The organism is Puia sp., assembly GCF_035546395.1.
Classification (GTDB): Bacteria; Bacteroidota; Bacteroidia; order Chitinophagales; family Chitinophagaceae; genus Puia.
The window spans coordinates 806487-864157 of sequence record NZ_DASZXR010000014.1 but is presented as its reverse complement, the minus strand read 5'-3'; the positions used below and the strand labels follow the sequence as shown (position 1 = coordinate 864157).

General features: G+C 49.9%; 47 protein-coding genes and 1 tRNA gene (2 of these 48 cut by a window edge). 25 read left to right on the top strand and 23 right to left on the bottom strand.

The window, feature by feature from the left end; translation table 11 throughout:
* Together VHE34_RS16320 and VHE34_RS16315 are read left to right on the top strand one after the other, a co-directional pair.
* Positions 1-174 carry the end of a hypothetical protein gene (locus VHE34_RS16320; RefSeq protein WP_325589849.1) on the top strand. 405 nt of this gene lie to the left of the window's left edge, so the window shows 174 of its 579 coding nt (coding positions 406-579); its start codon lies off the left edge, out of view; it ends in the stop codon at positions 172-174.
* A gap of 53 nt (positions 175-227) precedes the next feature.
* Positions 228-869 (top strand): DUF1016 N-terminal domain-containing protein, encoded by a 642-nt coding sequence (locus VHE34_RS16315; RefSeq protein WP_325589847.1) that lies wholly within the window; start codon positions 228-230, stop codon positions 867-869.
* Positions 870-1027: 158 nt separating this feature from the next.
* On the opposite strand, the gene VHE34_RS16310 is transcribed toward VHE34_RS16315, so the two are convergent.
* The 8 genes from VHE34_RS16310 to VHE34_RS16275 form a co-directional block, all read right to left on the bottom strand.
* Entirely contained in the window at positions 1028-1243 is a 216-nt protein-coding gene (locus VHE34_RS16310) for a GDCCVxC domain-containing (seleno)protein (protein ID WP_325589845.1), read from the bottom strand.
* 8 nt (positions 1244-1251) lie between these two features.
* Positions 1252-1836, bottom strand: coding sequence for a hypothetical protein (locus VHE34_RS16305; protein ID WP_325589843.1), 585 nt, complete (start codon positions 1834-1836; stop codon positions 1252-1254).
* Between the two features lie 165 nt (positions 1837-2001).
* Positions 2002-2592: a mercuric transport protein MerTP gene (gene merTP, locus VHE34_RS16300; RefSeq protein WP_325589841.1), complete on the bottom strand. Its 591-nt coding sequence runs from the start codon at positions 2590-2592 to the stop codon at positions 2002-2004.
* Entirely contained in the window at positions 2589-3047 is a 459-nt protein-coding gene (locus VHE34_RS16295) for a metalloregulator ArsR/SmtB family transcription factor (RefSeq protein WP_325589839.1), read from the bottom strand. The genes merTP and VHE34_RS16295 overlap by 4 nt, the downstream gene beginning before the upstream one ends.
* Before the next feature lie 7 nt (positions 3048-3054).
* Positions 3055-4071, bottom strand: coding sequence for a tyrosine-type recombinase/integrase (locus VHE34_RS16290; RefSeq protein WP_325589837.1), 1017 nt, complete (start codon positions 4069-4071; stop codon positions 3055-3057).
* Entirely contained in the window at positions 4068-5030 is a 963-nt protein-coding gene (locus VHE34_RS16285) for a tyrosine-type recombinase/integrase (protein ID WP_325589835.1), read from the bottom strand. Before VHE34_RS16285 ends, VHE34_RS16290 begins: the two co-directional genes overlap by 4 nt.
* Positions 5023-5832 carry a site-specific integrase gene (locus VHE34_RS16280; RefSeq protein WP_325589833.1) on the bottom strand — a complete coding sequence of 270 codons (810 nt, stop codon included), beginning with the start codon at positions 5830-5832 and terminating at the stop codon, positions 5023-5025. Before VHE34_RS16280 ends, VHE34_RS16285 begins: the two co-directional genes overlap by 8 nt.
* Before the next feature lie 84 nt (positions 5833-5916).
* Entirely contained in the window at positions 5917-6276 is a 360-nt protein-coding gene (locus tag VHE34_RS16275; protein WP_325589831.1) for a hypothetical protein, read from the bottom strand.
* Between the two features lie 181 nt (positions 6277-6457).
* On the opposite strand from VHE34_RS16275, the gene VHE34_RS16270 reads away from it, so the two are divergent.
* The 17 genes from VHE34_RS16270 to VHE34_RS16195 all read left to right on the top strand — a co-directional run bounded on the left by VHE34_RS16270 (position 6458) and on the right by VHE34_RS16195 (position 27476).
* Positions 6458-6808, top strand: coding sequence for a PDDEXK nuclease domain-containing protein (locus VHE34_RS16270; RefSeq protein ID WP_325590230.1), 351 nt, complete (start codon positions 6458-6460; stop codon positions 6806-6808).
* A 318-nt stretch (positions 6809-7126) separates the two neighbouring features.
* Positions 7127-13546 carry a hypothetical protein gene (locus tag VHE34_RS16265; protein WP_325589829.1) on the top strand — a complete coding sequence of 2140 codons (6420 nt, stop codon included), beginning with the start codon at positions 7127-7129 and terminating at the stop codon, positions 13544-13546.
* Positions 13547-14068: 522 nt separating this feature from the next.
* Entirely contained in the window at positions 14069-15610 is a 1542-nt protein-coding gene (istA, locus tag VHE34_RS16260; protein WP_325589827.1) for an IS21 family transposase, read from the top strand.
* Positions 15611-15639: 29 nt separating this feature from the next.
* Positions 15640-16371, top strand: coding sequence for an IS21-like element helper ATPase IstB (istB, locus tag VHE34_RS16255; protein ID WP_325589825.1), 732 nt, complete (start codon positions 15640-15642; stop codon positions 16369-16371).
* A gap of 471 nt (positions 16372-16842) precedes the next feature.
* Positions 16843-17316 (top strand): hypothetical protein, encoded by a 474-nt coding sequence (locus tag VHE34_RS16250; RefSeq protein ID WP_325589823.1) that lies wholly within the window; start codon positions 16843-16845, stop codon positions 17314-17316.
* 107 nt (positions 17317-17423) lie between these two features.
* Complete coding sequence (locus VHE34_RS16245; protein WP_325589821.1) at positions 17424-17900, top strand: hypothetical protein; 477 nt, start codon at positions 17424-17426, stop codon at positions 17898-17900.
* Positions 17901-17997: 97 nt separating this feature from the next.
* A complete protein-coding gene (locus tag VHE34_RS16240) occupies positions 17998-18888 on the top strand; it encodes a hypothetical protein (RefSeq protein WP_325589819.1) in 891 nt (296 codons plus the stop codon).
* 51 nt (positions 18889-18939) lie between these two features.
* Positions 18940-20796, top strand: coding sequence for a ParB/RepB/Spo0J family partition protein (locus VHE34_RS16235; protein ID WP_325589817.1), 1857 nt, complete (start codon positions 18940-18942; stop codon positions 20794-20796).
* Between the two features lie 156 nt (positions 20797-20952).
* Positions 20953-21693, top strand: a complete 741-nt coding sequence (locus VHE34_RS16230) for a hypothetical protein (RefSeq protein ID WP_325589815.1) — start codon at positions 20953-20955, stop codon at positions 21691-21693.
* Between the two features lie 76 nt (positions 21694-21769).
* Positions 21770-22024, top strand: a complete 255-nt coding sequence (locus tag VHE34_RS31145) for an SWIM zinc finger family protein (RefSeq protein WP_414709892.1) — start codon at positions 21770-21772, stop codon at positions 22022-22024.
* A 2-nt stretch (positions 22025-22026) separates the two neighbouring features.
* On the top strand, positions 22027-22338 hold the full coding sequence (locus tag VHE34_RS16225) for a J domain-containing protein (protein ID WP_325589813.1): 312 nt from the start codon (positions 22027-22029) through the stop codon (positions 22336-22338).
* 40 nt (positions 22339-22378) lie between these two features.
* On the top strand, positions 22379-22798 hold the full coding sequence (locus tag VHE34_RS16220; RefSeq protein ID WP_325589811.1) for a hypothetical protein: 420 nt from the start codon (positions 22379-22381) through the stop codon (positions 22796-22798).
* A 55-nt stretch (positions 22799-22853) separates the two neighbouring features.
* On the top strand, positions 22854-23816 hold the full coding sequence (locus VHE34_RS16215; RefSeq protein ID WP_325589809.1) for a bifunctional DNA primase/polymerase: 963 nt from the start codon (positions 22854-22856) through the stop codon (positions 23814-23816).
* Between the two features lie 172 nt (positions 23817-23988).
* Entirely contained in the window at positions 23989-25179 is a 1191-nt protein-coding gene (locus VHE34_RS16210) for a hypothetical protein (protein ID WP_325589807.1), read from the top strand.
* A 12-nt stretch (positions 25180-25191) separates the two neighbouring features.
* Entirely contained in the window at positions 25192-26088 is an 897-nt protein-coding gene (locus VHE34_RS16205; protein ID WP_325589805.1) for a hypothetical protein, read from the top strand.
* 39 nt (positions 26089-26127) lie between these two features.
* The gene (locus VHE34_RS16200; RefSeq protein ID WP_325589803.1) at positions 26128-26442 is read left to right on the top strand and encodes a hypothetical protein; all 315 of its coding nucleotides are present in this window, start codon (positions 26128-26130) and stop codon (positions 26440-26442) included.
* 41 nt (positions 26443-26483) lie between these two features.
* Entirely contained in the window at positions 26484-27476 is a 993-nt protein-coding gene (locus VHE34_RS16195) for a phosphoadenosine phosphosulfate reductase family protein (protein WP_325589800.1), read from the top strand.
* A 377-nt stretch (positions 27477-27853) separates the two neighbouring features.
* Here VHE34_RS16195 and istB (VHE34_RS16190) read toward each other — a convergent pair whose 3' ends face one another.
* The 6 genes from istB (VHE34_RS16190) to VHE34_RS16165 form a co-directional block, all read right to left on the bottom strand.
* Positions 27854-28603, bottom strand: a complete 750-nt coding sequence (gene istB, locus VHE34_RS16190; RefSeq protein WP_325589798.1) for an IS21-like element helper ATPase IstB — start codon at positions 28601-28603, stop codon at positions 27854-27856.
* Between the two features lie 30 nt (positions 28604-28633).
* Positions 28634-30160 (bottom strand): IS21 family transposase, encoded by a 1527-nt coding sequence (gene istA, locus VHE34_RS16185; RefSeq protein ID WP_325589796.1) that lies wholly within the window; start codon positions 30158-30160, stop codon positions 28634-28636.
* 102 nt (positions 30161-30262) lie between these two features.
* Positions 30263-31072, bottom strand: a complete 810-nt coding sequence (locus VHE34_RS16180; protein WP_325589794.1) for a hypothetical protein — start codon at positions 31070-31072, stop codon at positions 30263-30265.
* Between the two features lie 496 nt (positions 31073-31568).
* A tRNA-Arg gene (locus tag VHE34_RS16175) sits at positions 31569-31642 on the bottom strand.
* Positions 31643-32131: 489 nt separating this feature from the next.
* Complete coding sequence (locus tag VHE34_RS16170) at positions 32132-32905, bottom strand: SDR family oxidoreductase (RefSeq protein ID WP_325589792.1); 774 nt, start codon at positions 32903-32905, stop codon at positions 32132-32134.
* A 57-nt stretch (positions 32906-32962) separates the two neighbouring features.
* Positions 32963-33778 carry a phytanoyl-CoA dioxygenase family protein gene (locus VHE34_RS16165; RefSeq protein ID WP_325589790.1) on the bottom strand — a complete coding sequence of 272 codons (816 nt, stop codon included), beginning with the start codon at positions 33776-33778 and terminating at the stop codon, positions 32963-32965.
* Between the two features lie 258 nt (positions 33779-34036).
* On the opposite strand from VHE34_RS16165, the gene VHE34_RS16160 reads away from it, so the two are divergent.
* The gene (locus VHE34_RS16160) at positions 34037-35209 is read left to right on the top strand and encodes a BamA/TamA family outer membrane protein (protein ID WP_325589788.1); all 1173 of its coding nucleotides are present in this window, start codon (positions 34037-34039) and stop codon (positions 35207-35209) included.
* Positions 35210-35269: 60 nt separating this feature from the next.
* On the opposite strand, the gene VHE34_RS16155 is transcribed toward VHE34_RS16160, so the two are convergent.
* The 3 genes from VHE34_RS16155 to VHE34_RS16145 all read right to left on the bottom strand — a co-directional run bounded on the left by VHE34_RS16155 (position 35270) and on the right by VHE34_RS16145 (position 38601).
* Complete coding sequence (locus VHE34_RS16155) at positions 35270-35920, bottom strand: phosphatase PAP2-related protein (RefSeq protein WP_325589786.1); 651 nt, start codon at positions 35918-35920, stop codon at positions 35270-35272.
* A 164-nt stretch (positions 35921-36084) separates the two neighbouring features.
* The gene (nagB, locus tag VHE34_RS16150) at positions 36085-37992 is read right to left on the bottom strand and encodes a glucosamine-6-phosphate deaminase (RefSeq protein ID WP_325589784.1); all 1908 of its coding nucleotides are present in this window, start codon (positions 37990-37992) and stop codon (positions 36085-36087) included.
* Between the two features lie 81 nt (positions 37993-38073).
* Positions 38074-38601: a sigma-70 family RNA polymerase sigma factor gene (locus tag VHE34_RS16145; RefSeq protein ID WP_325589782.1), complete on the bottom strand. Its 528-nt coding sequence runs from the start codon at positions 38599-38601 to the stop codon at positions 38074-38076.
* 150 nt (positions 38602-38751) lie between these two features.
* Here VHE34_RS16145 and VHE34_RS16140 point away from each other — a divergent pair, with 150 nt between their 5' ends.
* The 5 genes from VHE34_RS16140 to VHE34_RS16120 all read left to right on the top strand — a co-directional run bounded on the left by VHE34_RS16140 (position 38752) and on the right by VHE34_RS16120 (position 51373).
* Positions 38752-39765 carry a FecR family protein gene (locus VHE34_RS16140; protein ID WP_325589780.1) on the top strand — a complete coding sequence of 338 codons (1014 nt, stop codon included), beginning with the start codon at positions 38752-38754 and terminating at the stop codon, positions 39763-39765.
* Positions 39766-39791: 26 nt separating this feature from the next.
* Positions 39792-43286, top strand: a complete 3495-nt coding sequence (locus tag VHE34_RS16135; protein ID WP_325589778.1) for a SusC/RagA family TonB-linked outer membrane protein — start codon at positions 39792-39794, stop codon at positions 43284-43286.
* Between the two features lie 82 nt (positions 43287-43368).
* Positions 43369-46521: a SusC/RagA family TonB-linked outer membrane protein gene (locus tag VHE34_RS16130; RefSeq protein WP_325589776.1), complete on the top strand. Its 3153-nt coding sequence runs from the start codon at positions 43369-43371 to the stop codon at positions 46519-46521.
* Between the two features lie 11 nt (positions 46522-46532).
* Positions 46533-48107 carry a SusD/RagB family nutrient-binding outer membrane lipoprotein gene (locus VHE34_RS16125; protein ID WP_325589774.1) on the top strand — a complete coding sequence of 525 codons (1575 nt, stop codon included), beginning with the start codon at positions 46533-46535 and terminating at the stop codon, positions 48105-48107.
* 215 nt (positions 48108-48322) lie between these two features.
* On the top strand, positions 48323-51373 hold the full coding sequence (locus tag VHE34_RS16120; protein WP_325589772.1) for a ligand-binding sensor domain-containing protein: 3051 nt from the start codon (positions 48323-48325) through the stop codon (positions 51371-51373).
* Here the strand turns inward: VHE34_RS16120 and VHE34_RS16115 are convergent.
* The 6 genes in view from VHE34_RS16115 to VHE34_RS16090 are tightly spaced (at most 33 nt apart) and all read right to left on the bottom strand, a layout consistent with a single transcriptional unit that may run on beyond the window.
* The gene (locus VHE34_RS16115) at positions 51351-52133 is read right to left on the bottom strand and encodes a LytTR family DNA-binding domain-containing protein (protein WP_325589770.1); all 783 of its coding nucleotides are present in this window, start codon (positions 52131-52133) and stop codon (positions 51351-51353) included. The two genes, VHE34_RS16120 and VHE34_RS16115, sit on opposite strands and share 23 nt — an antisense overlap.
* 14 nt (positions 52134-52147) lie before the next feature.
* Positions 52148-53188 carry a sensor histidine kinase gene (locus tag VHE34_RS16110; protein WP_325589768.1) on the bottom strand — a complete coding sequence of 347 codons (1041 nt, stop codon included), beginning with the start codon at positions 53186-53188 and terminating at the stop codon, positions 52148-52150.
* Positions 53185-54240 (bottom strand): histidine kinase, encoded by a 1056-nt coding sequence (locus VHE34_RS16105; protein WP_325589766.1) that lies wholly within the window; start codon positions 54238-54240, stop codon positions 53185-53187. The genes VHE34_RS16110 and VHE34_RS16105 overlap by 4 nt, the downstream gene beginning before the upstream one ends.
* A gap of 33 nt (positions 54241-54273) precedes the next feature.
* Positions 54274-54870, bottom strand: a complete 597-nt coding sequence (locus VHE34_RS16100; protein WP_325589764.1) for a diheme cytochrome c-553 — start codon at positions 54868-54870, stop codon at positions 54274-54276.
* Positions 54863-55801, bottom strand: coding sequence for an NmrA/HSCARG family protein (locus tag VHE34_RS16095; RefSeq protein WP_325589762.1), 939 nt, complete (start codon positions 55799-55801; stop codon positions 54863-54865). The genes VHE34_RS16100 and VHE34_RS16095 overlap by 8 nt, the downstream gene beginning before the upstream one ends.
* 29 nt (positions 55802-55830) lie before the next feature.
* Positions 55831-57671, bottom strand: the 3' portion of a protein-coding gene (locus VHE34_RS16090) for a tetratricopeptide repeat protein (RefSeq protein WP_325589760.1). The gene runs 124 nt beyond the window's last position; only the last 1841 of its 1965 coding nucleotides appear in the window; its start codon lies beyond the right edge, outside the window; its stop codon occupies positions 55831-55833.

Sequence of the window (57671 nt, the reverse complement as noted above, 5' to 3'; positions counted from 1 at the left end):
AACCGTGTCCAGCGCGAGCATGATCAGCTAAACGATCCGTTCCGCGATCCCCACCTCGACATGAATCATCCGGATTTCCAGCAAACGAATGACCTCCATAAGGATGAGGAATTTCGCGAATATCCGCCTAATGATCTTACTACCTTCTTCAACCGGCCATCCCGTCATCACTAATTCGGGACGCACTGCGTCCCGAATTTTCTTTACTACCAAATCGATTCATTATCATGCAATTATCACCGACCCTTCTCCATGAGATCAAATCCATCTGGCTTTCTGCCCGCCATAGGGCCTACTCCCAAGTGAACCGCACCCTCATCGATGCCTATTGGCAGATCGGCCAGCGAATCGTGCTGGAAGAGCAGAAAGGAGAGGACCGCGCTAGGTATGGTGCCTTCCTGCTCCGCGAACTGGCTCAACGGCTCTCCCAGGAACTTGGCAAGGGCCTGGACGAGCGTGATCTGCGGCAAATGCGGCAGTTCTATCTCTGCTTCACCAACCGCGATGTACTCCGCCCAGAGCTCAGTTGGACCCATTATCGCCTGCTTCTCAGGGTCGAGGATCCTGCTGCACGCGCGTATTATGCCAAAGAGGCCGCCGAACAAGGGTGGGGGACCCGTCAACTCGAACGGAATATTCAGACAGGTTATTTTACCAGGTTGGTCTCTACCCGCTCGGCTCTTCCGTCATCCCCGGAACAAGCTGCTGACGAAAACCCCGAGAACCGATTATCTCCTGCCGACTTTGTGAAAGATCCGTTTGTCATGGAGTTCCTCGGTACCTCCTTGCCTTCCAGCTTCACCGAAACCGACCTGGAGACCGCGCTCCTTGCCGAACTGCAGCGCTTCCTTCTCGAATTATTATGCTAAGCTTTGCATAACATTTCTTATGCCTACGGATTTATTATGTAAAGCGACAAAATATTAGCTCTTGGTACAGAGTCAATTGTGACAAAAATAATACCTATTGCTTTACATAATAAACAGCATTAGAACTGTCTATTACTGCTCAGTCTTATAGTGCGGGACTAACAGCAACAATTACCCTGCTGCACCGGCGGACATTTCACCGTTCCATAACTGCAGTATACACAGCAGTCCCCGGCTTTAGGCTTGAGCCGCTCGTGACAGTTTTCACATTCATAGAAATACTGGCACGCGTCTGTAGGCATCGTTTCTTCTTTTTGATGCCCACAGACCGGGCAAGTAATTACAGATATCAAGTTTATCGTTGTATTTGCCATACCCATACTTATTTTTTGTGACAACAATCTCCCTGCTTATCACAACAAGGATCTGTATTCAATTTCTTACCCTCGTTTTGTTCATACAGCGCATAGATCGCTACGGCCTTTGCACTGTCCATGTGCTTCTCCAGAATACCGAGGGTCGCCTCCTTCCATTCCTGTTGGGTCGCAGCACTCCGCAGCTCACCACAGCTACGCACCTTTACCAAATCTTTTCTAAAGTAAGCCGTTATGTCCCCTTTTATTCCGTCACTTTCCTGGTTCGTTAGCAGCCCTGTCGTCAGAGCGGGTTTTACCACATCCCCTGCAATTACCCCGGCTTCCTCCCTGCTCAATTCGTCGATCTCCATCCCCTTATACCATTTCCCGGCAAGCCCGAGGCTTTCATTTAAGGCCCTGATCTTTGTCGTATCCTCCACCAGCGCAGCCTGAATAGCATATTTAGCCAATAAGGGCCGTACAATCCCTTCCTGTTCAGCCGTATCCGCTATACCGTTCCATTCAATCGCAATATGTGTCCCCGGCCTGTCCAGCCAGATCGCCTTTATTTCCTTTACGTGCTGCGCGGCTATAAATAGGGGCTTCGTCATACTGCCACAGCCAATATCGGGCGCGGCAAAGCATACCAACGGGACTGAATAAAACGTAATCGCCCCCTTAGACTTCGCGTTGACGTCATTGCATCCCGGCAATGAGATTACAGAACTTGTCATTATCGTAAGCATAAAGAATGTGAACAATAGTTGTTTCATATCTTATCGTATTACGTGGTAACCTGTTCCCTGCTCGACAGCTGTCCCTAGTTCCGCCAGGGATATTTTTGTAGGGTCAAAACGAACGACTGCCTCACCTTTCGCATAGGAGGTATGTACATCCTGCACCCCCTTTCTTTGCAACAACGCGCGGTTCACCAAACCTTCGCAGTCGGCACACCCCATTCCCTGGATACGGATTACTGTTTGCTGTACATTCGGCGCGTTGACAACCACAGGCCGCGATACCTTCCCTTCAAAAATACCAGCGTAATAGGGGAAAGTGGAGAGTAGCACCGAAACTATAGCGACCACCCAAAGAAAGGTCTTTGATTGCAATACATTCTTTTTTTCCTCACAACCACATTGATCTTTCCGCTGAGGCTTGTAGGCTCTGTAAAAGGCAAAACCTAAAATCAATATTGTTGCACCCAACAAATACGGCCGGAGGGGGGCCGCCCAGCTAAAGGCAGAAACGGCGCCTCCTGTACCCCCTATTATTGCCAATACGGGTACAATGCAGCAAAGGGACGACGTAAGGGCTAGCAAAAGCCCTGAACCTAGCAGCAATCTATTGTTCTTTCCGTCACTCATACCATTTCTGTTTTTGTATTCAGTTGATTGATAATTTTGAAGAAAGGACGCAATAACTTAAGGTGTTCTCCTTTCAGGGAATAGAAAATGGTCTGTCCCGCTTTCCGCGATTCAACAATATTCCCGTCCTTCATCTTACGTAAATGCTGAGAAACAGCGGGTATACTCATGCGCAAAATATCGCTAAGGTCACACGGGCAAAGCTCCTTTTCTTCTTCCAACAGGTAAAGGATCTTAAGTCGCACATCGTTTCCCGCCAACGATAAAATACCGGATAGCTGTGTAAACGACTTTTCATTTGCTGCGACCTTTTCCCGGCAAACTTTTATCTGTATGGGGTTTGCCTGCTCCCGGATACAAACACTATTTCCTACCATAATTAACCTTTGAAGACGAAGATAATAATTATTTTCATATTTAAGCAAATGCTTAAATACTATTTTAACGATTGTCAAGATATTGTTAAAACGATTTCAAGAAGTCCATTAGTTTTCCATTTCCTTGCCATACTGGCTTGACCTTGGTATCCGGCGCCACTTTGGAATATGCTTTTTCTATTGCTTCGCGCTTCAGTTTGGAGTCAGCCCTGGCGTATATCTCCGTCGTCTGTATGTTTTCGTGTCCTAAGATGTCTCTTATGTAGACAAGGTTTACTCCTGCTTGCAGCAGATGCATAGCGCGGCTGTGACGAAGGCTATGACAACTTATATTTTCGGGTATTAACGTCGGATCAGCAGTCCTTGCCATTTTCACATAAGTACCAAGGATGTTCAAGATGCCTGCCCGCGTCAGTTTTTCTCCCCAACAGTTTGAAAATAGGGGATGTTGCATGTTTTCAGGTAGTAGCAAACCGTTTTCAGTCATATAGGTTCTTAAAATCGTCAGTTGTTCCTCAAGTACAGGAACTACTCTGGCTTTATTTCCCTTGCCGGTAATAATAATTGTGTACGGTTTATTAAGGCGTACGCATTGCGGGCTGATATTAATTATCTCCGACACTCTGGCGCCTGTATCATACATGAAAGACAGCAAGGCGAGATTTCTCCGTCCTCTGGCTTTGGTTATGTCGGGCTGCTGTAACAACAGCCTTATGCCTTCTACAGTTAAATAATTCATTGCGGGCTTAGGGGCCTTTTTATTTCCTATCGACATTATCTTTTGATATTCATAAATATTGTCCGGGTTTTGATACTGCACATATTTAAAGAAAGAATGTATTGCGGCCAGGCGGAGATTGCGCGTTGATACACTACATTTTATTTCCTTCTCAAGCCAGTCAAGAAAAGAGACCGTACAAGTCTTTGTAATATCAACCATGCTTAATTTTTCGGCTTTTATCCCGTTGGATTCCATGTACGTCAGATATGCTATAAATGTATCTCTATATGAGCAGATTGTGTTTGCACTCGCTCCCCGCTCATGCGGCAAGTATCTGGTCAGGTAGTCAGTCAAGTATTTAGAAAAGTCAGTGGGTTTCATGATTGTAATAATTTTGGAAAAACGTCAAAACAAATGAGGTCTATTTTTCTTATCAACTCAGGGTACATGTCCGCAGTTAACCGGACGTAACTATTAGTGGCTTTCAGAGATTGATGACCGAGGTAAGCTGACAAAACAGGAAGGGAGCAATAAAGATCCATACCAGCTTCGGCCATCCTGGCTAAGGAGTGAACGGCAAAGGTGTGACGCAAATCATGCACTCGAACCCGATCCTTAGGGATATTTGCCAATTTTAGCACCTTGCAGAATCTACGATAAATACAATCGCGGTCACAAAAATCCCCTTTGAGCGTTACGAAGAAAGGTGTTTCTCCAGATGTATGTATTGGCAGCTTATTTCTATAGGAGAGATATTCCTGGAGAACTGCGGACAATGAATCAGAAAAGGGGATCAGTCTGTCCGTGCCGTTCTTGGTATCTCTCAAAGTAAAGTAATTGTCTCGCAGGCTTACATCCCGGTTAACTAAAGCAAGAGCTTCGCTTATACGTATACCGGTTCCGTAAAGCGTTCGGATCAATGAAGGCATAATAAAAACCGTAGATCTCAAATCATTATTTCCGCTTTCCATTCTGTCACATGCAGAAAAGACTTCTTCTATCTCCTTCCTTGAGAATATATATGGAATAAAACTGTTCTTAACAGGCGGCAACTGTGGTATGTAAGAACGGATCCCCTTTTTGCAAAGGAAGGATGACAGTGATTGCAGGATAAAGCATCTTTTATAATGGTAACTATTCGATTCATTACCCCGTTTTCGACACCATTCATCAGCCAACTCCTTGGTTATGCCTGCTGTAGTTTCGTTTCTTTCCATAGTAAATCTGTCCAAGATGGAGAGGACAAATTCTCCGCCAGAATATTTAAAACCTAAGCTTCTCTTCAGGTCAACTAATTCCTTCATGTGCGGAGCATAGATACCGTAAAAGAGCTTATTCATAAAAATACCCTCCTTTTTGATTGTAGAACTCTTGACTGGTAAATGGAACATCGAGGGCGCACTTTCTTAACGCCTGAAAGTCAACCCTGATATAATACCTGGTGGATTCGGTATTCTCGTGTCCAAGTACTTCGCTTATGACCGGAAGCTTAACATTATCTTCCAATAGTAACGAAGCCAGCGTATGCCGCAAGGCATGTGAACCGCGGTGTTTATTCGAAGTATCTATTCTTGCCTGTGCAAAGGCTTTTTTCGCAATTTGAGTTACGACGGATTGATTAATTCCAGTAAAAGGGCTCCTGGCGATAAGGAAAACATATTTCAAATCAGATTCCGGTCGTCCGTAGCGGATATATTCAATAATTGCATTGCCTATTTCTGGAAGAAGCGGAAGCTCCAATTCCTTGCCTGTTTTATATTGGGTTAAATGTAGAGTACTATTTTCCCATGATACATTTTCAAACTTCAGGGCGGCAATATCGGAAGCCCTTAGGCCAAGCATCGCGGCTAACAAAAGAATGCAATAGTCGCGTTTTCCTACGGGTGTGCTCCTGTCCACCGAGGACAGGATTTTCTTTATTTCTTCCGCACTGTAAGTTGATGGAAGTTTTCCCTGTTTTTTGTAATTATATCGGGGAATAAACGCAGCCAGATCAGTATCAATAAGCTTATGCTGATATAAATGACGGAAAAATTGTCGTAGAATATACGTAGATATGCTTGCGACTGATCTATACTTAATACCGATAACACTTAAATATTTGATGATGTGTGATTCATTGACAGCTTTGATTGAAGTCACTTTTTTCGAGTCCAGAAAACTCAAAAAGCGACAAAGAAGGAGTTCCTGATTATATACAGTATGGTGAGCAAGCCGTTCCGATTTTCAGTACGATATATATTGTGCCATCAGCTTTCCTATTTCACCGTCGAAGATGACCGGTGCTTTTCTAGGAATAATTTGACCTGTAAGCAGGAAGTGCTTCAATAGCCTTATGGAAGATATCAACTTCTTGTCGCCGTTACCCAGCGAACTCAAATCTTTGGCGCCATAAACGCTAAGTAAAAAATTATCGCAGACATCTGGAGTTAGGTGCCGCAAATTGTGGGTTTCCATGAATCGCTTTAAGCGATTCCATTTCCAAGAGAAACTTTCCAATGTCCCATCGGTTCGAAGAAGATCTTCTTTCAAGACCTTCAATATCGAAGACGTGACAGATTCAAATGTTTTTGCATTGTCTCCCATAAATGGCTATTTGAGTTATGGCAACATTACCACAACCCAAATAACAAATTATGTAAAGCAATGGAGGCGATTTTATTTCAACTTGTTCATTATCAATAAGTAGCATTCCGGGCTTTACATAATAAATTCGTAGCCATAAGAACTCGGCAAAGGATTCGCTTTTGTTGGCCGCCAGGTTCCCATTCGTACTGAGACAAAGATATACTACATCGATTTGGTTTTTTACAACATTATCCTTAAGGCATACTGCATTTTGGAGCTCAAGGCCGGCCCTCTAACGCATCAGGACATAGGCCAGCTTGATATGTATGTTCGAGTCTTCGAAGACCTGAAGAAGATTCCCGGTGATAACCCCACTATCGGCATCATCCTTTGTACCGACAAGGATGAGACCCTCGTCAAATACAGCGTACTTGAAGAAAACCGTCAGCTTTTCGCTTCCCGATACCGCCTGGTCCTTCCATCTGAAGACGAGCTCAGCCGCCAGATCGAAATAGAAAAGGAACTGCTCCATCGGGCCAGAGATTATTAATTAATACGTGCCATTTTCCAACCATTCACTGTAATTCCGCATACATTCCAGTTGTAGAGCCACCAGATCGGTGGCTTTTGTTTTATAGTTGGCTCAAGCATGAGGTAATAGGTAGAGAATTTCAAACAGAACGAGATGCGCATACGCAAAAAATAAAACTAATGCAACGTGAAAAACACGGTATTTTTTTGGGAGGGAATTAACATTGGGTGTCTGGCGGAGTCCAATTTGTCAGTTATATCAGGGAAACAATACCTCTGCAAATCAAACAAGTAGTAATTTCGCCAGACTTAATTACATTATAATCTTTTATAATTCATGAGCAGCGGGTCGGCCTCCCAGGCAGGTTTTTACTATCAAAATAACGTCGCAGCGTTGTTCCTTCTCGAGCTGCTCGAATTGGGAAATACGTTGACTTATGCTAATCTTGAAAATCCGGACCTGGGAAAGCACATTGACGATATAATCCTAAACTATCAGGACGAGATTACCTATTATCAAGTAAAATGGACCGAGGATGAGAAAAAAGCCTTTACGATCCAGAACTTGCTTGCGACAGGAGATGATGGCGCTGATGGTAAAGGGGAGGCAGCGGCGACTACTAAATCTCTTTGGAGAAAGCTGGCCGATGGCTTTCGGTCAATACCTGCAGGACCAAAACCAGCCAAGATCGTTCTATATTCGACCAGAATTGAGGGTACCCGAGGAAGGCCCTCGGAAGGAATCGACAAAAGCCTAAAAGAGTTAATTGATTTTCAAAGTGATTGGATAGCTCGTGGAAGTACGGGGCCTTTGCCTTTAAGTTCCATGCCGACGTATTCTGAATTTCAGCCTATCTTAAAAAGGCTTCAGGACGAATCGGAATTATCGGATACTGAATTTGAACAATTTTTCGGCAAACTGGAGTTTAAACTTGGGCGGCCGAACCTGGCCCATACACGGCAACAGCTCGAATTCAGGGCAACCCGGCTTGGGCTCGAAAGTACTCAGGTGAATGCGCTGCTGGACCTAGTTGTACAATGGAGTACGAAAAAAATCCAAATTGACCGAGGCATCTTGCTTTCAGGGTTAGGAATCAATGACCGATTTATTGATAGGCTCTCTCATATTTTCAAAGTAGAGGAGCCCTTTTATGTTGAAAATCGGGCGCTAGTCGAACAATTGAAAACCGCCCTTGAAAATGTGACCAGCGGATATATCTTTCTGGAGGGTGTTCCGGGTGCCGGGAAATCGACCGCACTTACGCAATATGGCAAATCCAATAAGGATGTGCAGTTTACCTACTACTGCTATCTTCCTGGTGATGCGGCGATGGCAAATTTGCGGCTTCGGGGAGGTTATTTTGCCAAGTCGCTGTGTATTAGCATAGAAAAGAATTTTCCAGAGCTGAATCTGCCAGAAAGGTATTCTGATAATTATAGTGAAAAGCTCGCGCGTTACTTCGAGAAGCTGAGCCAGCTTGACCGGCAACTTGTCTTTATCATCGATGGTTTGGATCACGTCCATCGCGCCTTGGATTCAACACAGGACCCCCTTACACACCAACTGTTGAAGGAATGCCCGGACAATGTCGTGTTTATCGTAAGTGCTCAGTACATCCACGCCCTTCCTGCATCTATCCAGGCTCAGATCCAGGCAGAGCCCCACCGGCATATACGATTAGGCCGATTTGGAAAAGAGGAGGTGGCAGAATACACCGAAAAGAAAGGTCTTGGTACTGGAACTGAACTGGTTAAGGCCTTATGGCAAAAATCCGAGGGTATTCCCTTGTATTTGTATTATATAGTATCGTCTCTTGACGATATACCCTCAGGAGAACAGATACGTATCATTGAGCAATTGCCGGCACTTGTGGAAGGGAAGATCAATACCTATCATGAGCAAATCTTTCTATCCATCGGTGAAAACTTGGTCGCGCAGTGGGTGCTGATGACTTTAGCTGTCCGGAAAGAATATTCTTCGGTGCAAATACTACGGACTATACTGGAAAGAGCGGTCATCAGGACGCAACCAGGAGAAATTGAACAAATCCTTAAAAAATATAAACACCTATTAAAAGAGAGAAACGGCAATACCTATACTCTGTTTCACAACAGTTTTCGTGAATTCATTTTGCGTAAGCAGGAAGCTTTGCTGCTGGCATTGCGAGAAGCTACAATCAGTTATTATCATCAGGACATCTATAGCGATGAAGCGTTTAACAATTATTTCTCGTTGCTATTCGATGCGCGACGCTTTGCGGAAATAATTGCTGCTACTACCGATGAATGGGTACAAAGCGCCTGGAATCGCTACAAACCGATTGGCGAGATTACCATCAACCTGGATATTGCATGGCTGGCATGCGTGGAGATTGATGATATAGATTCCTTTGTCCGGATAGCCTTTTTAAAGAAGCAGCTCCATCTTGTCAATCATTACCTGGAGAATTCTTATACTGACACGACCTTTTTCTTTGATGGCGGACTATATGCCGAATCGCTGAGGACCATTTGGGACGGTGAAATTCCATTGGCGGGCAATATCGATTATTTTAATTTCTATTGCCTTCGTTATCGGCAGCAAACCGGGAATTTGGTTCCCAAGGCTATTGCAGGTCAGTTTTTTAAAAAGTTCCTATTAGAGGCGCCGCGAGAACCGGAATATCCACATCAAGAAATCCATCATAATTTCGGTAGGTACCTAAAGGCAAAGGCTTTATACGCTGTTCCAGAAGAGTTCATCAATGATATCGTGGACGTTTGGGATTGGTTAGAAATGGAGGATTTATATTCTCTTTTTCCCTTCCTAGTTCATCAATACCGGCTCGATCTGCTGATTGAACTATTCGACAGAGCGCAGGATAGCGGTCTTAAAAATGTCGCTGCAGCTTGGATCATGGTCGGCTTTGAAATGGCAAGGAGCCGCGAAGGCGATCCATATGCAGGTAGGTTTTCGTTCGATTTACTGCCGGATGATCAAAAGGTAGATTTTGCCTGGGAGGTCATCAATTCGGCGCCAGGATTAATTCCGGTGATCAACCAACGAAGTATTCCATCCGATCCTTTTTTAAATGCGAATATTCTTGAAGATCGGCTTGGACATTCCATGGTCCAGGAATTTAGAAATCTGCCGCGATTCCTTCAGGTCTATTACTATTTCTTTCCCGACCAGGCTGCTGTCTATGATGTCAGGGCCACTAGCCTGCCTCACTATCCGCGCGATCTTTATTTGGCGATCAGCAGGTGTGCAAGATTGTGGTCTGAAAAAAAGAGAGCGATTCCAATTGCCAATATTTCAGGAGAGGTCAGGCAAATCATTAATGCTCTTTTGATTCCCAAACACCTGGCTGAGCAACTGAATAGGAATCACGGTGTGGCCAGTTTTATCAAATTTGAGCTCTTCCGGGTATTCGAATTGGCGATTCCTATTCTTGAAGAAATATGTACGACTCCGGAACTTATCTTGGCGGTGCAGCACTTTTTGAATAATCATCTTCGCAGCGGTTATCCAGACTATAAGATAAACCTGGCATTCGTCGAGGCGATTGCAAAGCGTCCGGGCATGGAGCAATCTATAAACGACCTGCTTACCGCGGCGGAGGAAATGGCGCGTGCGGAAACGAACACGGATTCGCTGTTATCTGCCCTCAACGATATCGCTTCAGCCCATGGCAGGCTGCGAAGGATGGAGGATTACAACCGACTATTCCGGGAACTGCCGATTGTTGCGTGTGGTGTATCTTATCGGAAAGACTATCAGTTTGCCGACGTCTACTCGGCGCTGAAAAGGACAGATACGGCCGACAGGGCCTTGATGCTTCGTCGAATTGCCGACAATTATCGTTTATTATTTACAATAAAAGATGCTGGGGACGGTCGGATGTTTCATATTTGTCTTTCTGAACTAATTGCGGTGACAGCCAGGTGGTTCCCAGGTCTTTCCTTTGAGATTTTAACAAGGGACGACAAATATATTGGCAGAGACGAGGCATTATTGATCGTCATTACATCAATTGTACGCCGTTGCGAGGTGGACGAGCTTCCGTTCGTGTGGGCCCTGGTGCAAACGACCGATAAATGGGATGGCTTTAAAAGTAGCAGCGATCATGAATTGTCCAGAATTTATGAGGCTTTTTTCAAAAGGATTGCGACCGATGCCGATAATAAATTTATAAATGACTGCTACGAAGAAGTTTCGTATCTCTTTAGCATAGAATATGGGATGCCGGGTAAAATTCAGGCGATCAATCATATACTCGAAGCGTCCGGCCGGGAATTCTCTTTCCTGGTCAGACATCAAGACCCGGTCAGACCGAATCAGCCGGAATCCCCCGCACCTGCTGGTGTTCCAAACAAAACAGACGTATCAGCCAAGGACATACCTCGTCGGACAGATGCTGCCGATGAAGAAATGGCCAATTTGTCCGAGAAATCGCCTGGTGAAGTGGAATCGTATTTAGATCAATTACGGCTGAAGCGGAGGCTGAGAAATCTTCATTTCGAGTGGCGAAAGCTTTACGGTATGGTCATTGACCATTTTCGGGACCGGTTTGAAGCTCTGAGCCCCACAGAACAATCGCTTTTTGTACAAGCGGGGGCTACTCTCAAGCGGCAACTGATCGTTTCGCTCAAAGAAATCACAACACAAGGTACTATAAGCAGATTTCGTATAGTTGAGGTATTTGCCAGGGCATTAGGGGAATCCAGGTTGTTTATTTCGAGAGGCTTACCTGACTTTTTAACAGAAGATGACAATGATGTAATATCAAAAATGATCAATCAGGTAGCCGGAAATGTAATTTTTGAACATCGGCAGGGGCGATATGAGACAGAAGGCCGCATCCTTTTTGCTCTGATCGATACCATTAGTATTGAACGTGTCGAAAACCTGGCTGTCCTGGGAGGTCGATATTTGGGGGACAATTTGGGGGTTGAAGTGTACCTAAAGATAGCCCGGCGCCTTATTCCATATAATCGTGATCGAGCCAGGGAATACCTCAAAAAGGCTTTTGAGGCATCCTTCCAGGTTGGATATGGTGAGGATAAGTGGTATGATGAGCTTATACCGTTTGCTTATGAATGTATGCCTGACGAGGCAAATCATTGGTTTTTGAAAGGCTTTTACTATTGGCATGTCGATAGGGCCTATGATATACCCTATTATGTTTACAAGCAGATTGTTCCGTTTGCTGATCGCTTCCGAAATCCTCGATTTTTTGAAGGTCTTTACAGCTGGAATTACAATTTTAATGAGAAACTTGCAGCGGGACTCCCGCCCTCAGATGTTAATACAGAGTTCATTACGAGTTACGTGTCGTCCGCCGGTCTACAACAAGCGATCTTTAAATACCTGATCGGGCTTTTCGAATATCCATTGGTGGGTATTCGGCAACTGGCGTTGGGTGCCCTGGTACGCCTATATCCACATATTACTGTACAAATAACGGCCTTTGCGGAAAACGATTTGCAAAACAAGGAAGCAAATACAATCGAGCATTTCATTGTCATGCTGCAGAGCGTTGTGCACAACGGGATGGATATTCATCCTATTTTAAGACACCTTGTACCATTGTTCTCCATTGAACATTTTAATATTCGTCAAAGTCTTTCAGAATTGATTGAAACGCTTCATACCCAGGGAGGGCAGGTTCCCATGGATATCGTGGACCTGGCCATCCGGGCCAACAGGGTGCCACTTGTCGAGGTGCCTACAATCATAAAGCCTCCACGTGCTTTTGAATCGTTTGTGCTGAGCAACTACCAGGAAGTGGTGATAGAGGAACTGAATGACGTTGAAGCGCCTCCTTTTAATGATGACCTCTACACGGAACTTGAAGCGGATGGTTTCAATATTGCCAGTTTGCGAAAGGAGGAAATAGAGACACATCGGCGGATAAACAAGCCGTCGGGAAACGAGCCATTTGAGATCAATGGGCCGCTTTTTAAGGCGGTTCAGGCAGGCATCAACAGGGTTTTTTCAAAGCGAATTGCTCAAAGAGTTTATTCAGAGGAAGAAATATATTGGTTAAAATATTTGTTTCGTCTTTATGATCCTTCTTCCATCAATCGTCAATTGACTCCGGTTCCTGAATTTGTAAACTGGTCAGGAAAGGATCCCGATCCTGCGTCTTTCGTGGCGTTTGCTGACCTAGACGAACGAATCGACGAATTTTTAAGGAGAGCTCCGGGACGTCTTACTGTATTTGAGAAAGGCGAGGTCAGGACGAATTCGAGAAGTGGATTGTTTACAAACTATGTGGACGTATCCGTTATATTTGTTGAGAAAGGTGAAGATTTGGGTTCTTTGCTAACCTATCTTGAGGGTCATATCGGATATATCCGTAGGGAAAAACTGTATGAACCGGAGCTTGCGACAATTTTTGGGGATGTATCGGCAGGGCAAAAAAGACACCATCTTTTCTACCCCTTCATTGTAGCGTCGGATTCGGATTTTCGGGGAAGGCAAGGGGGGACTGAAGCGATGGTAATTCCTGCGATTGGCGATCTGGTTGGTGGCAATCCCAGATTGCAACAATGGGTTGGTCCATTCGATGAATTACGCCGTCAAATGCGGCCATCATCTAGAGGATGTACGCTGATGATCGACCTAAGTGCAGTGAAGGCGTATGCCGATCATCTGAAAGCGGACCCCTATTTATGTGTTCACATAAATAGGGCAGTTGACAAGTCCTGGGTTTCGGAATCAGACATGGCTTGGTATCCCGCTGTTAAGCTGAGGGCTTTGGATTTAAAATAAAAGTAGTTGGTATAAGAGTTTCATGTTTTCCATTCCCGAAAGACGCCAAAGTTTACATTCCACTAATTGAGCTGGAATTCGCAAAGCACCTTCGGCCATTGATAGGTGGCCATAAGTAGATTAGAATTCTGTCAGTAGATGCCTGGGCACGAATCTTCCGTTTTCCCACTGATTATGCCAACGTAGAATTATACATCCCTCGCTGCCGGCGTCGATTCGCCGTGCTAATTTTTCCACCAAATTTATCTCCTGTCTGGATATTCCGCGTCAAACTGAGCCACCGGTTCCGCACAAACAGAGCCATTGATTCCACGGAAAGTGAGCCACCTGTTCCATGCAAAGAGAGCCACTTAAAGTGGGCGGCATAAAACTGGATTCCACGCAAACAGAGCCACCCTTTCAGCAATCGCCGACTGACATTCCGGCGTAAGAGAGCCACCCTGGACAGCACGTACAAGATTTTATAATAAGACATTGTTTTGCAGCCTAAAAAGCAGCAGGATGTCCAATAAACTTGTATCGATGCAGATTATACGTACGATTCTCCAACAACTACAAAAAGGCGCATCTGGTCGGCACATTGCCCGTCAGCTGCATATCTCCCGTAATACGGTTAAACAGTATACAGAACGCTTCGCGGCCAGCGGCTATAGCCTTGAGCTGCTCCAGCAATTAGATGATGAGGATCTGTCAGCCATTGTATATGCCGAAGCCAAACAACTGCAACCTGATGCCCGGTTAACTGATTTTAAGGGCAGAATGGATTATTTTTTGTCTGAACTGACCCGTCCCGGAGTTACCCGGCTATTGCTTTGGGAAGAATATAAAAAGGCCTATCCGGAAGGCTATGAGTACTCCAAGTTCTGCGAACTTATGGGCCAGCAGAAGGCGATTCTGGGCGCTACCATGCACTTTGAATACCATCCGGGGGAGATCATGATGGTTGATTTTGCCGGTGATCCGATGGGATATGTAAACAGGGAGAGCGGCGAGATGGTTTTCTGCCCGGTACTGATCTGCGTTCTGCCCTACAGCGATTACTGCTACGTGGAGGCCCTGCACAATGCATCACTGCCGTTGGTGGTCCGGGCTTTAAATGGCTGCCTGGCTTATTTTGGCGGTGTTCCCCAGAGTGCGAAGTATGACAATATGCGGCAGGTGGTGACCAGGACCTGCCGGTATGAACCTTTGTTTACGGAGATGATGCAGCAATGGGCGTTGCACAATAACATTACGCTGTTGGCAGCAAGAGTCGCCAAACCCAGAGATAAGGCGCCGGTAGAAAATGAGGTTAAAATTGCCTACCGCCGTATATATGCTCCGCTACGCGATAAGGTGTTCTTCAGCCTGGAAGAACTCAACCTGGCCATCCGACAACAGCTGGAGCTTCATCACCATCGCCTGTTCCAGAAGAGGTCCTATAGCCGGCATGACCGGTTTACCCAGGAAGAAAAGGAAGTGCTCCAACCGCTGCCTTTTGATCAATATGTTATGAAGCATAGCGCCCAGGCAAAGGTTCAAAAGAACTATCATATCACATTGGGCGAAGACTGGCATCATTACAGTGTACCGTTCAACTACATCGGAAAGTCTGTTAAAGCGGTCTACGACAGCGATACCGTCGAAGTCTACTATGAACATAAACGCATTGCTATCCATAAGCGAGGATATAAAAAGCATGGTTACAGCACCAGCAAGGATCATATGCCAGAAGGGCACCAGCGCTACTTCGAGCAACGGGGATGGGATGGCGACTATTTTTTGGAGCAGGCCCGTAAGACAGGTCCTAATACCCACGAATACATTAAGAAGGTCCTGCAAGGAAAGCATTTTACCGAACAAACCTATAACGGTTGCCTCGGGATACTGCGGCTTACCCGGGCCTACGGCCCGCTCCGCCTGGAGGCTGCTTGTAAAAGAGCGCTTGCCGGCAGCAGTTATAGCTACCGGACCCTTCACAATATCCTGGTAAATAATCTGGATAAGCTCGAAGCTCCTGATCAGGCGGCCTTATTCACTATGCCCGAGCACGGCAATCTTCGTGGACCGCAGGCCTATAATTAATCTCACCATCAATCAAATATGCATAGTATATGAACACACAAAGTACCATGGAGCAATTACAGGAATTAAAGTTAAACGGTATGGCTAAGCTTTATCAGGCCGTATTAGAACAGCCTATCCACCAGCAACCGGAGACGCACACCTTGCTGGCCATGCTGGCAGATGCCGAAACGCAGTTCCGCCTGCAGCAGCGAACTCATTTATATCTTCGCCTATCTAAGCTGCGGTATCATGCACTCCCCGAACAAGTACAGGCCAACCCTGCGCGGGGTTTTACGAAGGAACAACTCATACAACTCTGCGACTGCACGTTCATTGAAAAGGCAGAAAGTATACTCATCTCCGGTTCGACCGGGTGCGGCAAATCCTATCTGGCCTGCGCCTTGGGGCGCCAGGCCTGTACCCTTGGTCACCGGACACTCTATTTTTCTATGAACCGCTTTATTGAAGCCCTCGCTACCGCGAGGTTGGATGGCTCCTACATCAAATGGCTGAACCAGATCGCACGGACGCCTTTGCTGATCTTAGACGACTTTGGATTACAGCCGCTGGAACATAACATGAAGCTTACGCTGCTGCAGATCCTGGAAGACCGGTACGGAAAGGGCGCAACCATTATCACTTCTCAGTTGCCGGTAAAATCCTGGTATGAATACCTCAACGAACCAACGCTCGCCGACGCTATAATGGACAGGTTGGCAGCCCATGCACATAAAATAGAATTAAAAGGAGAGTCGCTGAGAAAGAAGAAAAACCACTAATTTTAGTTCTTCAAAATACGTCCTGTTACAGGGCCGCTTTCTTCCCGGAAATCAATGGCTCTGTTTGTGCGGAACCGGTGGCTCCCTTTAACCGGAATATCTACCTGTCCACCAGAACAATCAAATTAAGCTATTCTAGTTAGTACTTAAAACCTACGAACTGAGAAACCACTTCTCATCCGAAAGTATTAAACAACTCCTGGAATACAAGCTAGTGTAAAAGGCAAGCCGATCATCACGAACGGCGAAAAAGCGCCACAAAAATACACCCCACCCCCTTCCCCCTTTTCCTAAAACGGGTTGGTGCGTGCGTTGGGCTTCGCGCCCTGCTTGGGCTTTTGTGCTCGTTTTGGGCTTTGTACGCCACAGCATGTAGGAAGGGGGAAGGGGCCCCCGGGGTGTGTGGCGCTTTTGTTTTTCGCCGTTCGTAATGATGACGGCAATAATTATTATAAAATAAAATATACTATTATGAAGATCGAAAGCCCCATGTTCTTCAAAGCAAGAAAGGATAAAGATTTATCCGCATTTCTAGTTATAAGGCGAATTGAGAAGGATACCGATACTGAGCCGAGAACCTACATCCGGCTTTGTATCGACCAGCGATCGAAATACACCGATGACCGAAATAGTATATTTATTGAGGCTGATACGATGATCGACCTGGTCAACTTTTCCACCAGAAGTGCCGACGGCGCCCGGCATCCCATTAATACCGTATGTTTCTACGAATCTGTCTATGGTTATGAAAACCATATAAGAACATTTTTATACGCCATAAGAAAGGAATCGGACGTTGGCTTCAAAGTACTTGCCTTTAATAACTCCGATTTTGACCGCGACAATAACCTTGTCTCTCATCAGCTCTATGGTATCATCGACAATAAGCACTACCTGCTTTCCCATTACAAGGGGCTCGATAACCTTGCTAGTCCGGTAAGATAATCCACCTTCTTTCTTAGTATGATGATATGCAGCAATTTAATTGTTGCTGCGGGCGACCTATGTCCCCAACGGATCCGCCTACAATGTTTCATTAAAATATCTTTTATATGATCTACTTCAAACACTGCACAACCTTGGATGAGGTTAAAGCGACTTATCGCGATCTGGCCATGAAAAACCATCCGGATCGCGGCGGTGATACCGAAACAATGCAAGCCATCAACCGCGAATATGCCTACGCCTGCGCCTACATCCTCAAGGCTGCCAATATGGAAAAAGAAAAGTTGGAGGAGGAAATGAACCTTTCCCAAAAGTACCGGGAAGTAATCGAAAAGATCATCCACCTGCCGGGTATTGACATTGAGCTCTGCGGTCATTGGATATGGGTGTCCGGCGATACTCGGCCTGTTAAAGAAACGCTTAAGGCCGCAGGACTCCAATTCGCTTCCAAAAAAATTAAGTGGTACTACAGGCCTGAAGAATTCAGGATTACTCGCGGCGGCAACAAAACCATGGAACAAATTCGCGAAAAGTATGGTTCTCAGGCCATCCGAACGACTCGCAACCGGGCATTGGAGGATTGACCTTTCTTGTCGCACACCTTTCAACGCACCTCTTTAATTATTCACCATCGGCAAGCTCTATTATGACGGGATAGGGCCTCTATTAAATTTTTTTGCTATGACTGTTAGTTTAGATCATTTACGTGCTTTGGCCAGACAAGCCTTCTATGGTACTTCATCCTCACCAGAGCGTATGGGAGAGTCCACCATCAAAGAATTCACAGCAGAGCTAAATGATGACCTTCTGCAAATTGAAAACGCGGCACCGCCAGATATGCCTGTTGATGAACTCGAAGCTATCAATATCCGGTATATCCATAAGTACACGTCGCTGTTAAGGGCATGGCTATCCAGCCATTCGAATGTCGTCAGTTGGTTTATCGCCGGGCCATCCAATTTCCCAGCCGCCAGGATGCAAAAGCGTTCCAATTGGGCGGATAATCATTATAACAATTTTAGATCCTGGCGAAGTAAGGCTCTAAAAGCCATTATTAAGGGACTAAAACCTAAAACGAGTGACCTGGAGCGTGTCCGGCTCAATCTTCAGCAGCGGATGCGATACCAACGGATCATGGTCGCAGCCAACAAACTGATCCGAAAAAACGGCGAGAACCTCAATGAGCAATTAGGCGACCTGGGATTTACAAAAACACAGATTAATCAACTCTTAACGCCAGACTGGGCAAAACGAACTGGATTCAAGCCCTATCAGCTAAGTAATAACAATGCCCAAATCCGGAGGCTCAGTGGCCGATTAAAAGAGCTGGAGGAAAAGCAGTTGAAGGCTGACACTGTAGGAAATATCACTGAAGAGATCAACGGACGCCAATTGGTTCAGAACTATGAGCTCGACCGCATTCAGATTATTTTTCCGGCCAAGCCACCCGCCGATACCTGTAAGGCTCTGCGGCACGAAGGCTTCGTGTGGTCACCTTCGAACAAAGCATGGCAACGGAAGCTTACCCCCCAGGCTATTCGTATTGCTCGTGAGTTCCTTCAGCAACATTAGTCCATCAATATAGCGAGTTGCATTTTTTACTAATCATAAAACACAATTTGTATGACAAAAAAGAAAAAGAGCACAGTGTCTTTGACCGAAGCGTCACCATCTGAAACAACAGTTCCTGACTCGTTAGATCAACTTCTGGCTATTATGCTACCAAAGATTCCGGAAACACAGTTGGTCTCGCTCCACCTCATCGACCTTGATCCAAAAAACCGCAAACATTTCAAGGAACGCGGTTTAGCAGAACTTGCTGAGAACATTAAACTCAACGGTGTGCTACAGGACATTCTCTTGCAGCCAAAGCCGGACGGCCGGTTTAAAATGATCGCTGGAGAACGTCGGTATAGGGCTTCTGGAATGGCGGGGTTGAAAGATATACCTGCCAAGATATGTGATGTGCCGGACGCCGAGGCAAGACGACTTCGATTTGCGGAAAATGCTTTCCGCGAGAATCTGCACCCTATGGAGGAAGCCGAGCTTGTGTCTGAAATGCTCGTTGACTACGGTACTGTAGAGGAAGTCGCTGCGAGGATCGGAAAGACAAAGGGATATGTTTATGGTAGAATGCGACTTAACGACCTGATCGATCCCATTCAGGAAATGTTTTTAGAAGATATTTTTACCATTCAGCAGGCTCTTGATATTGCTATCTTGTCTGCCGAATCCCAGCAGGACTTTTTTAGTGAGTACTGTTGCAATTGGAAGGAAGAAGAAGACTTTACCTTGTATCACCTGGAAGATACGCTCGATCAGTACAGATACAGTCTGGAAAATGCCCCCTTTGACACCACAGATCCCGCGCTGCTTGAAGGGGTAGTGGCCTGTACTGCTTGTCCGCATAACTCTGCCGTTGTCCTGAGTTTTTTTCCGGAATCTGAGCCTAATAGCACTTGCTTGAAAACCGAATGCTTCAACCGCAAATGCAACGCGAACTTCATTTTAAAGCTTCGCACTGCCTATGAGGAGACAAAACCCCAGGCATTGGTGTTTTACGGCCAACCGACACGGGTAATGGAACTCCGGTTAGAGAGTTTGCCAGATGCTGCAAAACTACCCCGCTTCAGCTATTACTCTGTAAAGACTTGTGCGGAGCCCGTAAAGCCTATTGTTACAGATTTTCCGAAATTCTGGGAGGGGCAAACGGAGCCCAGCACCGATGAAGAAGCCTATGCGGCGGCTTTAGAGTCCTATGAAGCCAAAATCGCAGCCTTTCAGGCGGATGTGCTTGAAGGGAAAATACTTACCGGCCTTTTGGTACGGGAAAGCGAAATTGCTCCCATTATCTTCCATAAAGAAGTCCCCACTGTTCAATCGGTATATAGTAGATCAGTTCCAACCGCTGCTGTTGTTACCAATAAAGCCATGGTCGAGGCCGTAAAAGATGGCTCGGCAACTGCTGAAATGATCGACAACCATGAGGAGACCTGCAAACGGCGGGAATCCCGTAACCAGGAGCTCGACCGGGAGAAGGTGTTTGCCAAAATTCACGACTTGTTTAAACAAATGATGAAGACTGGTAAGGATGCAAAGCCCGCCGGTCCGGCAGATGTGGCTACAGCGCACTTTTTCATCTATTCTCAACTTTATGGAGAGCAGCAGACGACGGTACTAAAGAAACTATTTCCGAAGAAAAAGGTCAGTGAACTCAAATTCAACGCTATTTACCAAAAATTCGCTACCATGGATCCAGAACTCGTCGCGTGGATGGTGCGGCAGGCCATTTTACGCCACAATATGGCGGCGAATCCCGGGGATCTTACCTCCGAATTCTTATATCAGGTGGCGGCAGGGGCAGGTATTGACGTATCTAGTATTGAAAAGGGTCAGGTAACCATTGCCAAGAAGCGGCAAAAGAATCTCAAAAAGAAGCTGGCCGGTCTTCATAGCCTAAAGAATAGACTCGCAGCTTAATTTTTCTCTTTCAGCAAATCACCGATACGGTTTTTTTTTACATTTTGTCTCTCCTTCCGCGTGAAATTGGAGATAGTAGCCTGTACTCATTAACCAAAAGGGCTTGTCCGAAAGGGCAGGCCCTTTTATTTTCCAACCATTCAATTTTTTTAAGCAATGAATACCGTCACTGAAGTCCTCCAAGCCTGTACCATACAAGGCAATTCCATAAAGCTTCCTCCTATCCAGCTTGACCGAAACCTCTATCTGGAGGTTAAGACCACACTAGAAAAAATCGGAGGCAAATGGAAAGGAGGGAAAACCGCCGCTTTCATTTTCCGCGAGGATCCGACAGAGCCTTTTCGCGACATTGCTAATGGCAAGAAACGAAATATTAAAAAGGAGCTCCAATTTTTCGAGACTCCGCCTGAGTTGGCGGATCGTCTTGCTGAGCTGGCATGCATTTCTGGCCCTGATCTCTCCATCCTTGAACCCAGTGCGGGTCAGGGAGCAATCATACACGCGCTGTTGAGAAAGGAGCCCCGTCTGAATGTTCGTTGCTATGAGCTTCATCCCGCTTTTCAAGCTATACTGCAAAGCATAGAATCGGTGGATGTTATGGGGGCCGACTTTCTGACCAGCAATTCTTCCCTGCTTTACGACCGGATAGTCGCCAATCCTCCCTTTTCTAAAAATCAGGACATCGACCATATCACCGCCATGTATGCTCGGTTAAAACCGGGTGGACGGCTTGTTTCCATTGCTTCGATGCACTGCCAATTTGCAGATGGAACAAAGGAGAAGCGGTTCAGAAGTTGGGTTTCCAGCCTGGATTCCCAGGTCATCGAATTAGAAGACAAAACATTCCGCTCTAGTGGAACCAGCGCTTCCGCAATAGTGATCGTGATCGACAAATAACCCGATCCTCATCCAGCCCATTCATTAGCCAACATGGGGCACCTGCATCAGGTTGCCCCTATTTTTTTACCCATCAATGTATACAACTATGTTACCTACACTTCGCATATCGGCAGATGTAGCATTGCCCGACAACCACCAATGGCAATTCCGCTTTGAGGTAAAAAGCGAAACCTCCGACAGAGTCTATATCATCTCCCAAAATAAAAAGCGCCGGTTTTGGGCGTGCAGCTGCCCCGGTTGGAAACGACACCGAAAATGTAAGCACCTGATCGCTCTTGACCTGCCTTGTCACGAGCAACCTATGGAAGTAAACCTTCAAAAAGCCTGACTATGCCAAAAAAGAGAGGGTTCCTGGATGGGTACAAGACCTACGATACGTCCGATGGATTTGGGAGTGCAGACCAGTGGCGAGAGGCGTTCCATCAACGCATGTCCAAAGATGAGGCCGCAGCGATCCTTGAACGTCACAACATGACGGCACACGAGATTTTAGGTGTAAGCCCCAATGCCACCAAAGCGGAAATAAGATCCGCTTTCAGACGGTTAATTCAACAGTGGCATCCGGACAAGAACCTTGATCGCCAGGAAGAAGCTACGCAAATGAGCTTAAAAGTCATCGCCGCCTACGAATCCCTGAGATAGGAGGCTCCGTCGACAATTGTTAATTACAAAAAATGATTTTATGAAACCAATCGATCCAATTGCGCCGAACGAAGAGATGTTAAACCACCCCGATGCGCTGTTTCGGTATGAAGTGCCCGTTGAGTGGACTATGACCGGCACCGTTTGCATCATTGCAGTATCCGTAGAAGAGGCCCTGGCAGCCACCATGAAATCCACGCTGCCCCGGGGGACTTACCGAAGCGGTTCCTTTACTGTCATCAGCCAGGTTATTCATGCGGAACTTGTAAAAGACAAAAACGGCCATCCTATCCGCTTGGAAGAAGCCGTGCATGTGCCTGACCCTACTGATTCCGACCTTCATCAACACGGTTTCGATGGACACGTTACAGGCACCCATTACCAATATGTCACGGTTGTTGATCAGGAAGGTAATGCCTTCGATATCGAACCGGAGCGCCTGGAGATCTCGGTTGACTAACCTTGAACCGATTTCTGCTGGCGTTTAGACGGCTTTCACCCTTAAATAATATGGTATGTCCAACTTATCACAGGCAGCCCTGGGGTACAAATCCTTAGGACTATCCGTCGTGCCCGTACTGGCGACAAAAAGACCGCCGGGTTACTGGCGAAAATATCAGCAATATTTTATGTCTGACCGCAAAATCATCCATGTATTCGATCAACCAGACATATTTGGCGTTGCTATCGTCTGCGGAAAGATAAGCGGAGATTATGAGGGCCTGGATGCTGATTGTAAATATGATCTTTCCGGAACTCTCATGAAGCGGTTTTGTGCCGCTATTAGGGCGGGTGCTCCAGGTCTGCTCCGGCGCCTCGTAATAGCCTCTACCAGGAACGGCGGATATCATATTTACTACCGATGTCTGGATGTAGGTCGAAACCTGATCCTCGCTCAGCGTCCCAGCACCCCGGAGGAGCTGATCTTTCACCCCAACAGACTGGCCAGGACTCTCCTGGAAACCCGATCAAACGGTGGTATTATTATCGTTCCTCCCACTAATGGTTACCAGTTTATCCGCAATGATCTTCGAAGTATACCGACAATTGACCCGACCGAAAGGCAGTTGCTTATTCAAGCTGCCCGTTCTTTTAATGAATATCAACCAGATCCGCCGCCGGCACCTCCAAGGTCTTTGATAAAAGAAGAGTCCCCTGAAGATGACCCATTTCTTGCCTACGATCAAACTGACGAGGTAATCGATTGCTTGCAACGGCACGGCTGGATACTGGTACGACGGGTTGGCCCTCGAACCTACTTTCGGCGTCCGGGTGATACGGATAAGGATACCTCCGGAGATTTCCACCACGAACTGAGGCTATTCAAAGTTTTCACAACGAACTCAATGTTCGAGGCTGACAAGGGATACAGCCCACATCGCGTATACGCCTTTTTAGAATGCAACAAAGATTTCAATTTGGCTGCAAAGAGACTTCTTGCCTTGGGTCATGGCAAAGCATACAAGGATAGGCGCTAACCCACTTTCTTTTCATCATCCTACCGTTCGTCAGGATTCTCCAATTCAAAAAATGTTTTATGCAAAATCTTTCCATCCATCCGGACGGAGCGGCCCCGTTACGTGGTCCTCCCAAGTGAATAGTAGTCTAAAGCCGGATGAAAATTCTTTACCACAATATTAAATACTCATTATGATTACCTATTCAGATTCCTTTTTAGATTTCCTTAGTCGGTCTAAAAGTAAGATTGCCCGGTTACTATACAGAGCGAAATATCTTGACTATCCTTCATACCGACTGATGCTGACCACCGACGAGGTCAACTATCTCTCTCTTCGAGCAGATGGAAATATCAGCTACTTACCGGCAGACCGACAGTTAAAATACAATGAAGATGGTCAATGGTCCAGACAGGGGAGGCAGGATGGAAAACCTGCCAAGGTTATCCGGAAATTATTTACAAAAAAGGCGTTGAGGTTTTTCAAAGATTCTGATTTTGAAGGTTTTGCCAATTCGTATAAGGCAAAATTTTCCGATAATCTCTCCTTCCAAATTAGGGCATACAGTGATATTCCATTGATATATGATATGGAAATAGCACCTGGTGGTGGTAGCTTGAATAACAGCTGCATGAACGGGAATGGTGACTATTTAGATATCTATAAGTATTGCAAGAACCTTCGTATCCTCATATTGCTAAACGGAGAAGGAGCACTTTGTGGTCGAGCCCTTGTTTGGTATTTAGAAGACAACATCACCTTGATGGACAGAATTTATGTCGTCAGCGATTTTATGTACGACCTATTTATCGCTTATGCCGTCGACAGCGGCTGGTGGCATAAAAAAGACTACCGTTCACAAGACGATAAAGACGTTTTTATTAACGAGAAGGGTGAGGAAGTAATAAGGCATTTTGTTGTAAGGACCGATACTGCCTTTAGCTCTTATCCATACATCGATACGTTTACCTACGGCGACAACGGAAGCTTAAAAAACTACGAGGGTGGAAGATTTACTTATGCGAATTCTGATGGTACGAGGATGGGGGAATATTGGGATGAAATAGACGATTGCTCGTTAGACGAAGAGGATGCGGTGCTCATCACCCATGGCATTCATAGCGGGGATTGGACCCATTTCGATAACACAGCTAATATAGGTGGCCAGGTTTGGTGGAATCGTGATTCGGGAATTTCTGAGGTTAATGGGTGCTTTTATCGCGTCGAAGATACCGTTTGGTCCGACTACGACACTGTAACCCACCTGAAATCTGATTGCATCTGGAGCGACGTGCACGATTCTTATATTTTGAAATGTGACTCCGTATTGCTTGATGGAGAGATCTATCATAAGGATGCTCTCAACGACTTGCAACGGGCTTAAAAAGATTTTACCATGAACCTGCATAAATTAATTGAAATATTACAAGTTCAAACCGTCTCATACGAACAATTCAGGATGTTTGCAAAAATCATCCGCGAGGTAAAGTCGATCAGGGACTGTAACTTTTATACGCACAAAGGGAATATTTATGTCACTAAAGGGCAGGCTGATGGCTACCCCTGCCTGGTCGCACATATGGATACTGTTCACGACATTGTCGAGGACCTGACAGCAGTTCCGATTGGTGGAAATATCATCGGGATTAATCAGGCTACAATGATGCAGACTGGAATTGGCGGAGACGACAAAGTAGGGGTGTTTATGGCACTCGAGTGTTTACGATTAATTGATCCTATCAAAGTCGCTTTTTTCAGAGACGAAGAAACCGGATGTGAAGGCAGCTATGAAGCCGACATGACCTTTTTTGAAAATTGCAATTTTGTCTTGCAATGTGACAGGCAAGGGAATGAAGATTTTGTTGTTGACGCCTCTGGAATCGAGCTATCGAGTTCCAAATTTCAGTTTCAGATTGGCCCACTGCTTGATGTCTTCAACTATCAAATGGTAAGCGGTCTGATGACCGACGTAATGGCTCTAAAGGATCTTGGTCTATCCTGCTCTGCAGCAAATGTAAGTTGCGGCTATTTTAACCCCCACACTGCTCACGAGTTTGTCAATATTGACAGCGTGGAGCACTGTTTCAATTTGGTTGTCTCAATTATTGATCAGATGGGAAACATCAAATTCCCGCACATACTTAAGGAAACTGGATATTGGCGGAATTCTGCCCAAAATCAATGGCATGCAAAATCGCTGTACTGCATGGACTGCTGGGCGGAGGAACCTACAGCAAACGGGTATTGCCAATCCTGCAATGAGTATTATTCTTCTATGACGGGTTGCCGTTAAGACCATGCCCGTTTTTTCCTAATCATTTAACCAATTTATATGTCTGTTCAAGATAGCAGCAAGCAATTGCCACAGTGCTTTATTTTTCATGAAGATCCCGGTCACGCATGGCTCGAAGTGCCTTTGCATGCATTGGATTTGCTTGGCATCTCAAAAAACATAACATCATTCTCTTATAAGTCGAGAGGAAAGGCATACCTGGAAGAAGACGTTGATGCCATAACTTTTATAAAGGCATGGCTACTGAGCCAAAGCCGACCAGAGGATGACTTCTCCTATTTTAAAGCGAGATGCATAACGGCTTACGAACGTCATAGTTTCATTCGAAGTTTACCTGGTTACGCCATCCAGTAGATCGAAACTCACCTACTTCACCTGCGCACGACAATAAGTATATGAAAAATTCTCAAAGTTCTCAAGATGAACAAATATTGCCTTATATCCGGGATGGAACGTTTCCCATCATCGTAGCTTTTTCCGGAGGAAAGGATAGTATTGCTATGGTATTATACCTACTGGAGCAAGGCATTGACAGGCGCCGCATTCATCTTCATCACCATGACGTTGACGGGGGAGGCCCGAATCTATTCGATTGGCCGTGTACGAAGTCCTATTGCAAAGCTTTTGCGGATGCCATGGGGCTTTCATTGTTTTTCTCTTACCGAGAAGGCGGCATTTACCGCGAAATATTCCGCAACAGAGAGCCGCGCCAAGATATTCTCTATCAACGGGAGCCTGCCGGCCGGTTTTTTCGGGTTCCTTCCGATAAGACCGCTATAAACACCCGGTTGAAGTTTCCTGCAGTCTCTTCTAATCTTCTGACCAGGTGGTGCAGTTCTACTGTTAAGATTGACGTTCTACATAGCGTAGTCGCCCATCATCCCCTGTATCAACATTGCCTGATGGTGCTTACCGGTGAACGAAGGGAAGAGAGCCCCGCCCGCAGCAAGTATTTGGATGTTGAGCTGTATAAAGCTAATACAAAGACGCGAAAGGCGATCCACTGGCGTCCGATCCTAGAATGGCCTGAATCTGCCGTTTGGGAAATCATTTCCCAGTGGCATATCCAACCACATCCTGCTTATATGCTGGGCTGGAACCGATGTAGCTGTCAGATGTGCATATTTAGTGACCCGGACCTTTGGGCAACCATTGCTGCTATCGATCCAAGAAAGATCAGAAAACTGGCAGCCACAGAGCAGCAGCTAAATTTTACCCTGTATTCCCAAAGAAACATTATAGATACCGTGACTGCTGGTACGCCATTGACGGATCTCGACCAATTTTGGGTGGATCAAGCATTAGACTACTTTAATGCGCCGATCATTCTTTCCAATTGGCAGCTGCCGAAAGGGGCTTTTAGAAAGGAAGTTGCCGGCGCCCTGTAAACCTCACTTTTCATTCGGCAAGTCTGTTTTGTGAGACACTCCCTTGCTTATTATGGCAGATACTACGTCACTTTCCGGACAACTGAATTCTTTTGCCAAAACAGTATATCTTGCCGGTATCGGCCTGGTGTAGTTCTCTGGGACTAGGGTTGCAGGGATATCAATATTACCTGCATATTTTTCAACGTATCAGTTTTTCTGAATTTACATGTTTGAGCGAAAGCATTTTCACTCTTGACATTGGAATTACATCAACAATACTATGGAGATGGCGCTCTAATTGACCATAGCGTAGCGCTGCAAAATGACCACCCAGAGTAGGTGTGTAATTGAGTGCGAGAGAAAGAGCTGTTTGAGTAGTTAAAAATAGGTGATTTTTAATTTTGTTCCTCGACCTGTTTTTTTGTCCACTTCCTTCTAAGGGACTCGCCTTTCAGTTCGATTCGGTGAGCGCTATGAACGATCCTGTCCAGAATAGCATCGGCCACGGTCTGTTCGCCGATGACTTCATACCACTGTTTGATGGGTATTTGAGAGGTAATGAGTGTGGTCCGTTTTCCATGACGGTCTTCAATAATTTCCAGCAAGGAGGCTCTGCTCAGTTGATCCAGGGGCTGGATACCAAAGTCGTCGAGGATGAGTAGGTCTTGCCGCTCTATTTTGTTGAGTTCTTTCATAGCTGATCCGTCCGCCTTAGCCATTTTTATCTGAGAGAGTAGCCGAGTGGTATTGGCATACAGTACTTTAAAGCCTATTTGGCAAGCCTGGTGGCCAAGAGCAGATGCCAGGAAGCTTTTACCGGTCCCAGTGGGGCCCGTGATGAGCAGGTTCTCACATTTGGTAATAAAGGAGCCTTCAGCCAGCCGGTGGACCTGGTTTTTATCGATGCCCCTGCCAGCCGTATAATCGACTTGCTCCATGGTGGCCTTATAGCGGAAGCGGGCATTGCGCAAGCTTCTTTCAATGGCCCGGTTATGACGATCATCCCATTCGCTATCTATCAGCAAGGCTATCATCTCATCAGCGGTGTAAGGCTCGTTGCGAGGGGTGTCCATGTTAGCCTTGAAGGCATTGTACATGCCGAACAGGTTCATTCGTCGCATTTTGTCGAGGGTGGTGGTGTTCATGATGTTGTATTTAAAAAGTGAGTAAATGCTTTATTCGTAATAGTTCTCGCCCCGGATGTTGGCATGCTGTGGCATGGGCAACTCTTGTTTTTCGTCATCTGTCAGCTGATCCAGTTTCTTCTCCAGGATCTGAACGATGATGGGATAGTTGTATACACCGAAGCTGTGCGCTCTGCGACAGGCGCCAGCCAATCGTTCGCTGCCGACCTTTCTTTTCAGGTTCAGGATACCTGAGCAGGATTTGTATGCTTGTTCGGGGTGTTGTTTTCGTTCGATGATCTCTATGATGTAGCGGGCAACCACTTCATGGATAGCCCTGGCTTCTTCAATAAACTTCTCCGGCGTCCATTCACTCAGGTAGCGATGAGCGGAGGCCAGGTGCTCTGGATGCGTGGTATAATGGTATTTGCGGTACTGGCGGCTATGGGTGGCAATGCGCTCATATTTGTAAAAGACCTCTACCTGGGTGGAAGTATATAACAGCTTGACCCGTTTGCCGATGTATCGATACGGTACACTGTAATAATGCTTGTCCGGTCCCAGGCAGACATGCCCGTTTTTCATGACCGTACAAAGCTGCTGTTGCTTGTACTCATACCGATAGACGGGTAAGGGGCGTAGCGCTTGTCTCTCCAGCTCTTCAAACTGGTCTCTACGACTATAGTTGCGGCCTTTTAAGGAACCGTTGTTATGCGCCTCCAGCGCTTCTCGTAACGCATGATTGAGGGAAGCCAGGCTGTGATATATCTGAGGAACGATCCGGCTGTAAATGCGATGGTACATGATCTTGACCACCCCTTCCACCAAGGACTTATCTTTCGGGCGATAGGCCCTGGCCGGTAAAACAACCGTGCCATAGTGTTCGGCAAAATCGGCAAAGGTCTCATTGATCACCGGTTCATACCGGCTGCTCTTCGTTACAGCTGAACGTAAATTATCCGGGACGATGGCAGCCGGAACACCTCCAAAGTAGTGCAGGGCGTTCTCACAGGCCGCGATCAGATCTTCCTTGCGTTGACTGCCCACCGCTTCAATATAGGTCAGCTGGCTGCAGCCCAAAATAGCAGCAAAGACTTCTACTTTCTGCACTTCCCCGGTGTCTGCCGCTACAATGGATAGCTTTTCCCCCGCAAAATCGATGTACATCTTATCGCCGGCTTTGTGCTCCATATGCATGACCGGCCGGACCCGCTGACTGTAGAACTTATAATATTTCTTGAACTGTGTGTATTGATAGGCTGGCTGGTTAGCCGCATAGTAGTCCTGCCATAACTTGATGAGCGTTACTCCTTTGCGCTTCATTTGCTTCTCGATCTCCGGTAGCAACTCCTGCAGCCGCGCAAAGCGAGCATCGGGTAGCACAGGATGCGGCTCAATAAAAAGCTGTTCCAGTTCATGATCACTGAGGGCCGTGATCTCTTCATAGGTCATCTTTAAGGAAATAAACCGGCCGATATACCGCTTAACGGTATTGCGTGCCACGCCCGTGATCTCACTGATCTGCTTCTTGCTGGTCCCCTGCGTAAAATATCGCAGGATCTGACGTAGTCTAAGCATTGTAATGGGTTTATTCGCCATGGTTACTGGGTTGGTTGAACAACCAACTTCAGCATTTATGGCAACCCAAACAACTGTCTTTCCCCAACCTACTCTGGGTGGTCAATTTGCAGCGCCACGACTGGTCAATTTGCAGCGCCACGACTGGTCAATTTCAAACGCTACAGCATGGTCAGTTTGAGCGTTTTTTCCAATACTATCTTTTTCATGATATATGTAAATATAGTTTTTTGTACTCCCAATGTAATAAGTGGAGCTATCGGATCTAATTTTTATGTTATTTTCCAATTCAATAATCGTTCCGACAAAGAGTTTTCTTTGTTTTAATGTTGTTCCCTCCCTGTAACCTCTATAATAGACAACTCCGATAGCGATAATACCGAAAATAAAAATATTGGTCCAAATCCTGATTGAAAAACTGCTATTAAAATGATTATGTTTTCTTTCAATCTCATTTAAGAAAATCAAAAATAATAGGAAGGCCACAGTTACCACATATGACATCCAAACATCACTCCATTTGTAAGAATTATCGAAGAATTTTGATAGTATATTGAATATCGTCAGGTTTATAAAAGCTCCAAAAAGGCTTGGTAAATAAAAAAGGATGTATCGCCCTGACCGTTTGAAAGGATTTACTTCGGATAGTATTTGCTCCCTTTCAGCCTTTCGTTCGTCACTCTCTTTATTAGACCATAAAAAAGTGTTCAAAAACATTGAAAAAAGGACGAAAATCAGAACGATTATGGTATCAAGAAACGAGGTTAATATCTCGCCAAATTCTAAATACGGTCCAACATTGAATTCAAATACGGAGTAGAAAGCAAACAGCTTTGAGACACCCAATAAGACGAGGAATGCGCCCGAAAAAGGTAATAGCTGAAGGAATGTAAGTTTTTCAGGCTTGGGCATAGTCGTTAGGTGTAAATATAACAATATTTCTTTGGCTGAATAAGTGCAGATGGGAAGAAAGTTATAGCGGGGCGTGGGGTGTCGGAACGAATTATCTATGATTTGGCGCGGTCCTGCATGAGCAAGCTGACGTTGGCTGATGCAGACTAAGTCGGAATTGCGGCAGATGAAGGGCTCGAGCTGTCGACCTTTTGCTTGTAAGAAGAGTATTAGGTAATGGGGAATTTCGATCAGACATTTAAGCAGGGCATAATCGCCTGGAGGCCCGATTCGAAAAGTACTAAATGGTTAACAGAAAATTCTTAACTTAACTGAATCAAAATCGCTCTAATCTTTCCCAGCGGTTTTGGTTGCAGCAAATATGCAGAAACGAAAAGTTCACCGTTTCACTGATCCAAAAAATATCATCAAAAAAGATCGGCAGGAGACGGCAGAAAAAGCAAAAGGGACCAATCTTTTTTACAAGACCAATCCCTTTTAACTCTTTGATAATCAGTGACTCTGTCAGGATTCAAACCTGAAACCTTCTGATCCGTAGTCAGATGCTCTATTCAGTTGAGCTACAGAGCCAAGATGAAAAAAAACTACTCAAAAAAGAACTTCAACCCTTTTGATCCGTAGTCAAATGCTCTATTCAGTTGAGCTACGGGGCCGTCCCATCATTAAAGGATTGTAGGCCATCCATTTAACGGGCTGCAAATATAGTATAAAATCTCGGAAAGCAAAAAATATTTACCTTAGAAAGGCCGGTCGAGCGGCAAGGCGGCGTCCAATGAGGAGGTGACAATCCTGTCGGTTAAAGTGGTACTGAAAATTGAGCATAACAAATTCACTGGCTTATCCGATGGAACGAGCCGCTCATCGCCAGCTTTATGAATGTGTCGAACGCAGGATGGGAGCCATTGATACGATCGACCTTCAGCCATTCAGCCATGCTAATCAACGGGCCAAGAAGCTCAGTAGCCACCGTGAAGACAGCGCCTTCATTCACGAAGCGCCGACACGCACAAAGGGACGGCAACGCAAAATGGGGCGACATGTACAAAGGGGCGGCATGTGCTACTCATAGATCTTCATCGCCGTACGCTCCACCATCGTCTTCGGCAAGAGCCAGGCCATCGCGGCTCCAAGCTTATTGATAAAACCGGTGATGACTTCCGCCTTTCCGGCCAGCATTCCTTTGACAGCAAGCGAGGCAACCGTTTCGGCGGGCATGTTAAATTTTTCGGCGGCTTTCATCCCTTTTTCACCGAGCTGGGCGCGGTTGGGGAAGTCGGTGTCGGTGGCGCCGGGGCTGACGCAAGTGACCGAAACGGGGGTTTTGTAGAGCTCCTGGTGCAGCCCGCGGCTAAAGGCCAGTACGAAGGCCTTGGTAGCCGCGTAAAGCGTCAGCTTGGGCACGGCCTGGTAGGCGGCGGAACTGGCAATATTGAGGATATAAGCCTTTTTATGCTTGCGCAGCTCGGGCAGGAAGAGCCGGGTCATACCCACCAGGGTGGACATGTTCAGCTGCATCATATTGAGATGATCGGCAAGGCCGTATCTTTCAAAGGAACCGCTGAGGCCATAACCGGCATTGTTGACGAGGATACTGACATCGTAGCCACGGGCGCGGCACCAGTCGAAGACATTCTGCGGGGATTCGGGGGTGGCCAGGTCAATGGCCAGATAATCGGTCTGAACCTTAAAGCGGGAAGCGATCTCGGCTGCCAGTTGCCGGAGCAGGTCCTCGGAGCGGGCGACGAGCAGGACATTGAATCCACGGCCCGCCAGCTCGCGGGCGATAGCCCGGCCGATACCTTTGCTGGCGCCGGTTATTAAAGCATATTCCATATGGGCGTAAAGATAAAGCCCGGACGCAGAGCATCCGGGCTTTATCTTCAAGTATTTTTAGTTTTGGACTTTAGAGGCAAGCCGGTGATAGAACGGCGTCTTGCTGTGCTCGTCCTTCGGCATATATTTCCCAGTGATGATCGGCACATACATTACCCGGCGGCGGCTGGCTTCGCCATACAGCGGGGACTGCTGCGCCCGGTGCCAGATACGGCCGTCATGCACGGTCAGATCGCCGGCCTGAATATCGAAGCCGATCTCGCGGCGGTCGGGATTATTGTCGATGAAATATTTCTTCCCGAAGAGAAGGCGCAGTACGCCCTGCTTGTGGGTCCCGGGCAATACGCGCAGACCGCCATTCTCGAAAGGGGTATCGTCCAGGTGGATGCCCACATTCAGCATCGGCATGATCTTCTGCCCCAGGAACAGGTCGCGGGGGCTATCGGTATGCCAACCCATCTGGGTGAAATTGCTCTCCGGCATGCGAACGTAATGGTTGAGGATCAATCCATCCTTCTCATTCTCGCTGATCCTCCCTTCATAGGGATACAGCAATCCCACCAGGGACTGGACGCGCGGATCCTGCAGCATCTCGTGCAGGGGCTTGCTGTACAGGGACAGAAAGCACATCCGCTGGATCATCTTATTGCCGTTCTGATCCTTGCCGAATTTCAGGGGGATGCCATTTACCTTCTCCTTCCCTTCATCCAGCCATTGTTTTTCGATCCTGTTGAGCTCTTGTATGAATAATTGAACGGTCTCCGAATTCAGAAAATTCCTAAATATGATCACTCCGTACTTGTCGAAAAAGTTAAATTGCTCGTCTGTTAGCTTATCTCCCAGGACAAAATCGGGGACTTCGAATTTTTTCATAAATGCTAGCTTTATTTAAGAAAAGGAAGGGTCGTCCCTTTCCGCTTCAGCGCTTTTGAGTATTGGGTTAGTTGAATTTTAACAAATTGTGAATTCTTCATTAAGCATCAAATGTAAGAAAATTAAATTTTTAGGCGTTAATTTGCGTCCTTTTTATCGATCAATATAAATAAATATACTACACCCTTGCCCCTGCTTTCGTTAAGAAATGTAAAATTTACCTATTTTCTTGGCTTTTTCATACTTTATTTTATCCCCATGTATGGAAAAGCCCAACGCGACAGCCTTAAAACACTTCCTGTAGAAAAGCTGCCGTTGACGATAAAAAGTCCGGCAAATATACGTCCTATTCTCGTTCTGCCAATCATTGCCAGGAGTATCGAAACCGGCTGGTCCTTAGGGCTTGCCAGCGCAGCTACTTTCCATCTCAAAAGCCGCGACACGACTATCAGAGCCGGAGCGATCGGAGGGAGCCCTTCCGAAGGGCGGACATTGGATTCGTGCGCGGACCGTGCGATTTTGCAACAGCAACACGGTCCGCGCACTTCTAACGTCCAGGCCCTTGCACTTTATACTACCCGCCGCCAGTTTGTAGTGGCCTTAAATGGTTCCATTTACTTCCCCGGCGAACGGTTCATCCTGAACGAACAGTTATCCTACAGCTCCTTTCCCGACAACTTCTGGGGCCTTGGAAAACGGGCGCCCGACACGAGCAAGGAATCATATAAATTTAAGCAGTATTATATATACTTACACCCCCAATTCCTGGTCGCCCGAAATCTATTTTTCGGCGTCCTTTACGAGTATCAGCGGGTGTTCAACATCGACTACAAGCCGGATGGTCTCTTCGACAAGCAGGACGTCCCCGGTCGCTTTGGTTACCATGTCTCCGGCTTTGGGCTCAGTCTCACCTACGACACACGCAACAATGCCTTCTCTCCGGACAAGGGGGTAATGCTGCAGTTCTATTTCGATCACTTCGCTCCTTTTTTCGGATCCAACTATCAATACACCAATTATGTGATCGATCTCCGCCGCTTCCTCCGCATCTATAAGCAACAGGTGCTGGCCCTGCAAATCTTCGGCAGCTTCAACAGCGGGGTGACGCCCCTGCGAAGCCTGTCCTACCTGGGCGGCGCCAACCTGATGCGAGGCTATTATGCGGGCCGCTTTCGCGACAAGAACGCCGCCGTTATCCAGGCGGAATACCGCGTTCCTCTCTTCTGGCGGCTGGCGGCCGCCGGGTTTGCCGATGTCGGAAATATCGGTCCCGAACTGGACTACATCGATTTCCACCACTTCAAATACTCCTATGGCGGCGGGCTCCGGGTCGCGCTGAACCAGAAGGAAAAGCTGAACCTCCGGCTCGACTATGGCATTGCCAAGGGATCCTCACAGGGATTCTATTTGCAGCTGGGAGAGGCGTTCTGACAGCCGTCGATCGACAGGGCATGACTAGGCAAAGCGGCGAGGGACGGAAGGGCGCCGATATCAGCCCCGGCGCAAAACCGTGCGGATAGCGATCTGGTACGAGATCCAGCAGAAGACCAACGCCCCGAGTATATCGAGCGTGTAGTGTACGTGCTGCACCAGCAGGAGGAAGGCGACGACCGCCGTGACCACCAGCGCCAGCTTCTTGTCGGTCTTCCCGGGAACGGTGAGAAAAAGAAGGAACATCGAAGAAGTGTGACCGGAAAAGAACAGGTCCTTGGTAACGAATTTATCACTGCCGTAAAAGAAGTTGCTCACGGGGTCGACGAGCCCGATGAGCCCGGCAGGCGGATCGAGAGGAACGAGCGTGATCGCGAGACAGCGAAATATGGTCAGGAAAATGAACGACCAAAGATAGGCTATAAACATCCTCGGCGTCTGCGCCGCCCGAAATACGCAATAGGCGGTGAAGGCCCACATGACGATAAACAGCGCCGTCGAGATATTGTGCGCCGGCAGCGCCCGTAAGATGGGGTCGTTCAGCAGGAGGCCGTGACGACGCTCGATGTATTGAAAGAACAAAGGCAATAAGGAGAGCAATGTGACGAGGATGATCATGCCCGCCATCAGGCGACGGCGAAACGCTGGTGTTAGCCAGGCTTCCTGCCATCCCAGTTTTACTTCGATCAGGATTGACTGTGGTTGTAACATAAGGGGAGCCCGGAGGCTCCCCACAAAAATACGATAATGATTAATTAACGCAAATTTAATGACGGGTTAATAGATGGTTGGTTGCGGTCTTTTATGGCTCCGCTTGCGGAGCCCGTTTGTGAAGCGTTAATGTCTGCTTCGCTTCGCCTAACACCCTCCGGGTGTTAGTAGTGCCAACGAACGAACGCCTCCATCGCGGCGTACTTAGTGAATCCCAACTGCGCATACAGGTTGGCCGTATTCGCATTGCGATCCTCTGCGCGCTGCCAGAACTCCCGGCTATCGCTACCCTGAAAGGGAACCATATCCTTTTGCGACTGGTGGATAAAGATGCCGAAGCGCTTTTTGAGCACCTGGTCGGGGCTCATAGGAATGGCCATCTCGATCTCGCTGATATCCCACTCCTGCCAGGCGCCCTTATAGAGCCAGAGCCAGCAGTCCTTGAGCCATTCATCACCGGCGGCCTTGAGGCGGCGCATCGATTCGAAGACGATATCCAGGCAAACTTTATGCGTGCCATGCGGATCGGCGAGATCACCGGCAGCATAGATCTGATGAGGCTTGATCTTTCGCAACAGATCTATCGTCATCTGTACATCGGCCTCGCCCATGGGCTTTTTCTCGATGGTTCCCGTCTCATAGAAGGGCAGGTTCATGAAATGGATATTCTCATCTTTGATGCCTACATAGCGGCAAGTGGCCCGGGCCTCGCAGCGGCGGATGAGCCCCTTGATCGCGCGGATCTCGGGAGTATCTATATCGCTGGCCTTTTTCGTCCTGAGATAACGGGTGGCCTGCTCGAGAATCTGTGAGGACTTCTTACTGTCGATGCCGCTGAGCTCTTCGAAGCCGACCGCGAAATCGAGAAAGCGGGTGACGAACTCATCCGTGACCGCGATGTTCCCCGAGGTCTGATAAGCGACATGAACGTCATGTCCCTGGTCGTGCAGCCGCATAAAGGTCCCGCCCATCGAGATGATATCGTCATCGGGGTGGGGGGAGAAGATCAGGCAGCGCTTGGGGAAGGGTTCTGCGCGCTCGGGATGTGTCGTGAGCTTGAAATTGGGTTTTCCGCCGGGCCAGCCGGTGATGCTGTCCCGCAGCAGGTAGAACACCTGCAGGTTGATCTCATAGGCATCGCCTTTCTCCACCAGGAGATCGGCCAGACCATTATCATTATAATCGCTGTTCTTCAGGCTGAGGATGGGTTTGCCCAGCTTCAGGGCCATATTGACGACAGCCTTACGCATCATCTGCGGGGTCCAGATGGTGTCGCCGGCGAGCCAGGGCGACTTGAAGCGGGTCAGTTCGGACGCGGCAACTTCGTCGAGGAAGAAGGTGACGTCATTGTGCTGCTGCAACAGCGAGGCGGGGATCTGTTCGGTGACATTGCCTTCGACGGCTTTCCTGATCACCGGCGCTTTCATTTGGCCCCAGGCCATGAGGATTATGCGTTTCGCCTTGAGGATGGTGCTGATGCCCATCGTGACGGCCAGGCGCGGCACCTGCGAGATATTCTGGAAGTCATGGGAGTTGGCGATGCGGGTGGAGTTGTCCAGCGGAACGAGGCGGGTGCGCGAATAGATGCTGCTTCCGGGCTCGTTGAAACCGATATGCCCGTTGTTGCCGATGCCGAGGATCTGCAGGTCGATACCACCGGCCTCTTCGATCATCTTCTCGTAATCCAGGCAATGCTGCTTGATGTCCTCTTTCTTCCACTGTCCATTGGGGATATGACAGTTGGCCGGATCGATATCCACCTTGTTGAACAGCTGCTCCTTCATGAAGCGGTTATAGCTTTGCAGCGCATCGTTGTCGATCGGGTAATATTCGTCGAGATTGAAAGTGATCACATTCCTAAAGCTCAGCTTTTCCTCCCGGTGCAGGCGCACCAGCTCGGTATAAAGCGATTTGGGCGAAGAACCCGTGGCGAGACCAAGGACAGTCTTCTGTCCTTTTGCTTCTTTATCACGAATCAATTTCGCGATCTCCTTTCCGATTTGCCGGGAACCTTCTTCCAAAGAGCCAAAAATGCTTACAGGAATTTTCTCGAACGAATCTACCATGCTCATAGCTTAGAATTTTTTTATGTGCGCAAATAGGTCTAAGATGGCGCAAATTAAAACCTTATTCCGATATGTTACAAAAATGGATCAATCGTTTGCAGAGATAACGAACTGTTTTTTTAGCATTTTCATGGCCTGGTATAAGAGATTGCGGGCTACCTGGTAGTTGATGCCCATCACTTCTCCAAGCTCGTCATAGGTGAGGTTCAGATAATATTTCAGATAGATGATCTCTTTTTGACGCGGGGAAAGCTGATCGACCGCCTTCAGCACTTTCTGCCGCTTCTCCTCATTTTCCTGCGTGGCGATAAGGAAGGTCTCATGGCTCCATTCGAAGGCAAGATTCCCCGATGTGGCCAGAAGGGTATCGCGTTTTTTATGATTGCCTCTTAATAGCTTGTATTTCAGCGACTTGAGCAAATAGGAGCGGACTGAGATCACGGCGCTGCGCGAGTTGGATTTCCAGAGCTCGATGAACAGCTCCTGGATGGCGTCCTCCAGTTGCTGATAGTCGCCGGTGAATTTACTGCCGAACCGGCAAAGCGCTTCATAATGATTGCGGAAGAGGGTGGCGAAGGCTTCCCTGTCTCCTTTGCGAAAGGATTCCCATAGCATTATGTCGTTCCGGTTCGTATCCAAGTGGTGATGCTGTGCTAAAACAGACTGAAAATTAGCAAAATAATGGCTGTGGGCGGAAAAGAATTTTAGCAGAAACGATAAAACGTTCAAAAAAATAGTGGAAGTGGGCATTACAAAATTATCTTTATGGGCACGAGTTATAGTATGCAACAAGATTTTCGCGAACCCGAGGACCTTTTGTCCGATGAATCGTTCCTTTCCTGGTATTTCGAACGGGACAGGGAGGGCGATCAGGAATGGACGCGTTGGATAAATGAGACGCCGGGCAGGGACCAAATGGTGCGGGACGCGATCGTGCTGCTGGAATCGACGCTTGTTCCGGAGAAGGAAATGCCGGCAAGCCAGCTTCAATGGGCGGAAGCTGCGTTGATGCAAAAAATAGAGGTGCAGGAGCTGCCTGCCGCCAGAAGTGGTCTTTCAGCCTGGAGATGGATGGCTGCGGCTTCCATCCTGGTGTTGCTCGCGGGAGCCATGGTCGTAATGCGCATCCGGTCGGGCGGGGAGAAGGTCCTGATCACTCCGTATGGCCAGCTGATGGTGCAGCAACTGCCGGATGGATCGGAGGTGACGATCAACGCCAACAGCCGCGTCCGCTATGCCAATAACTGGAAGGAGGGGGGAGAAAGGGAAGTGTGGGTGGACGGTGAAGCCTTCTTTCATGTGCGGAAGACATGGAACCGCAGCAGGTTTGTCGTGCATGCCGACCGTTTCGACGTCATCGTCACGGGCACACAGTTCAATGTGGTCAACCGTCCCCGCAATGCCAACGTGATGCTGAACGAAGGAAGCGTGATCCTGCATGGCAGGGACGGGCAACAGCTGAACATGGCGCCAGGGGACTTCGTGCAATGGGATGGGAAGACCCTGAGCCGGCGGGAAGTCCAGCGGGACAGCGTGCTGGCCTGGAAGGACCGGACCTTGTTCTTCGATAAGACCCCTTTGAAAGAAGTGGTCAATATCATCGAAGACCAGTATGGCGTAAAAGTGCAACTGGCTGACCCTTCGCTCGGCGACAGTACGATCACCGGTATGATGCCCAACAACAATTTGGAGAGATTGCTGCAGGCGATGCAGGCGACAAAGAACTTCGATGTCATCCAAAGCGATGGCAGGATCGAAATAAAAGCACCGGCCCGTTGATGCGCTAGGAACCAAAACTCTGTTTAATGAAAAAATCAAGCGCCTTCCCATATTGGCTTGAATTTTTTCTGGCTTTGCAATTGGTGGTGACACCGATCGCGCACTTGCATGCGCAATCGGTCGAGCAGAAGAAACCCTTGCTGGAAGTTCTGATCCAGCTCAATCGCACGCGCGGAGCCTACTTCCTCTTCTCGCAGCCCGAGATTGGTAAGACCCCGGTGACGCCGCCCAACCCCCATTCGAATTCGACGATCGAAAAGATACTTGGCCAGCTGCTGAAAAGCACCGGTCTTATCTATAAAAAGGTCGACGACCAAACCTTTGTCGTTCTCCGCCGGAAGAAGGCCGGCCCTGATGCCGATACGGCGGCGCCCGCTTCGATGGCCGACGAGGAGGAGGACGCCCGATCGCTGCCCTTGCCCCAGGCGCCGGTGGGGATGGTCAGTGGAAAGATCGTCGACCGGGAGGGGAAGGTGCTGCAAGGGGTCAGTGTCACCGTTCGCAGCAGCCATCGGGGAACGCTGACCGATCTCAGCGGGTCGTTTACGATCCGGGCGGCCGGTGATGAGATGCTGATACTCTCCTTTGTCGGGTATACCAATAAAGAGATCCCGGCAGGACTGGCCGGGAAGGGTCCGATCGTCCTCAGCCCATCGGATCAGCCGCTGACCGAGGTGCTGGTCACGGCCCTTGGGATCGACAAGTCCGAGAAGAGCCTCGGCTTTGCGGCAAGCGAGGTGGATGGCTCTGCATTCACGCAATCGCGGGAGGTGAATCTCGGCAATGCGCTGGCGGGGCAAGTGGCCGGCGTCAATGTCGTACAGAACGCCACCGGGCCCTACGGCAGCAGCCGGGTGCTGATCCGGGGCAATGCTTCGCTGAGCGGGAATAATCAGCCGCTGTATATCGTCGATGGAGTTCCATTTGATAACGCCAACCAGGGATACCCCGGGCAATGGGGCGGCGCCGACCTGGGGGACGGCCTTTCCAATATCAATCCCGACGATATCGAATCCATCACGGTCCTCAAAGGCGTTGCGGCTTCGGCGCTCTATGGCTATCGCGGCGGCAACGGCGCCATCCTCATCACGACCAAATCGGGCTCGAAGACCCATGGGATCGGCGTGCAGGTGAACAATAACTTCACCGTCAACCGGGTCATCGATCAACGCGACTATCAATACAGCTACGGCCAGGGAGTCAGCGGCATAAAGCCCCGGAGCGCCGATATTGCACAGGCTGCTTCGTATTACAGCTGGGGAGCCCCGCTGGATGGCTCCAACGCGGTGAACTATCTCGGGAATACCTATGCTTATCGGCCCGCAAAGAACAATTTTGAGAATTTCTTTCAGACCGGGATCACCAACCAGGGGTCGGTGGCCCTGACCGGCGCCAATAACAAGGGGCATTTCCGGCTCGGCCTCTCCGACCTCTATCTGAATACCATCGTTCCGAATTCTTCGATGACCCAGCAGGGGTTGAATTTCAATTCCGGCTTCTTTATCACCAACAGGCTCCAGATGGATCTGAAGGCGGACTATGTCTTCGAGCAGGTGAATAACCGGGCCTCGCTTTCCGATGCGCCGGGAAATGTGCTTGCCGCGCCGCTCTATCTCGCAAATTCGTTCGACATCCGCTGGATGAAGGATCACCGGGCGCATCCGGATGGAACGGAATGGCTGCCGGGCACCACCGATTACTATTTCGAGAATCCTTACTATATCGCCTACAACTATCAGAATACCACCAACCGGAACCGGCTCACCGGGGGGCTGACGCTCAAATACCAACTGCTGGACTGGCTCTTTGTCCAGGGGCAGGTGGCCCGCGACGGATATCTCTTCGATGTAACGCAGATCGTCCCTCCGGGTGTCGAATACACCCGCTCGGATGGAGTACATGGCGGTAATCTGACGCAATATGAGGTCAACTTTCATGAGCTGAACAGCAGTTTCATGGTCGGCGTCAATAAGAAGTTCAGCGAGAAATGGACCTTGGCAGTCAACGCCGGCGGCAACCAGCAGGACAATGTCAATACTATCAACGGTGTCGGGGCGGTGCCCGGCTCCGGGAACCGGCCGGCCGGACCCTTTATCGTTGCGGGGGACTATAGCCAGAATAACGTCCAAAACAAACAATACAGCGGACCGATCGATAAGCACTATCGCGTGAATTCGCTGTTCGCATCCGCCGACCTGGGGTATCGCAATTTCCTGTTCCTGACGGTAACGGCACGCAACGATTGGTTCTCGACCCTCAACATCCATACGGACCACTATCTCTATCCTTCCATTTCGGGAAGCTTTGTCTTCTCCGATCTCCTGCGGCTCCCTTCCTGGTTCACGCTCGGCAAGGTACGGGCCTCCTATGCCGGTTCTTCCAACGGCACCACCCCCTACCGGAATGCCCTGACCTACGGTTTGCAAAGCTATTCCATCGACACCCTGCAGCTCGGATACGTGGCGACCAACGGCGTCATCCCCGATGCGCACCTCCGCCCGGTGAGCATCTCGGAAGAGGAGTTCGGCGCCTCCCTGCATTTTTTCCAGGACCGGCTCGGTCTCGATTGGGCCTTCTATAATAAAATAACGACAAACGATATCGTCAACGTGACGGTGAGTCCCACCTCCGGATACAACGAGCAGATCAAAAATATCGGCAAGGTGCAGAACAAGGGTATAGAACTGACCCTGGCCGCGGTACCGGTTCGGTCCGGTCAATTCAAATGGGACTTTTCCTTTAACCTGGCCATCAATCACAACAAGGTGCTGTACCTGGGTGGACAGCCGTCGATCGTGATCAACGGCGCCTATCCACGTTGGGGAAGCGAGGTCAGTATCAGCAACGTCGTAGGAATGCCCTATGGACAGATCATGGGGTTTGGGTACAGGCGCGATAAGCGGGGCAATATCCTGTTCAGCGACGGAGTGTCCAATCCCGCTCCGGCCGGGGAGCCGGAACAGTCGGGGCTGATGCCGCTGGGTTCGACGACCTATAGGCAAACGGGCGGCTGGACCAATACCTTTCACTATCGTCAGTTTTCGCTTGTATTTCTTATCGATTATCGTTTTGGCGCAAAGCTCTATTCCGGCACCAACCTGTTGCTGTATTATTATGGTCTGTCAAAGAAGACACTGGAGGGAAGACAGACGGGCTTTGTCGGCAGGGGAATGGTGGAGAATGGTCATGCCAATACGTTGGCGGTGCCGGCAGAGCGATACTTTCAGGATATCTCGGCCAGCGGAACGGATCATATCGCCGAGGAATTCGTTTATGACGCCAGCTACGTCCGGCTGCGATCGTTCTCGCTGGGGTATAGCTTTCCCGCGAAGTGGCTGAAAAACAAATCGTTTAAAGAGATCAGCGTCTCGATCGTGGGACGTAACCTGGCGCTGCTGCTGAAGCACACACCGAATATCGATCCGGAATCCAGCCTGAACAATACCAACGGACAGGGCCTCGAGCTATCCGGCTATCCCGCGGTTCGCAGCCTGGGATGCAACCTCAGCCTGCGTTTTTAAGGATTCGGATAAAAAATCTTATCGGCGCACGTTACACGAACATCGGATGCGACACTCTAGTGGTTAACTAAAACGCTGTACGATGAGAAAAGTAAGCCTTTGCAAAGGCATGATCGGTTGGTTGCTGCTTCTCCAACTGTTCTGCTACCTGCCGGCGCACGCGGCGGGGAAATTTGCGCCTATCACCGGCATCATAACGGACAATAACGGAAAGCCGCTTGCCGGCGTTACTGTGATCGTAAAAGGGGAGCGAAAAGGGGTCTCCACCGATGAATCGGGAAAGTTTACGATCAATGCCAAGAGCGGCGACGTACTTGTTTTCTCTTTTATCGGGTATAAGACAAAAGAGTTGCGGATTGGGGCCGAGACAACGATCTCCATTACGCTCGACCCGGGCACGAGTGAGCTGACGGAGGTTGTCGTCACCGCACTGGGTATCAAGAAACAGGCCCGTTCCCTGGGTTATTCCACCACGCAGATTGACGGTTCGCAGATAACCGGTTCCCGCGAAGTAAACATCGGTAATGCCCTGACGGGGCAGGTAGCCGGGGTTAACGTTGCAGGCGATGCGACGGGACCCTATGGCAGCAGCCGGATCATTATCCGGGGAAACGCTTCGCTCAGCGGCAACAACCAACCCTTGTATGTCATCGACGGGGTGCCCTTCGACAATACGAACCAGGGTAGCGCGGGCCAATGGGGCGGCGCGGATCTTGGCGACGGTCTTTCCAACATCAACCCGGATGATATCGAGAATATCTCCGTTTTGAAAGGGGTGGCGGCCTCCGCATTGTATGGCTATCGAGGTGGGAACGGCGCTATCCTGATCACCACGAAGTCCGGGGCCCGGACCAAGGGTATCGGGGTCGAGGTCAACGACAATGCGACGGCCAATACCGTCATCGACGACCGCGAATACCAGTATTCTTACGGGCAGGGGACACTCGGGGTGAAGCCTGCTTCACAAGCCGCCGCCCTGGGTGTGGGTCAATCCAGCTGGGGAGCCAAACTGGATGGCAGCCCCGCGGTGAACTTCCTCGGCAACACCGTTCCCTACGTTGCACAAAAGGATAATTTCAAGAATTTTTTCAAGACGGGCCTGACCAACCAGGTCTCGGTAGCGCTGACCGGCAGCAATGACAAGGGCCATTTCCGGTTGGGGCTGTCCGATCTTTACCTGGGCACCGTCATTCCCAACTCCAATATGAAGCAGCAGGTGGCCAACTTCAATTCGACCTATAACATCACCCCCAAGCTGCAGATGACCCTTACCGCCAACTATATCTTCGAGAATGTGAAGAACAGGGCCTCTTTCTCCGACGCACCGGGCAACGTGGTGGCAGGTCCGCTTTACCTCGCCAATTCCTTCGATATCCGCTGGCTGAAAGATCACCAGATCAATCCGGATGGTACCGAATGGCTGCCGGGTACCGATGTCTATTTCGAGAATCCCTACTATATAGCGTACCAGTATCAGAACAGGACGGACCGCAACCGCCTGACGGCCGCGCTGACCTTAAAGTATAATATTCTCGACTGGTTGTATGTCCAGGGCCAGGTGCAGCGGGATGGGTACATCTTCGACGTGACGCAGATCACCCCGTCGGGTGTCCAATACACCCGGAGCGACGGTATCCATGGCGGCAATATCACGCAGTATGAGGAGAACTATCACGAACTGAACTGGAGCGGGATGTTCGGGATGAACAAAAAATTCGGCGAGCATTTCAGCCTGAATGCCAACGTAGGCGCCAACCAGCAGGATAATGTCAATCAATACTACGGTGTAGGTGGCGTACCCGGTTCCGGCAACGGGGGCGCCGGTCCGTTCCTGATCGCGGGCTTTTACACGCCCAATAACGTCTCCACCAAACCCTTTGGAATCAGCTATTCGCATTACCGGGTGAATTCCGTTTACGGCAGCGCCGACCTGGGCTTCAACAACTGGCTGTTCCTGACCGCGACGGCCCGGAACGACTGGTTTTCGACGCTGAACATGAACACGGATCACTATCTCTATCCTTCGGTAGCCCTGAGCTGGGTCTTCACGGATGCGCTGAAGCTGCCTTACTGGATCAATTTCGGTAAGCTGCGGGCTTCCTATGCCGGCGCTTCCAACGGTACCTCGCCGTATCTGAACACGCTGACCTATGGCTTGCAGGGTTATTCCATCAGCGGGCAGCCGGTCGGCTATGTTGCCGGCGGCGGCGTGATCCCCAATGCGAACCTCAAACCGGTCAAGATCCGCGAGAAAGAGATCGGTGTGAATGCAGAGTTCCTGAACAACCGGGTGTCCATCGATGCGGCGTATTATGACAAGCAAACGACGGATGACATCGTACAGGTCACGGCCAGTCCTACCTCCGGTTACAGTAAGGCCGTTCAAAACATTGGAAAGATCAGTAACAAGGGCGTCGAGTTGCTGGTAAGCGGTACGCCGGTGAAAACGAAGAGTTTCAGCTGGGATATATCGGTCAATTTCGCCAACAACAGCAGCAAAGTATTGTATCTCGGCGGTCCGAAGAGCATCACGATCGATGGCGCCTTCCCCCGTTGGGGCGATGAGGTCAGCATCAGCAATGTGGTCGGTATGGCGTACGGACAGATCATGGGTTATTCCTACACAACGGATTCGAAGGGGCAGCGTGTCTTCAGCGACGGTGAGCCCGTGCAAAGCAAGACGGTGGTTGCCCTGGGCAGCAGCGTTTACAAGCAGACGGGCGGATTGCGGAATACCTTTACGTATAAGGGCGTATCGCTGGCCGTGCTTTTCGACTTCAAGTATGGCGCCAAGATCTATTCCGGCACCAACCTGTTGTTGTATGCGGATGGGTTGCACAAGAATACCCTGCAGGGTAGGGAAGGCGGCTTCACCGGCAAAGGCAACGATGTATCGGGTGCGCCCAATACCACGTCTGTCACCGCGGAAAAATACTTCACGGACATCTCCGCCGGCGGGTCGGATCATATAGCCGAAGAATTTGTGTATGACGCCAGCTTTATCAAGCTGAGATCGCTTATCCTGAACTATTCCCTGCCGGGGAAGATCCTGCAGAACACCTTTATCAAAGGCATCAGCATCTCCTTGGTCGGCCGGAACCTCTGGACAGTGGTGAAACACGTTCCGAATATCGATCCAGAATCCAGCCTGAACAACGGCAACGGCCAGGGACTCGAACTGTCCGGTTTCCCGGCCACCCGAAGCATGGGTGTAAACGTTAATTTCAAATTCTAACCTCCAAGAAAATGAAAAATAAGATTTTTTTAGCAGTGCTTGCGGTCATTGTGCTATCGGGACTTGGCAGTTGTAAAAAGGACTTTGTGTCCATCAATACGGACCCGAACCATATCACGGCCGCCAATATCAACTACGCCTACCTGTTCACCAACGCGCAGATGATCGCTTCGGGCAACAGCGATGCCAACGGTTATGAGGACTGGCGGAATAACCTGATCTATTCGTCCTGTATGATCCAGCATCTTTCCTCTATCCAGGGCTATTGGGATGGCGATAAGTATTTCTACAACGCCGGCTATAATTCCGCCTACTGGGACGACAACTACAACAACACGGTCACCAATATCGTGGAGGTGGTGACCCATACGGCAACGGACGCCAACCAGACCAATTTCTATAATATCGCCAGGATATTCAAAGTATTCATGTTCCAACGCATGACGGATATGTATGGCGATTGTCCCTACTCGGAGGCAGGGTTGGGCTTCATCAAGGGGATCACGCAGCCAAAATATGACAAGCAGCAGGATATCTACGCCAATATGCTCAGCGAGCTGGCGGATGCTGCGGGCAAGCTGGACCCGGGCAAACCGAATACTGTTGGGAAGGCCGACCTGTTGTATGGGGGCGACCCGGCGCAATGGAAGAAATTTGCCTTCTCCGAGATGGTGCGTATTGCGATGCGGATGAGCAAGGTGGATGCGACCAATGCACAGAAATGGGTCCAGACGGCGGTACAGGGCGGAGTGATGGCCTCCAACGATGACAATGCCATCGTGGCTCACCAGGCCCTTACCGGCACGCCGGTGCCCAACGGGACGGGTTTGATCCTTATCGGTAATGACCCCAATGCCTACCGGCTGAGCCAGACCTTTGTCGACTACCTGAAGTCGACAAGCGATCCCCGCCTTTCTTACCTGGCTACGGTTTGTGCAGACCCCACCGACGGAACGGACAAGGGCGACACCACCTGGGCCAACCAGCTGGGTCAACCCAATGGCCATGATGCTCCCGGCAGCGGCAGTGCATATGATCTGTCGAAAGTGGCTAACTGGCCGGGCGACGCCAATAAATATTCCGTTGTCAATCGCTATACTTTTTCGCGGCTCGATGCCCCCACTTTTCTGTTGACCTATGGGGAGACCCAATTGTTGCTGGCCGAGGCCGCACAAAGAGGGTGGGTGACGGGTACGCCGGCGGCTACCTACTACAATAACGGGGTGACGGGTTCCATGGCTATGCTAGGCGCGCAGGCAGGAGCGGGTCCGAGTGACGCCGCCATTGCTGCCTATCTTACCGCCAATCCTTACAATGCGGGCAGCGCGCTGAACCAGATAAATACCCAGTATTGGGTGGCCAGCTTCATGGACGAGAACGAATCGTTCGCCAATTGGCGGCGTAGCGGGTTCCCGGTGCTGACACCCGTGAACTATCCCGGGAACGTCACCAATGGGACGATCCCCCGCCGGTTTACCTATCCGCAGGGCGAGGCTTCTACCAACACGGCCAACTATACCTCCGCCGTCAGCGGTCTGAACAATGGGGATAAAATGACTTCCCGCGTTTGGTGGGATGTGCAGTAAGTTTCGGTTTCTTGGCCATTCAAAACAAAGCGGCACCTATGTAAAAGTAGGTGCCGTTTGTTTTCATGATGTCCGGCAAAGTGGCCTTTGCCGGGGAAAGCGGCACCTATGTAAAAGTAGGTGCCGCTTTTGTTGTATGAACTGTCAAAAATGTTGTATGAACTGTTCGCGTCCAGTCGCCAGCCGGCTTAAATTGAGTGGTAAATCCGTAATATTTGCGCAAACTGATCTTTCCCCTGGTTCTTGTCTGCCTGAGCTGCCTGCGCCTGAGCGCCCAACAGCAATATCTTTTTACACGGATGGGCACACGGGACGGGCTGGCCTCCAACTCTGTCCTGTCACTCGCGCAGGATCCGAAAGGCTATATCTGGATCGGCACCAGCAACGGGCTGCACCGCTATGACGGCTTCCGGATGCTTCTTTTCCAACACCGCAGCAACGACCCCCGTTCGTTGCCCAATAACGTCATCGGCCAACTGGAAATGGACAACCGCAACCGGCTGTGGATACGCTTTGAATTCAACCGGATCGGCTATATCGATCTTTCGGACCTTCAATACCATGAGGTGCCGGTCGTCTTTTCCGAAGAAGAACGCAACAAGAGCAATGCCCATCTGTATATCGACCGGGCCGGCCATGTCATGCTCTTTCTCAACAACCATGCAACGCTCATCTTTGACGAAAAGACAGGGACCATGCGAACCGGGAACCCGCCATTTGGCATGCCTCCCGGTTGGAAACCGGTCACCTGCTTCGAGGACGGTCAGGGCATGTATTGGTTGGGGTCGGACTCGGGTCTGGTCAAATACAACCCGTTCCGGCAAACCCTGTCTTATCGCGGACATAACGCGGATGGCGACAGTGTCATCCAAAACTATGGTCATTATTTGAACCTCTATTTCCCGTTCAGGGATCATAGCGGCCGCTTTTGGGCGATGCACTGGCCGCTGACGGATGGATGGGGCCCGAGCTACCTCAGCTTCGACCCGCAAACAGGGAAGGAAACCAACTGGGGGGCCAATATCGGCGAGCTGGTCCAGGGCAGGTACACCGAAATGACCCAGATATCGGAGACCGGCGACGGAACGATCATTCTTGCGGGCATCCGGATGTGTATGGTACTCAAAGCGGGAAGCAAGGCCTTCGAAATGCTTAGACCCAATGCCGGCGGTGAGTTCAGTCTCCACTATGATGTTGTGCGGAACTGGATCGAGGATCGCGAGCATAATATCTGGCTGGCAACCGACCGGGGCCTTTACTGGTTCAATCCCGGCGCGCAGGTCTTTCATTCCGTTCCAAACCGGCTCGCCGGGTCGGACAGCATTCGCACATCGGAGGTGACCAGCATCCGTCAATTGCAGGACGGCGACATTCTTGTCGGCACCTGGGGGGAAGGTCATTTTGCCTATGACAGCCTGTTCCGTCCCGTCAGGCGTTGGTATATCGATCAGTTGAGAGCCGGCGGGGCCGAAGAAGGACAGGCCTGGTGCACCGTTCAGCGGCCCAATGGAGATATCTGGTATGGCCAGCAGCTGGGCTGGCTGTTTATCACCCACTGGAAGATCAAAAAGACTGAAAAACTCAAGCTGCCGATTTTCAGGAACAGTACGATCCGCCAGATGCTGCAGGACATGGACGGTAATATCTGGCTGGCTACCCAAAAAGGCGATGTCATCCGGTGGGATGCTTTGAGGGGAAACTATACCCTGATGACGACGACAAAAGGCGCCATTCAACGATTGTATCTTGACCGCACCGGAGATATCTGGGCCGGTACCGAAAAGGATGGCGTATATCATATCCGTCACAGCGATGGCGCGATCCTTTATCATTACACCCCCACCGATCAGCCGGGTCACCGGCTCAGTGGGATCGGCGTTGTCGACATCCTTCAATATTCCGACAGCGTCTACCTGCTGGCGAGCAACAACCTCGATGTCCTCAATATAAACACCGGCGGTATCCGCAGCGATACGACCCGGACCGGCGCCCTCTTCAGCGGATCGACGAACCTGATCCGCGACCGGAAAGGATATATATGGATCACCAATGCCGAAGGGCTCCACAAGCTGAACTTTCCCACCCAACAGGCCGCCTCCTTTTTTGAAATAGACGGTGTCGGCAGCAACGCGTTCGAGCTGGGCTCCGCAGCCGAATTGCGGGACGGGCGGATCGCCATCGGTACCGCTCATGACATGCTGGTCTTCCAACCGACCCAGGTCAAGGCTGCCCAGGCCCCGCCGAATGACATCGAGATCACCGGGATCTGGCTTAGAAACTCGCCACTTTCCGTCGACTCCATTGCAAAGCTGGGTGTCCTCGAATTGCCGTCCGGGGAGAATTCACTCCGGATCACTTTTTCCACGCTGGCCTACCAGGATATAAGCGGTATCAAACAGCGCCTGGAAGGACTGGAGAACAACTGGACGGAGTCGAGATCGAATGAGGCCGTATACAATTATCTTCCGCCCGGATATTACACCTTCCAGGTTCGGGGCATCAATGCGGAAAATCTTGAAAGCAAAAATATCCGGGAACTGTCCATTCATGTGCATGGGCCCTTCTGGCGTTCCTGGTGGTTCCTATGTCTCGTGCTGCTGTCCGGCGCGGTAGTGCTGTACCTGCTCGACCGGATGCGGATGCAGCGAAAGACGGCGCTGGAAAAGATGCGCAGCGATATTTCCGGCAATCTCCATGGGGAGGTCAACAAGGCTCTGCAAAACATCAACGTGCTCAGCGAGATCGCGCGGATCAAGGCGGAGAAAGACCCCGGGCAGGCGATCAATTACATCAACGAGATCCATCATAAAAGCCATAATATGATCATCGCGATGGACGATATGCTTTGGGCGATCGACCCGGTCAATGACAGCATGACCCAGGCTATCGACCGGATGCGGGAGTTTGCCGGAGCGCTCAACAACCGGCATGAGGTCTTCATCCGGTTGAGGACCGATGGGGGAGTGGAGCGGTTGCGGCCGGATATGAATATCCGGCACGAGTTGCTGCTTATCTACAAATTGGTGCTGCGGGTGCTGGTGGAAGAGAATCATGCGCCGGAGACGCTGGTACAGTTGGACCAGGATCACGGAATGCTGCAACTGAGCATCGAATCGCCGCGGTTGCGTATCGATCCGCGGAGCGGCAGATCGATACGGCTGATAGAGGAAGCGCGAAACCGTGCCGCCTCGATCCGCGGCACGCTGGAGCTGCATTCCGACGATCGCGGGACGACGGTGCTGTTTATTTCCCCATCCATTTCTTGAAGTCGGTGACCTTTTCGCGGCTGACCAGCGCCTCCTTGTCGAGCGCGGGGCGCAGGGTGAGGATCAGGCGGTTGCCGAAATATTCTTCGATCCGGTCAATACAGCCCACCGACACGTAAAAGGCGCGGCTGATGCGGAAGAAGTGCTTGGGATCGATCATTTCTTCCAGTTCGTCCATCGTATAGTCGACGACGAATTTTCGGTTGTCGGTGGTCTTGAAGAAATTCAGCCGGCCATCGCTGAAGAAGTAGGCGATGTCCCCAATATCGATGCTGACCAGCTTCTGCCCTTGCTTGACGAGAAAACGTTTCCGGTATTCTTTTGGTTCCAGCTGGCGCCTTAATTCCTTGAGCAGGACGTCGAGGCGCGCTTCGCCTTCGGCAGTGTCCCTGGCGGCATAGCGGAGTTTCATCTGTTGGTATTTATCGAGAGCCAGCTGGAGCTCTTCCTTTTGAACCGGTTTTAGCAGATAATCGATGCTATTGACCTTAAAGGCCTTCAGGGCGTATTCGTCATAAGAGGTGGTGAAGATGACGGGACTGGTGACTTCGACCAGCTTGAAGATCTCGAAGCTCTGGCCGTCGGCCAGTTCTATATCCATAAGGATCAGGTCGGGTGCGGGATTTTGCTGCAGCCATTCCACCGTGCTCTTGATGCTGTCGGTGACACCGATCACCACGGCCGTATCCTGGATCGACAGCAGCGTTTTTTGAATTTTCTTTACGGCCAGGTCTTCGTCTTCGACGATAAGAATGTTCATAGTCGGGAGTTGTTTTAATTGTTATTCCAAATCAGGGGCAGCACTACCATAAAATTCTTTTCCCCTTCCACGACCTGGAAGCCTTCGGCTTTCAGGAGCCGGTATTTTGCCTCGATATTGTGCAGTCCGATCCGGGTGGAAGTGGGCGCCAGGGCCTTTCGCTGAAGGTTATTATTGACGACCAGCAGGTTGCCCGCCGTCGTAAAGATCTCCAGGATCAACGGCTGCTGGCGCGAGACGACATTATGTTTGACTGCGTTCTCCACCAGCAGCTGAAGGCTAAGGGTCGGAACCTGGTAAGAATAATATCTTCTGTCGATGTCCATGTTCAACCGGAGACCTTCTCCATATCGGGTTCGGAGCAGCTGAAAATAGGATTGGATGAACCGGATCTCTTTTTCGACGGTGCTGATCCCGCTGTCGTTGTTCCGGAGGAGATACCGGTAGACCTTGCTCAGCTCGTCCAGGAAGCGCTCCGCCTCCGTTCGGTCCTCTTCGATCAGCGACGAGAGCGTATTGAAGCAATTGAAAAGAAAATGGGGGTTGATCTGTCCTTTTAGATTCTCGAACTCGTGTTCCATGCTCATCTTTTCCAGCAAGGTCTTCTCGTGCAGGCTTTCCCGATATTTCTCCAGCAGGAACAGCACTTCCCATAACGTATCGAACAGCAGGTTGATCGAAAGCCCGATCAGGTAGCCCCATTTCAGATCCCCGGCATGAAGATGGTAGCCCAGGATATGCCAGTGATCGTAGATCAGGAAGATGAGCAAAACGGAGGGCGTCATGATCAACGGGTTGGTCAGCGCTTTAAAGAGGATTCTTTTGCGCGTTTCTTTGAGCGTGGGGAACCGTCGCCGGATGGCATGATCATACTGGATATGGGCATACCAGGAAACGATGCCGATGCCATAGATCAGCGGCCAGCTGAAGGCCCAGACCCGCCAGTCGCGGAGAAAGCGGCCGGGATAGAGGATCGAATTATAAGCAAGCACGATAAAGGGCATCGAGACCCAGAATCCTATCACCTGTATCTTTAGAGGGCGGGACAGTTTCATAATGGCGGTTCGCTTTTTGGGATGAGGGGTATGAATATCGAACGGCTGGCTGCTGTTTCGCGGATCACCATTTCGGGGCAACCCAGCAGGCGGTACTTTGCGACCAGGTCGTCAAGACCTTCTTCCTGGTCCGGGCCGTCGCCCGTTACAGGCTTCGGCTGCAGGGAATTTTGGATCAGCAACGACCCGTCGATGCGGGTCTGGATCTCGATCCTGAGCGGCCGGCTTTTGCTGAAGGCATTCCGGTAGATGATATTCTCGAGAACTATCAGCAGGCTCATGGGAGCGATGGCCTTATTCTCCTCGCTTTTGTCGATCTTCAGCTCGACCTGCAATGCGGGGCCAAAACGTGTTTTCACGAGATAGAGATAGGCGTCGATGAACTTCAGTTCTTCACCAAGGCTGACCAGCTGTTCGTCCGCGCCCTTTAGCAGGTAGCGGTACACCCGTGTCAGCTCATCGAGGAATTTCCCGGCCTCCTTTTCATTCTCCTGGATAAGGCTGGAGAGGGTATTGAAGCAGTTGAACAGAAAATGCGGATGGAGCTGTCGTTTCAGGCTCATAAGCCGGCTTTTCTGATAGGCGTTGTGCAACCGGTCCGTCTCTGCCATGGCTGTCTTCCATTTCTCCCAGCCAAGGCCCGCTTCGTTGACAAAAGTGAGGATCGCGCTGGCCAGACAGCCATAACCGGTCACCCACCATTCCATGCTTCGTTGGACCTGGCAATCCCCGATCGGCCATTTTTCGTAAAGCCAGTACACGCCCTGCACAGTCAGCAGATTCATCACGCAGAAAAGCGGGAGAAGAATGCCGACCCGCCTGAACAGCTCGTGATCACCGGGAAATCGTTTTTTGATCAGCATGGCGGCCGTGCCGAAGACCGAATAGATCGCCGCGAAGTAGAACAGCGAGATGCCCAGGCGTATAAAAAAATTACCAGTGGAGGAAACGCTGCAATATCCGAACAGAAGGAGGTTGACCAGGATGGTATAGGGCAGCATAAACCAGATGAAGATCATCGGCTCAATGCGGCTATACCGGTTGAATTGCATAGGTTAAACCTTCAATTTAGGATAAAATCCTCATTATTTGACGGGACCGCCCGGTGGGATCGGCTGTGGTACTGTATTGTTCACGGGTTTGGTCGTTTTCAGGAAGGCATAGATGGATTTCAGGTCCCGGTCGGTGAGTTTGGCGAAGTTCTGCCAGGGCATTGGGGGCAGCAGGGGCCGGTCGTCGAGTCCCAGCCATTTGCCTTCCCGGAGGCAGCGGATGAACTGCGCTTCCGTCCAGTTTCCGATGCCGGTCGGGTCGGAGCTGATATTGGCCGAGAAAGAGACACCCCAGGGGCCGACCGCGGCCGTGAGATCTCCGGCGAACAGCACCCATTTATGGGCCGTTCCGGTGTCGAAGGGCGGCAGCGGCCGGCCGGCGGGATAGCCGCCAAATCGCAGGTTGGTGTCGACTTCTGGTCCGTGCAGGCCGAATTTCTTGGGCGAATGACAGTCGTCGCAGCCCATGGTGTTGACCAGGTAGGCGCCGCGTTGTACCTTATTGGCCGAGTCGGCGGCTGCGGGGGAAATGGATTCGGCGATACTCCCGGCGTCCAACTGGCCACAGGAGAGATCGAAGAGGAGGGCCGCGATGCCCAGCAGGGCGAGTGGCCGGTATCCGTTACGCATATTCAGTTTCGTTTAAGAGTTGAAGGAATTGGTGTTTGTGCCGGACCAGCCAGGACTCCAGGCTTTGCATACCGGGATGGATGCAATAGCTTTCCATCAGGTCGGCGCTACGTTGGGGAATATAGAGCCGCTGTACTTCGAACATATTGGCGAGTTCTTCGGCGCCGGGGAATCCCAATCCCGAGAAGATATCGCGCTGGATATGATGATAGCGAACGGTTACGCCCAGTACCCGGCTCATGATCGCCGCATATTCCCGGCAGGTCCGGTCTTCGCCGACGACGCCGACGGTCCGGTGCAGGTAAATTTCGGGGCAGGCGAACAACTGGGCCACGATGGGACCGATGTCTTCGACACTGGCCATGGCCAGCCGGGTATTGCCTTGCGGGAAGCCGAAATAAAAACAACCGTCGTCCTTTTTCTGGGGCGGAAAGAAGGAGAAGAAGTTCTCGTAGTAGAACGCGATATGCACGAAGCTGGCGGGAATCTCCCGCTGGCGGGTGTAGTTTTCCAGCGCCGCTTTAATATCGCAATGCGGAACGGGGAACTGGCCGCCGGCAAGTTCTGCGTAGCCGGGAAGACCGCTGAAGATGAAGTGACGGATGCCCGATGCGGCTACCGCATCGATGAGGTTCTGGCCTTGGCTGAACTCTTTCCCGAAATGTTCCCAGAAGTTGGTGACGCCGAAGACGCCATAGCAGTCCTTCATCGCGGCCACGAGGCTATCTTTATCGTCGAGGTCGCCGGCTACCAGCTCGGCGCCTGCCAGGCGAAGGGTAAGGGCGTTATGGGAATGGACATTGCGGGTGAGGCAACGGACGTTGTAGCGGTTGCTGTTGAGCAGGGCCCGGGCTACGCTTCCGCCCTGTGCGCCGGTGGCGCCTGTAACCAGGATGGTGGGTCGTCCGCCGGGAAAATGGTGTTGTTGCATAAGTGTTGGTATTCGTGTTTATTTATCGTTTATTGTTGAACAGACAGGTTGACCAGGCTTTTCAGGACCCCCTTGCCGTTGACGGCAGCGTTGAAACCGCTGTTGACGCCCAGCGTGTAGGTTCCCTCCACACCGCCGATCTTCGTGGCGGCTGTCGCCGATCCCTTGATGCCGTAGTCGCTCACCTGGTTGTTATTGTCAAAGCTCACATAGGCCATTTCGCTGAATTCGGATTCGACGATCTCCTTGAAGTCGACCTTGTCGCCGACTCCGGCGCTAATGGTGTACGTACCCGTTTTGAAATTCTTTTCGTATCCGACCAGCAGACCTTCGCCGCCGTCTACACTGAATTGCGAGCAATCCGCCTGTAGAGTGAAGGCGCCCAATCCGAGTTTCAGCTTGAGCCATTCGGGGCAGTTGATGTCGATATCGTGGTTCGCTGCGATGATCGCGTCGGCCTCTTCCGTTGTCATCTTTATCATACATTCTGCCGGCGGCGGCTCTTCGGCAACCGCCTGTAAGGCGGTACCCAGGAACGAGAAATAGCTGGCGACGACCCTGTAGACACTTTTCCTGCCGGCATTGGTAGGGGCCAGCGAAGCGATGTCCACGCAGCCGTTGATGTAGGATTTCCAGTTGGCGATGGTCAGGGCAAGACGTTGTTCGACAAAGGCATTCCGCTGGTTCATATACGCATCGACGATGGGTTTGTGCATGTCGCAACATTTTTTTGCGTATGCGAGGACCAGACGGTCTCCGCCTTCCGGATCGGGGGGCGCCTGGGGACACACCGCCTCACCGAGCTTTTTCCAATAACTCCTGATCATCTCATCCAATGCCGGCACGTCTTCTTTGCGGATGAGCCCCAGCAGCGGAGCATATTCGTTGCCATGTTCGCTGAGCAGCCGGTCGGCAAGATCGGCATAGAGTCCGGGAGAACGTCTCCCGTCTGCTTTTCGCTCTTCGTCGCTCAGCCCGGCGGCCTGCGACCAGAAAAAGTATTCCGCGGCGATGCTTTTCGCCAGGACGTCGCGCTGCGCCGTCCATGCCGCGGTCTCATCGGAAGACTTTGGCAGGGTGGGTATCTGGAACCGGTCGAGCCCGATCTCGGTGAACAGGTCGCGATGCGGGATATCTTTTCTTTTGTTCCTGATCGCGGTGATGTTGACGCTTCGGCCGATGCCCTTGATCCTGGCAAGCGTGCTTCGGCGCATGGCGACCTCCAGCTCTTTCCCGAAATATTGCATCGCCTCATCCGCCTGGCCGGCGAAGGCCGCGATCATCCCCATCGAGCGGTTGGCCTCCGGATTCAGCGCATCCACGGCCAGGCACTGCTGCAGGTAATCCTTTGCCTTGCCGAGATCGCCCAACCCCAGGTAGGCCTGCCCCATATTGTTCAACAGCATGGGGTTCGCCGGCGCCTGTTGCAGCAACTGCTGCAGAATGGGCACCGCCTTGTGCTCCAGCCCGGTCATATTGTAGAATGCCGCGAGATTGTTCCATGCCTTGACATTCCCGGAGCTTTTCATCGTCGCTTCCATTTGCAGCAACAGCGCCTGCACCGGGTTGCCGTTCATCCACTGGCCGATGGCGGAGCCCTGTAGCGTGGGGCCGTCCTGCTTTGCCGTCATCGTTCTTACTTCCTGAACGAGTGCGGGCGGCGTCAGGCCTTCGAGTTGCCGTTCGGTGTTCCGGACCCCGGCCGTCAGCTGGGCCATGGAGGGGGCTACGGCGGGGATCAGGGCCAGTCTCTTCAGGTCTTTTACCGGCGGGCGCGCTTCATAGTCGGGCAGCAGCGTCTCATCGAGCTTGAAATTGTTTTGTGCGGCGAGTTGTTTGGCTCTCGAAGAAGCCGCCTTCAGCATCTGCT

What these genes read in the sequence shown, in the direction of transcription:
- VHE34_RS16315 (WP_325589847.1), top strand. Translation starts at nt 228, where the DNA reads ATGCAATTATCACCGACCCTTCTCCATGAGATCAAATCCATCTGGCTT.
- VHE34_RS16310 (WP_325589845.1), bottom strand. Translation starts at nt 1,243, where the DNA reads ATGGCAAATACAACGATAAACTTGATATCTGTAATTACTTGCCCGGTC.
- VHE34_RS16305 (WP_325589843.1), bottom strand. Translation starts at nt 1,836, where the DNA reads ATGACGAAGCCCCTATTTATAGCCGCGCAGCACGTAAAGGAAATAAAG.
- merTP (WP_325589841.1), bottom strand. Translation starts at nt 2,592, where the DNA reads ATGAGTGACGGAAAGAACAATAGATTGCTGCTAGGTTCAGGGCTTTTG.
- VHE34_RS16290 (WP_325589837.1), bottom strand. Translation starts at nt 4,071, where the DNA reads ATGAAACCCACTGACTTTTCTAAATACTTGACTGACTACCTGACCAGA.
- VHE34_RS16285 (WP_325589835.1), bottom strand. Translation starts at nt 5,030, where the DNA reads ATGAATAAGCTCTTTTACGGTATCTATGCTCCGCACATGAAGGAATTA.
- VHE34_RS16275 (WP_325589831.1), bottom strand. Translation starts at nt 6,276, where the DNA reads ATGGGAGACAATGCAAAAACATTTGAATCTGTCACGTCTTCGATATTG.
- VHE34_RS16265 (WP_325589829.1), top strand. Translation starts at nt 7,127, where the DNA reads ATGAGCAGCGGGTCGGCCTCCCAGGCAGGTTTTTACTATCAAAATAAC.
- istA (WP_325589827.1), top strand. Translation starts at nt 14,069, where the DNA reads ATGCAGATTATACGTACGATTCTCCAACAACTACAAAAAGGCGCATCT.
- istB (WP_325589825.1), top strand. Translation starts at nt 15,640, where the DNA reads ATGAACACACAAAGTACCATGGAGCAATTACAGGAATTAAAGTTAAAC.
- VHE34_RS16250 (WP_325589823.1), top strand. Translation starts at nt 16,843, where the DNA reads ATGAAGATCGAAAGCCCCATGTTCTTCAAAGCAAGAAAGGATAAAGAT.
- VHE34_RS16245 (WP_325589821.1), top strand. Translation starts at nt 17,424, where the DNA reads ATGATCTACTTCAAACACTGCACAACCTTGGATGAGGTTAAAGCGACT.
- VHE34_RS16240 (WP_325589819.1), top strand. Translation starts at nt 17,998, where the DNA reads ATGACTGTTAGTTTAGATCATTTACGTGCTTTGGCCAGACAAGCCTTC.
- VHE34_RS16235 (WP_325589817.1), top strand. Translation starts at nt 18,940, where the DNA reads ATGACAAAAAAGAAAAAGAGCACAGTGTCTTTGACCGAAGCGTCACCA.
- VHE34_RS16230 (WP_325589815.1), top strand. Translation starts at nt 20,953, where the DNA reads ATGAATACCGTCACTGAAGTCCTCCAAGCCTGTACCATACAAGGCAAT.
- VHE34_RS31145 (WP_414709892.1), top strand. Translation starts at nt 21,770, where the DNA reads ATGTATACAACTATGTTACCTACACTTCGCATATCGGCAGATGTAGCA.
- VHE34_RS16225 (WP_325589813.1), top strand. Translation starts at nt 22,027, where the DNA reads ATGCCAAAAAAGAGAGGGTTCCTGGATGGGTACAAGACCTACGATACG.
- VHE34_RS16220 (WP_325589811.1), top strand. Translation starts at nt 22,379, where the DNA reads ATGAAACCAATCGATCCAATTGCGCCGAACGAAGAGATGTTAAACCAC.
- VHE34_RS16215 (WP_325589809.1), top strand. Translation starts at nt 22,854, where the DNA reads ATGTCCAACTTATCACAGGCAGCCCTGGGGTACAAATCCTTAGGACTA.
- VHE34_RS16210 (WP_325589807.1), top strand. Translation starts at nt 23,989, where the DNA reads ATGATTACCTATTCAGATTCCTTTTTAGATTTCCTTAGTCGGTCTAAA.
- VHE34_RS16205 (WP_325589805.1), top strand. Translation starts at nt 25,192, where the DNA reads ATGAACCTGCATAAATTAATTGAAATATTACAAGTTCAAACCGTCTCA.
- VHE34_RS16200 (WP_325589803.1), top strand. Translation starts at nt 26,128, where the DNA reads ATGTCTGTTCAAGATAGCAGCAAGCAATTGCCACAGTGCTTTATTTTT.
- VHE34_RS16195 (WP_325589800.1), top strand. Translation starts at nt 26,484, where the DNA reads ATGAAAAATTCTCAAAGTTCTCAAGATGAACAAATATTGCCTTATATC.
- istB (WP_325589798.1), bottom strand. Translation starts at nt 28,603, where the DNA reads ATGAACACCACCACCCTCGACAAAATGCGACGAATGAACCTGTTCGGC.
- istA (WP_325589796.1), bottom strand. Translation starts at nt 30,160, where the DNA reads ATGCTTAGACTACGTCAGATCCTGCGATATTTTACGCAGGGGACCAGC.
- VHE34_RS16180 (WP_325589794.1), bottom strand. Translation starts at nt 31,072, where the DNA reads ATGCCCAAGCCTGAAAAACTTACATTCCTTCAGCTATTACCTTTTTCG.
- VHE34_RS16170 (WP_325589792.1), bottom strand. Translation starts at nt 32,905, where the DNA reads ATGGAATATGCTTTAATAACCGGCGCCAGCAAAGGTATCGGCCGGGCT.
- VHE34_RS16165 (WP_325589790.1), bottom strand. Translation starts at nt 33,778, where the DNA reads ATGAAAAAATTCGAAGTCCCCGATTTTGTCCTGGGAGATAAGCTAACA.
- VHE34_RS16160 (WP_325589788.1), top strand. Translation starts at nt 34,037, where the DNA reads ATGTATGGAAAAGCCCAACGCGACAGCCTTAAAACACTTCCTGTAGAA.
- VHE34_RS16155 (WP_325589786.1), bottom strand. Translation starts at nt 35,920, where the DNA reads ATGTTACAACCACAGTCAATCCTGATCGAAGTAAAACTGGGATGGCAG.
- nagB (WP_325589784.1), bottom strand. Translation starts at nt 37,992, where the DNA reads ATGAGCATGGTAGATTCGTTCGAGAAAATTCCTGTAAGCATTTTTGGC.
- VHE34_RS16145 (WP_325589782.1), bottom strand. Translation starts at nt 38,601, where the DNA reads ATGCTATGGGAATCCTTTCGCAAAGGAGACAGGGAAGCCTTCGCCACC.
- VHE34_RS16140 (WP_325589780.1), top strand. Translation starts at nt 38,752, where the DNA reads ATGGGCACGAGTTATAGTATGCAACAAGATTTTCGCGAACCCGAGGAC.
- VHE34_RS16135 (WP_325589778.1), top strand. Translation starts at nt 39,792, where the DNA reads ATGAAAAAATCAAGCGCCTTCCCATATTGGCTTGAATTTTTTCTGGCT.
- VHE34_RS16130 (WP_325589776.1), top strand. Translation starts at nt 43,369, where the DNA reads ATGAGAAAAGTAAGCCTTTGCAAAGGCATGATCGGTTGGTTGCTGCTT.
- VHE34_RS16125 (WP_325589774.1), top strand. Translation starts at nt 46,533, where the DNA reads ATGAAAAATAAGATTTTTTTAGCAGTGCTTGCGGTCATTGTGCTATCG.
- VHE34_RS16115 (WP_325589770.1), bottom strand. Translation starts at nt 52,133, where the DNA reads ATGAACATTCTTATCGTCGAAGACGAAGACCTGGCCGTAAAGAAAATT.
- VHE34_RS16110 (WP_325589768.1), bottom strand. Translation starts at nt 53,188, where the DNA reads ATGAAACTGTCCCGCCCTCTAAAGATACAGGTGATAGGATTCTGGGTC.
- VHE34_RS16105 (WP_325589766.1), bottom strand. Translation starts at nt 54,240, where the DNA reads ATGCAATTCAACCGGTATAGCCGCATTGAGCCGATGATCTTCATCTGG.
- VHE34_RS16100 (WP_325589764.1), bottom strand. Translation starts at nt 54,870, where the DNA reads ATGCGTAACGGATACCGGCCACTCGCCCTGCTGGGCATCGCGGCCCTC.
- VHE34_RS16095 (WP_325589762.1), bottom strand. Translation starts at nt 55,801, where the DNA reads ATGCAACAACACCATTTTCCCGGCGGACGACCCACCATCCTGGTTACA.